Annotated in this window: 48 protein-coding genes (2 of these 48 cut by a window edge); 27 read left to right on the top strand and 21 right to left on the bottom strand. The window is 66.4% G+C overall.

All coding sequences use genetic code 11. The features are described from left to right. On the top strand, nt 1–2,936 hold the 3' portion of the coding sequence (locus BM365_RS01030; RefSeq protein ID WP_158253468.1) for a sensor histidine kinase. Its footprint begins 121 nt before the window's first position; 2,936 of the gene's 3,057 nt are visible here — the last part of the coding sequence; its start codon lies off the left edge, out of view; its stop codon occupies nt 2,934–2,936. A gap of 340 nt (nt 2,937–3,276) precedes the next feature. Next, a complete protein-coding gene (ggpS, locus tag BM365_RS01035; protein WP_093485804.1) occupies nt 3,277–5,580 on the top strand; it encodes a glucosylglycerol-phosphate synthase in 2,304 nt (767 codons plus the stop codon). 415 nt (nt 5,581–5,995) lie between these two features. Here the strand turns inward: ggpS and BM365_RS01040 are convergent, their stop codons facing one another. The 4 genes from BM365_RS01040 to BM365_RS01055 form a co-directional block, all read right to left on the bottom strand. Beyond that, nucleotides 5,996–6,802: an isocitrate lyase/PEP mutase family protein gene (locus BM365_RS01040; RefSeq protein ID WP_093489353.1), complete on the bottom strand. Its 807-nt coding sequence runs from the start codon at nt 6,800–6,802 to the stop codon at nt 5,996–5,998. A gap of 94 nt (nt 6,803–6,896) precedes the next feature. Further along, entirely contained in the window at nt 6,897–7,151 is a 255-nt protein-coding gene (locus BM365_RS01045) for a hypothetical protein (RefSeq protein WP_139227255.1), read from the bottom strand. Nucleotides 7,152–7,491: 340 nt separating this feature from the next. Next, the gene (locus BM365_RS01050) at nt 7,492–9,348 is read right to left on the bottom strand and encodes an FUSC family protein (RefSeq protein ID WP_139227257.1); all 1,857 of its coding nucleotides are present in this window, start codon (nt 9,346–9,348) and stop codon (nt 7,492–7,494) included. An 82-nt stretch (nt 9,349–9,430) separates the two neighbouring features. Further along, nucleotides 9,431–10,300, bottom strand: coding sequence for a M20/M25/M40 family metallo-hydrolase (locus BM365_RS01055; protein ID WP_158253467.1), 870 nt, complete (start codon nt 10,298–10,300; stop codon nt 9,431–9,433). A 153-nt stretch (nt 10,301–10,453) separates the two neighbouring features. Between BM365_RS01055 and BM365_RS01060 the strand changes: the two genes are divergently transcribed. Continuing rightward, nucleotides 10,454–11,101, top strand: a complete 648-nt coding sequence (locus tag BM365_RS01060) for a response regulator (protein ID WP_093485812.1) — start codon at nt 10,454–10,456, stop codon at nt 11,099–11,101. An 86-nt stretch (nt 11,102–11,187) separates the two neighbouring features. On the opposite strand, the gene rne is transcribed toward BM365_RS01060, so the two are convergent. Continuing rightward, nucleotides 11,188–14,316 (bottom strand): ribonuclease E, encoded by a 3,129-nt coding sequence (gene rne, locus BM365_RS01065; protein WP_093489355.1) that lies wholly within the window; start codon nt 14,314–14,316, stop codon nt 11,188–11,190. 390 nt (nt 14,317–14,706) lie between these two features. Between rne and BM365_RS01070 the strand changes: the two genes are divergently transcribed. Further along, a complete protein-coding gene (locus BM365_RS01070; protein ID WP_093485814.1) occupies nt 14,707–15,696 on the top strand; it encodes an RluA family pseudouridine synthase in 990 nt (329 codons plus the stop codon). A gap of 13 nt (nt 15,697–15,709) precedes the next feature. On the opposite strand, the gene BM365_RS01075 is transcribed toward BM365_RS01070, so the two are convergent. Genes BM365_RS01075 through BM365_RS01085 form a run of 3 tightly spaced genes read right to left on the bottom strand, consistent with a single transcriptional unit; the run spans nt 15,710 to nt 16,884 of the window. Beyond that, nucleotides 15,710–16,099 (bottom strand): DUF1761 domain-containing protein, encoded by a 390-nt coding sequence (locus BM365_RS01075; protein ID WP_093485816.1) that lies wholly within the window; start codon nt 16,097–16,099, stop codon nt 15,710–15,712. A gap of 24 nt (nt 16,100–16,123) precedes the next feature. Then, nucleotides 16,124–16,537: an energy transducer TonB gene (locus BM365_RS01080; RefSeq protein WP_093485818.1), complete on the bottom strand. Its 414-nt coding sequence runs from the start codon at nt 16,535–16,537 to the stop codon at nt 16,124–16,126. Further along, the gene (locus BM365_RS01085) at nt 16,537–16,884 is read right to left on the bottom strand and encodes a 4a-hydroxytetrahydrobiopterin dehydratase (protein ID WP_093485820.1); all 348 of its coding nucleotides are present in this window, start codon (nt 16,882–16,884) and stop codon (nt 16,537–16,539) included. Before BM365_RS01085 ends, BM365_RS01080 begins: the two co-directional genes overlap by 1 nt. A gap of 93 nt (nt 16,885–16,977) precedes the next feature. Between BM365_RS01085 and BM365_RS01090 the strand changes: the two genes are divergently transcribed. Together BM365_RS01090 and BM365_RS01095 are read left to right on the top strand one after the other, a co-directional pair. After that, complete coding sequence (locus BM365_RS01090; protein ID WP_093485822.1) at nt 16,978–17,574, top strand: NfuA family Fe-S biogenesis protein; 597 nt, start codon at nt 16,978–16,980, stop codon at nt 17,572–17,574. Nucleotides 17,575–17,589: 15 nt separating this feature from the next. Further along, nucleotides 17,590–19,254 carry a hypothetical protein gene (locus BM365_RS01095; protein ID WP_093485824.1) on the top strand — a complete coding sequence of 555 codons (1,665 nt, stop codon included), beginning with the start codon at nt 17,590–17,592 and terminating at the stop codon, nt 19,252–19,254. A gap of 84 nt (nt 19,255–19,338) precedes the next feature. Here BM365_RS01095 and BM365_RS01100 read toward each other — a convergent pair whose 3' ends face one another. Both BM365_RS01100 and BM365_RS01105 read right to left on the bottom strand, forming a co-directional pair. Continuing rightward, nucleotides 19,339–19,797: a c-type cytochrome gene (locus BM365_RS01100; protein ID WP_093485826.1), complete on the bottom strand. Its 459-nt coding sequence runs from the start codon at nt 19,795–19,797 to the stop codon at nt 19,339–19,341. 7 nt (nt 19,798–19,804) lie between these two features. Beyond that, nucleotides 19,805–20,206 (bottom strand): c-type cytochrome, encoded by a 402-nt coding sequence (locus tag BM365_RS01105; RefSeq protein ID WP_093489357.1) that lies wholly within the window; start codon nt 20,204–20,206, stop codon nt 19,805–19,807. Between the two features lie 371 nt (nt 20,207–20,577). Here BM365_RS01105 and BM365_RS01110 point away from each other — a divergent pair, with 371 nt between their 5' ends. Genes BM365_RS01110 through BM365_RS01120 form a run of 3 tightly spaced genes read left to right on the top strand, consistent with a single transcriptional unit; the run spans nt 20,578 to nt 28,330 of the window. Continuing rightward, nucleotides 20,578–21,720 carry an efflux RND transporter periplasmic adaptor subunit gene (locus BM365_RS01110; RefSeq protein ID WP_093485828.1) on the top strand — a complete coding sequence of 381 codons (1,143 nt, stop codon included), beginning with the start codon at nt 20,578–20,580 and terminating at the stop codon, nt 21,718–21,720. After that, a complete protein-coding gene (locus tag BM365_RS01115) occupies nt 21,717–25,223 on the top strand; it encodes an efflux RND transporter permease subunit (protein ID WP_093485830.1) in 3,507 nt (1,168 codons plus the stop codon). Before BM365_RS01110 ends, BM365_RS01115 begins: the two co-directional genes overlap by 4 nt. After that, the gene (locus BM365_RS01120; protein ID WP_093485832.1) at nt 25,220–28,330 is read left to right on the top strand and encodes an efflux RND transporter permease subunit; all 3,111 of its coding nucleotides are present in this window, start codon (nt 25,220–25,222) and stop codon (nt 28,328–28,330) included. Before BM365_RS01115 ends, BM365_RS01120 begins: the two co-directional genes overlap by 4 nt. 64 nt (nt 28,331–28,394) lie before the next feature. Here the strand turns inward: BM365_RS01120 and BM365_RS01125 are convergent, their stop codons facing one another. The 8 genes from BM365_RS01125 to ykgO form a co-directional block, all read right to left on the bottom strand. After that, nucleotides 28,395–29,627 (bottom strand): TraB/GumN family protein, encoded by a 1,233-nt coding sequence (locus BM365_RS01125; protein WP_093485834.1) that lies wholly within the window; start codon nt 29,625–29,627, stop codon nt 28,395–28,397. Between the two features lie 4 nt (nt 29,628–29,631). Then, nucleotides 29,632–30,162, bottom strand: a complete 531-nt coding sequence (locus BM365_RS01130; protein WP_093485836.1) for a GNAT family N-acetyltransferase — start codon at nt 30,160–30,162, stop codon at nt 29,632–29,634. A gap of 9 nt (nt 30,163–30,171) precedes the next feature. Continuing rightward, the gene (locus tag BM365_RS01135; RefSeq protein WP_093485838.1) at nt 30,172–31,056 is read right to left on the bottom strand and encodes a carbon-nitrogen hydrolase; all 885 of its coding nucleotides are present in this window, start codon (nt 31,054–31,056) and stop codon (nt 30,172–30,174) included. Between the two features lie 93 nt (nt 31,057–31,149). Beyond that, nucleotides 31,150–32,469: an NTP/NDP exchange transporter gene (locus BM365_RS01140; RefSeq protein ID WP_093485840.1), complete on the bottom strand. Its 1,320-nt coding sequence runs from the start codon at nt 32,467–32,469 to the stop codon at nt 31,150–31,152. 7 nt (nt 32,470–32,476) lie between these two features. Beyond that, nucleotides 32,477–33,424: an aldo/keto reductase gene (locus tag BM365_RS01145; protein WP_093485842.1), complete on the bottom strand. Its 948-nt coding sequence runs from the start codon at nt 33,422–33,424 to the stop codon at nt 32,477–32,479. 122 nt (nt 33,425–33,546) lie between these two features. Then, complete coding sequence (locus tag BM365_RS01150) at nt 33,547–34,578, bottom strand: agmatine deiminase family protein (protein ID WP_093485844.1); 1,032 nt, start codon at nt 34,576–34,578, stop codon at nt 33,547–33,549. Nucleotides 34,579–34,610: 32 nt separating this feature from the next. Continuing rightward, complete coding sequence (locus BM365_RS01155; RefSeq protein ID WP_056878655.1) at nt 34,611–34,937, bottom strand: hypothetical protein; 327 nt, start codon at nt 34,935–34,937, stop codon at nt 34,611–34,613. 122 nt (nt 34,938–35,059) lie between these two features. Then, nucleotides 35,060–35,185, bottom strand: a complete 126-nt coding sequence (gene ykgO, locus BM365_RS01160) for a type B 50S ribosomal protein L36 (RefSeq protein WP_010342887.1) — start codon at nt 35,183–35,185, stop codon at nt 35,060–35,062. 173 nt (nt 35,186–35,358) lie between these two features. Between ykgO and cmk the strand changes: the two genes are divergently transcribed. The 10 genes from cmk to BM365_RS01210 all read left to right on the top strand — a co-directional run bounded on the left by cmk (nt 35,359) and on the right by BM365_RS01210 (nt 45,311). Continuing rightward, nucleotides 35,359–36,036 (top strand): (d)CMP kinase, encoded by a 678-nt coding sequence (gene cmk / locus BM365_RS01165; RefSeq protein WP_093485846.1) that lies wholly within the window; start codon nt 35,359–35,361, stop codon nt 36,034–36,036. A gap of 128 nt (nt 36,037–36,164) precedes the next feature. After that, entirely contained in the window at nt 36,165–37,880 is a 1,716-nt protein-coding gene (gene rpsA, locus BM365_RS01170; protein ID WP_255412317.1) for a 30S ribosomal protein S1, read from the top strand. A 95-nt stretch (nt 37,881–37,975) separates the two neighbouring features. After that, nucleotides 37,976–38,281 (top strand): integration host factor subunit beta, encoded by a 306-nt coding sequence (locus BM365_RS01175; RefSeq protein WP_056878658.1) that lies wholly within the window; start codon nt 37,976–37,978, stop codon nt 38,279–38,281. 71 nt (nt 38,282–38,352) lie between these two features. Continuing rightward, complete coding sequence (locus BM365_RS01180; RefSeq protein WP_093485850.1) at nt 38,353–38,631, top strand: LapA family protein; 279 nt, start codon at nt 38,353–38,355, stop codon at nt 38,629–38,631. Nucleotides 38,632–38,634: 3 nt separating this feature from the next. Beyond that, on the top strand, nt 38,635–39,813 hold the full coding sequence (gene lapB / locus BM365_RS01185; protein WP_093485852.1) for a lipopolysaccharide assembly protein LapB: 1,179 nt from the start codon (nt 38,635–38,637) through the stop codon (nt 39,811–39,813). Further along, nucleotides 39,813–40,790: an MraY family glycosyltransferase gene (locus BM365_RS01190; RefSeq protein WP_093485854.1), complete on the top strand. Its 978-nt coding sequence runs from the start codon at nt 39,813–39,815 to the stop codon at nt 40,788–40,790. Before lapB ends, BM365_RS01190 begins: the two co-directional genes overlap by 1 nt. Before the next feature lie 18 nt (nt 40,791–40,808). After that, entirely contained in the window at nt 40,809–42,722 is a 1,914-nt protein-coding gene (locus BM365_RS01195) for a nucleoside-diphosphate sugar epimerase/dehydratase (protein ID WP_093485856.1), read from the top strand. Next, a complete protein-coding gene (gene galU, locus BM365_RS01200; RefSeq protein WP_093485858.1) occupies nt 42,719–43,621 on the top strand; it encodes a UTP--glucose-1-phosphate uridylyltransferase GalU in 903 nt (300 codons plus the stop codon). Before BM365_RS01195 ends, galU begins: the two co-directional genes overlap by 4 nt. A 50-nt stretch (nt 43,622–43,671) precedes the next feature. Then, nucleotides 43,672–44,970, top strand: a complete 1,299-nt coding sequence (locus BM365_RS01205; protein WP_093485860.1) for an NAD(P)/FAD-dependent oxidoreductase — start codon at nt 43,672–43,674, stop codon at nt 44,968–44,970. Then, a complete protein-coding gene (locus tag BM365_RS01210; protein WP_093485862.1) occupies nt 44,967–45,311 on the top strand; it encodes a tRNA-binding protein in 345 nt (114 codons plus the stop codon). The genes BM365_RS01205 and BM365_RS01210 overlap by 4 nt, the downstream gene beginning before the upstream one ends. A gap of 64 nt (nt 45,312–45,375) precedes the next feature. Here the strand turns inward: BM365_RS01210 and BM365_RS01215 are convergent, their stop codons facing one another. Genes BM365_RS01215 through BM365_RS01225 form a run of 3 tightly spaced genes read right to left on the bottom strand, consistent with a single transcriptional unit; the run spans nt 45,376 to nt 49,635 of the window. Beyond that, the gene (locus BM365_RS01215) at nt 45,376–46,581 is read right to left on the bottom strand and encodes an acetyl-CoA C-acyltransferase (RefSeq protein WP_093485864.1); all 1,206 of its coding nucleotides are present in this window, start codon (nt 46,579–46,581) and stop codon (nt 45,376–45,378) included. Nucleotides 46,582–46,607: 26 nt separating this feature from the next. Continuing rightward, nucleotides 46,608–48,980 (bottom strand): 3-hydroxyacyl-CoA dehydrogenase/enoyl-CoA hydratase family protein, encoded by a 2,373-nt coding sequence (locus BM365_RS01220; protein ID WP_093485866.1) that lies wholly within the window; start codon nt 48,978–48,980, stop codon nt 46,608–46,610. 25 nt (nt 48,981–49,005) lie between these two features. Next, nucleotides 49,006–49,635 carry a TetR/AcrR family transcriptional regulator gene (locus tag BM365_RS01225; RefSeq protein ID WP_093485868.1) on the bottom strand — a complete coding sequence of 210 codons (630 nt, stop codon included), beginning with the start codon at nt 49,633–49,635 and terminating at the stop codon, nt 49,006–49,008. A 220-nt stretch (nt 49,636–49,855) separates the two neighbouring features. Here BM365_RS01225 and ndk point away from each other — a divergent pair, with 220 nt between their 5' ends. The 8 genes from ndk to glp form a co-directional block, all read left to right on the top strand. Next, the gene (gene ndk, locus BM365_RS01230) at nt 49,856–50,281 is read left to right on the top strand and encodes a nucleoside-diphosphate kinase (RefSeq protein ID WP_093485870.1); all 426 of its coding nucleotides are present in this window, start codon (nt 49,856–49,858) and stop codon (nt 50,279–50,281) included. A gap of 10 nt (nt 50,282–50,291) precedes the next feature. Then, entirely contained in the window at nt 50,292–51,515 is a 1,224-nt protein-coding gene (rlmN, locus tag BM365_RS01235) for a dual-specificity RNA methyltransferase RlmN (protein ID WP_093485872.1), read from the top strand. After that, complete coding sequence (gene pilW / locus BM365_RS01240) at nt 51,505–52,320, top strand: type IV pilus biogenesis/stability protein PilW (protein ID WP_093485874.1); 816 nt, start codon at nt 51,505–51,507, stop codon at nt 52,318–52,320. Before rlmN ends, pilW begins: the two co-directional genes overlap by 11 nt. Continuing rightward, the gene (locus BM365_RS01245) at nt 52,317–53,126 is read left to right on the top strand and encodes a RodZ domain-containing protein (protein WP_093485876.1); all 810 of its coding nucleotides are present in this window, start codon (nt 52,317–52,319) and stop codon (nt 53,124–53,126) included. The genes pilW and BM365_RS01245 overlap by 4 nt, the downstream gene beginning before the upstream one ends. Before the next feature lie 60 nt (nt 53,127–53,186). After that, a complete protein-coding gene (locus BM365_RS01250) occupies nt 53,187–53,822 on the top strand; it encodes a YfgM family protein (RefSeq protein WP_093485878.1) in 636 nt (211 codons plus the stop codon). A gap of 20 nt (nt 53,823–53,842) precedes the next feature. Beyond that, nucleotides 53,843–55,006, top strand: coding sequence for an outer membrane protein assembly factor BamB (gene bamB, locus BM365_RS01255; RefSeq protein ID WP_093485880.1), 1,164 nt, complete (start codon nt 53,843–53,845; stop codon nt 55,004–55,006). Nucleotides 55,007–55,189: 183 nt separating this feature from the next. Further along, complete coding sequence (gene der / locus BM365_RS01260) at nt 55,190–56,590, top strand: ribosome biogenesis GTPase Der (RefSeq protein ID WP_093485882.1); 1,401 nt, start codon at nt 55,190–55,192, stop codon at nt 56,588–56,590. After that, on the top strand, nt 56,587–57,671 hold the 5' portion of the coding sequence (gene glp, locus BM365_RS01265) for a molybdopterin molybdotransferase MoeA (protein ID WP_093485884.1). It continues 133 nt past the right edge of the window; the window shows 1,085 of its 1,218 coding nt (coding positions 1–1,085); the start codon lies at nt 56,587–56,589; the stop codon falls past the right edge of the window. The genes der and glp overlap by 4 nt, the downstream gene beginning before the upstream one ends.

The following is a 57,671-nucleotide window of genomic DNA, read 5'->3' on the forward strand; positions in this document are numbered from 1 at the left end:
CGCAACGGCAGATCGCCCAGTTCCACCACACGTCGTGGACGGTGCGCGAGGGCGCGCCCGGGCAGATCACCGCGCTGGCGCAGACCACCGACGGTTACCTGTGGCTGGGTACGCAAGTGGGTCTGTATCGCTTCGACGGAGTGGCGTTCGAGCGCTACGATCCGCCGGGCGGTCAGGCCTTTCCGGCCACCAGCATTTCCACGCTGTATCCAACGCCTGACGGTGGCCTGTGGATCGGGTTCCGCTATGGCGCCGTGAGTTTCCTGCGCGACCAGCAGGTCACCCACTACGGTGAAGCGCAGGGACTGCCGACGAGTACGGTATTCCGTTTCGCCCAGACACCCGACGGCCGTCTGTGGGCCGCGACTTTCAGTGGGCTGGTGTACCTCCGCGAGGGGCGCTGGTACCGCGTGGAGGCCGAATGGCGCACGCCGGGCACTCAGGCGCGATCAGTGTTCACCGATCGCGAAGGCACGTTGTGGCTGGCCACGGAGGGTGCGCTGGCCCGCCTCAAGAAAGGTGCACGCACTTTCGAAACGCTGGATATCCGCGTGGGGCGCATCAGCCAGATGGCGCAGGCGCCGGACGGCAGCCTGTGGATCGCTGAGAACGAGGCGGGTGTGCGTCGGGTGCCGCTCGACGGTGCGACCTCGCCACCGGTCATCGCGGCGCCCTCGGCCGGGCTGTTGTTCGACCGCGACGGCACGTTGTGGGCCGGTACGATGGGCGAGGGCGTGCAGCGCGTGGCGCAGCCGCTGCAGCCCGCACGCAACACCATGATCGAGCAGTTCCGCCAGGACGACGGGCTCAGTGCGGATTACCTGCTGCCGGTGCTGGAAGACCGCGAGGGCAACCTCTGGGCAGGCAGCAGCCGGGGGCTGGACCGTTTCCGCCACACCAACGTCATCCTCGCGATGCTGCCCGACGGTGCGCAGGATTTCGCGATCGTCGCCGGCGCCGATGGCGCGCTGCTGGCCGGCAGCCGTAACCGCCCGTTGATGATCCTCGACCGTGGACCCCTTCGTGAACTCGACTTGCCGCCACCGCTCACTGCCGCGCATCGCGATCGCGACGGAACCGTGTGGCTGGGTGGGCCGGGCGGTCTGTGGGCGCTGCACGATGGCCGTCTGGCGCCGGTGACGCCGCTGCCGGTGTCGGGATATTCCGGTGTGCAGGCGATCGCGCACGACGGCGACGGCGTGCTGTGGGTGTCGTTGAACACGCCTGGCATCCATCGTCTCGCGAATGGCCGCTGGCAACAGCTGCGTGGTCGCAAGGGGCTACCGCCCGGGTCATCGCCGCTGGTGATGCTGCCTACCCGCGACGGTGCGGTGTGGATGGGCTACGCGCGCGATCAGATCGCGATTCTGCACGGCGATGACATTCGCGCGTTGGGGCGCGACGACGGCCTCGCGGTGGGTAATGTCACTGCACTGCTGGAAGGCCGCGACGGGGTATGGATCGGCGGCGAGCGCGCGCTGGCGCGCTTCGCCCAGGGACGGGTACGCAGTCTGCACCTGCCGGCCGATAGCCCATTTCGCGGGATCACCGGCATCATCCAAACACGGACGGGTGACCTGTGGTTGAACGGCGCGCGCGGCGTACTGCATGTGCAGGCGCCGGACGTGGCGACACTCTTCGAAACAGCGACGCCGCGGTACGAACAGTTCGACTTCCTCGATGGCATGCCGGGCGTGCCGGCGCAGTTCCGGCCTATCCCGACTGCGGCCGAGGGTGGGGATGGCCGCTTGTGGTTCGCGACCACCAGCGGTGTAGTGTCGATCGATCCGGCGGCGATCCGTCGCAATCCTCTGGCGCCGCCTGTGACCATCCTCTCGCTGGTGGCCGATGGCCAAGCCCATCGCGCCACAGCGGGCACGATGCAATTGCCAGCAGGCACCCGCAACCTGCAGATCGCTTACACCGCGCTGAGCCTGTCCATCCCCGAGCGCGTGCGCTTCCGTTACAAGCTCGACGGCTACGATGCCGCATGGCAGGACGCGGGCACGCGCCGTACGGCTTTCTACAACGACCCTGGACCGGGGACGTACACCTTCCGGGTGATCGCCGCGAACAACGACGGGGTGTGGAACGAGGTGGGCGCTGCTTTGCCGGTGGTGATCTCACCGCGTTACTACCAGACCGCCTGGTTCCTCGTGCTGTGCGTGCTGCTCGGCGTCGCGCTGCTGTGGATCGCCTACCTGTTGCGCCTGCGCCACCTGTCGGCGCAGATTCGCGAGCGCCTGCACGAGCGCCACCACGAGCGCGAACGCATCGCCCGCGAGCTGCACGACACGCTTCTGCAGAGCGTGCAGGGGTTGATCCTGCGCTTCCATGCGGTGTCGCAGTCGCTCGGTCGCGATGCGCCCGGGCATGCGGCGATGGAGCGCGTGCTGCAGCGGGCGGACGATGTCCTGGCCGAAGCACGCGACCGCGTCCTGGACCTGCGGCGCGCGCGCATCGCCGGCGACCTGCCCGACGCGCTGTCCGCGCTGGGCGAGGACCTGGTCCCGGACCATCCGACCGAATTCCGGCTGGCGGTGGAAGGCGAGCCCTGCGCGCTGGATGCGCTCGTGCGCGACGAGCTGTACAGGATCGCGCGCGAAGCGGTGTTCAACGCCTTCCAGCACGCGAAGGCTGGCCATGTCCAAGTGGAACTGGCCTACCAGCCGGAGGCGCTGCACCTGCGCATCCGGGACGACGGCGTCGGTCTGCCCGATGCCGTGGTGCGCGCGGGAGGACGACAGGGACACTGGGGTTTGTCCGGCATGCGCGAGCGCGCGCAACGCATCGGCGGCGTGCTGAGCTTCCCCGCCGGCGTCGGTACGACGGTGGCGTTGCGCGTACCCGCTGATGTCGCTTATCGCGCGTCGCCGCGAACCTCGCGCTGGCACCGTCTGCGACGTTGGTGGCGTCGCGAACATCGGATGGAATGAGCGGCGCGGGAGCGATTTCACGACGCGCGCGCACACGTCGATGCATGAGCATTGACTGGGAAATAGGCTTTTTTTCGGCTGCTTTAACGTTCTTAACATCGCGTTGACTTTCGCGATGTCATTGCGGACTACAATGCTGCATCGCATCAGTCGATGCCTGCGTTCGCACCTGGGGATGGACGCGCATCTGCAGCGCTCTGCGCGCAGCGTGCCACGCACGCGGCCTTCCTCTTCGCACCCGCATTCGCGGTGCCTTCGATGCGATGACTCCCCGCCTGCGTCCTCTGACGCCTCGCGTCGTGCCTCGTGCGCGGCACACCACCCACTGGAGTGCATCTGCATGAGCCTGTTGGAATCTTCTTCGCAACCGTTACTGCTCGCCACCGACCTGGATGGCACCTTCCTTGCCGGCGATGCCGATGCGCGCAAGCGCCTGTACCACCTGGTCGATGCGCATCCCGACGTGAAGCTCGCCTGGGTCACCGGTCGTGGGCGCGAAGCGATCCTGCCGCTGCTGGCCGATCCCGGTCTGCCGACGCCGGACTACGTGATCTGCGATGTGGGCGCCACCGTGTTGCGTACGGCCGACATGCAACCGATCCAACCGTTGCAGTCGCGCATCGAAGCCTGCTGGCCGGGCGAGCATGCCGTGGCCGAGGCGATGCGCCGTTTCCCGATGCTGGTACGGCAGGAAGTACCGCAGGAGCGGCGCTGCTCTTACTACTGCCACCCGGAACAACTGTCGACGTTGCGCGACGAGCTGGATGCCATTGCGGCATCGCTGGGCTGCGAAGTGCTGTACTCGGCCGACCGTTACCTGGACATCCTGCCGCGTGGCATCCGCAAGGGCAGCACGCTGTCCGCCTTGGTGGACGAACTCGCGCTGACGCCGGCACGCGTGCTGGTGGCGGGCGATACGCTCAACGATCTGTCGATGTACGGCGAAGGCTTTCCCGGTGTATGCGTGGGCGATTCGGAGCCTGCGCTGCTGGCAGCGACGACCGGCATGGACGACGTGCTGCATGCCGACGCCGCCGGCTGCGGAGGGATCCTGCAGGCGATGGCGCACTTCGACCTGCTGCAGGCCGACGACTACGCGCCGCCGCTGCACCAGCCGGGCAAGGCGGAACTGGTGATGGTCTACCACCGTCTGCCGTACGAGGAGCACATCGTCGATGGCGAACGCGTGCGCAAGCCGCACAGTTCGCCCAACGGCATCATTCCCAGCCTGCTGAGCTTCTTCGCCGATGGACGTCCCGGTTCCTGGGTCGCCTGGACGGTGGAGGACGCCAAGGCGCCGCCGCTGCCCACGCACGCGGTGGTGGACCGCGCCGCCTATCCGGGCCTGACCGCGACCCACGTGCCGCTGACGAAGCACGAGGTGGATGTGTTCTACAAGCGCTTTTCCAAGGAAGCGTTCTGGCCGGTGATCAACAGCTTCTGGGAGCGCGCGCGTTTCAGCGAGGAGGACTGGGCGCTGTTCAAGCGCGTCAATCGCCGCTTCGCCGAGGCCGCCGCCGCCGAAGCCGCTCCTAGCGCGACCGTATGGCTGCACGACTACAACCTGTGGATGGTGCCCTCGGTGCTGCGCGAGCTGCGACCAGACGTGAAGATCGCCTTCTTCCACCACACGCAGTTCCCGTCGGCGGACATTTTCGCGATCCTGCCGTGGCGGCGCGAGATATTGGGCAGCCTGCTGGCCTGCGACTACGTGGGCTTCCACATCCCGCGCCATGCGGAGAATTTCACCGATGCGGTGCGCAGCACCTTCCCGGTGGAGGTGGTGGCGCGCGCGGCGTGCGCGCCGCGCTTCCTGACCTTCGGTTGTGCGGTCGGCGTGGAGGACATGGCCACCGAGCTGCGCATCGACGGACGCACCGTGCGCATCGGCGCGCATCCGATCGGTACCGACGTGGCGCGCATCCGCGCCTGCCTGGAGACCGACGAGGTGGAGGCGGACATCGCGCGCATCCGCGAGGAGATAGGCGGGCGCCGGCTGGTGCTCTCCATCGAACGGCTGGACTACACCAAGGGCATCCTGCAGAAGCTGCAGGCGTTCGAGCGCTTGCTGGATGAAGCGCCGGAACTGCAGGGCGAAGTGACGCTGGTGCTGGTCTGCGTGCCGGCCGCCAAGGAGATGACGATCTACCGGCCGCTGCAGCAGCAGATCGAGCAGGCCGTGGGCCGCATCAACGGCCGGCTTTCGCGGCTGGACTGGACGCCGGTGCGCTTCTTCGCCCGCGTGCTGCCGTTTGCCAGCGTGGTGGCGCATTACGCAGCCGCCGATGTCATGTGGATCACGCCACTGCGCGATGGCCTCAACCTGGTGGCGAAGGAGTTCGTCGCCGTGCAGGGACTGGTAGGCGGCGACGGCGCGCTGGTGCTGTCGGAATTCGCCGGTGCGGCGGCGGAGTTGAAGGGCGCGGTGCTGACCAACCCCCATGACCCGGCCGATCTCGCGCGCACGCTTCGACAGGCGCTGGTGATGTTGCCGACCGAGCGCGAGGACCGCCAGCGTCGCCTGTTCGGCATCGTGCGTCATCACGACCTGTCGCGATGGGGGCGCGAGTTCCTGGAGGCGGTGCAGTCGGGCGATGCGCGCGACGAGGTAAATGGAGCGAAGCACGCGGCCATCGCGGCGTGACTGCATTTACCTTTGACACGTGAGGCGGGCGTCGGGATAGTCATCTCACAGGAACAGGGGATGACGTGCACATGCGCAGCTTGCTGATACGGAGCATGGGATGGCTGCTGGTCGCGGCGACCGCCTTGATGCTGCTCGGCCTGGCGCAGGTACCGGAGCTGTGGGCCGGCGCGCCGTGATCCGCGAGTCGCGGGCAAAAGAAAACCCGACCAAGAGCGGTCGGGCCTGAAGGGGGAGTCCCCGGCTCCGGCAGTGCTGCTTGCTCAAGGCAGCGCCCGTTTCCGTTGCAGAGCGGCCTTTCATGGCCTGCGCAGGGCGTGCTGCCGGGGACAGGGCTATCGTCGCGGATGTGAATCACATTCGCAGTCGGGTGTAACCCCGATGCCGTGTAGGAAAAGTCCTACTCCGATCCGCCTCAACCGAACAGCGCGTTGATCGCGCTGTAACCCATGGCCTGCGGGTCGGGCAGCGTGGTGTGCGCGCCGTGCAGGAAGTCGTCCATCTGCCGGCCGACATGGCCGAACGCGGCTTCGGCCAGCGCAGAGCCTGCGCTGACGCGTCGCACGCCCCACGCAGCCAGCGCATCGAAATCGCGCAACTGCGGCCGCAGCATCACGTTGAGCGGCAAGCCCGCATCGCGGGCGAGCACGCGGATGTCGGCTTCCGTTACCACGGCGGGGACGAACAAGCCATCCGCGCCGGCTTCGCGATAGCGCGTGGCGCGCGCGAGGGTTTCGTCCACGCGCGCGGATTCCTCGACCAGTCCGCGCAGGTAGACGTCGGTGCGCGCGTTGATGAAGACATCGATACCCTGCGCACTGCACGTCTGCCGGATCGCGCGGATCTTGTCGGCAAGCAGCGCAGGGTCGCCGTTGCCGTCTTCCAGGTTGATGCCGGCAGCGCCCGCTTGCACGACGCGCAGTACCGTTTCCGCGACGCGCGCGGGATCATCGCTGTAGCCACCTTCTACATCGACCGTCAGGGGGATGTGGATGACACGCACGATGGCGGACACTGCATGAAGCAGCGCATCCACCGCGAGCTGATCGCCATCCGGGTAGCCCTGAGACCAGGCGAGACCGGCGCTGGTAGTGGCGACTGCAGGTGCGCCGTGGTGTTCTGCGAGTCGAGCCGTGCCGGCGTCCCACGCGTTGGCAAGCCGCAGCAGGCCTTCCTGATGCAGATGACGGAAGTGGGTGACGGCGTCGGGGAGGGCGGGCATGGTGGGCATCCGGGCAAGGGGCGCACAGCGTGCCACGCCAGCGTTGCGAAGACTCACCGTTTGCGGACAGCGACCTTCATGGCCGGCCCGCGGCTCAGGCGCACATGCGCCAGCCGTTGAACAGGCGCCAGCGGCCGTCGCCGCCCTCGATGTTGATGGCGTAATCCAGCCCCTGCTGGTGGCGCTGGTTGGCCAGCTTGACGGCGTATCCGAGGGCGGCGCCACGTGAATTGAAACGCAGCGGCGGCGACTCGTTGATCGAGAGCTCGTACGTGCCGTCCTCGGCAGGCGTATTGAACAGGTCGAAGGTCATCATGACGACGGTGGCAATCAGGTCTCTGCCATGCACGGTAGGCGCGCATCCGTGACGTCGGTGCGAATTCAGGCGGGCCTGTTCGCGGGGGTTAAGTCATGTGCAGGCGGCGTTACGAAACCGTGCAGTCTGGCTGAACGATCTACACACCGTCTTCGCATCCGGCTCCGTACAACACGCGAAGTGGTCGGGCCGACGGATCCACCCCCTCTGTCTCCCGGACAACCCTGCTACCGAGTCGTCAGACTGACACCCAGGGCCCCACAAGAGAACCGAACGCAGCGCATCGGACACCCCCTGTTCCAATGCTGCGCCTGGCGGTGGACCGCGAGTCCGACACCGTCGCCGCCCGGAGAGCCAGGCGTGTTCTCGCTCACTACGGCCCCTTCGGGGGCCGTTCTTTCATGCAAGCACGTACGGCCTGCAGTTCGGCCGCGAACAGCGATCCCGTGACCTCTGCTGTTGCCGGTAGCGGCGCGCCGCCCAGATGTTGCTCGAGATCGCGTAACGCGTGCTGCACCACGTGGGCATCCGCTGGACCGAAGGCGTGCGCGGATTCGCCACCCTCATGGCTGCGTTGCCAGCAAGCAGCCAGCATCCTGTAGGCCAGTTGCTGGATCGCCGCCACCAGTGGCCACTGGTCCTCGGCTGCCGCACATTGCCGTGGCGAAGCGCCGATCGCCGATCCGTAAGCCTGCTCGAGCCCGAAGCTCATGCGCTGCAGGTCGCGGCGCGCTGTGCGTGCGTGCACATCGTCAACGTTGCCGGTCGCCAGGAGCGGCGCCAGCGCGGCGACGCCGTGCAGCACGCGCGCCATCGGTGGCGCGAGACCCCGCCCATCGTCGCGTACGGGCAGGGCGCGATAGACCAGCAATGCCACCGCGCAGCCCACCAGGGTGTCCAGCCCGCGCGCCAAGAGATACTCGCCGGGTGCGTCCACGGGATGTCCGCCGCTGGCGAGGGTCAGCGCTGCGCCGGTGATGAACACCACCGCCAACGCGTAGTGGCGCACGACCAGCATTTCGACGACGAACTGCAGCAGCATGATCGTCGCCACCAGCCACAGGCCCTGCGGATGCCAGAGCAGGATGGCGCCCGCGATCAGCAGGCCCGCCCACGTGCCGAGCAACCGTTCGAGCGCGCGCAGGACGGTACGCGTCCAGTCGAAGCCCTGGTGGAGCATCAGCATCGCCGCCGCGACCGCCCAGTACGCACGTTCCAGATGGAAGAGCGCGCCGAGCCCGCCGGCGAGCAAGGCGGCCACACCCACGCGGACAATGACCTGCCGCGAAGTGGGTTCGGTCAGTGCGCCCTTCAACGCATGCCAGGCACCGGGATGCCCGACGGGTACGCCGTGAGGAAGGGATAGCGCATCGGGCGGGCGACGGCGCGGCAGGGCGAGTGCCTGCGTCTCGATGCGGCGGACATCGTCGAAGAGCACGGGCGATGCGCGCTCGTTGCTTCCCAGTGCGCGCGCAAACACGAGATGCAGGTGGCGGTTGAGGCCACGCAGCGTCGCCAGTCGTCCGTTGGGCCGCGCCGCCACGGGTTGGTAGGTCACCAGCGCGGACCAGGCCTGATGCAGCGCGAGCGCGGCCTCGTGGCGCGCGGCGGCCTGCAGCGGCGTGCCGGTGGTTTCCAGATAGGCGAGCACCGTGCGCGCGGCATGTGCGACCGCGGCTTTCTCCGGTCCGCGCGGCCACGCCAACGCGCCGGCCATGTGCACGCACCAGGCGAAGGCGCCGCCCGCGAGCACGAGCAGTCCCGCGTGCCAGGGATCGAAAGGGGGCTTCAGCATCGACGCTGAGGCTGCGCACGCCATCAGGAACAGATACCCGCCCGGTGGCCCGACCTGCAGTGCATTGCAGAACAAGGTGGCGAGCATCGCCATCATCGCGACGACCGGCACGGCGAGCGGCCAGCCGTAGGGCGCCACGGCCAGGCCAAGCGCGGTGACGGCGGCGAACGCGACCGCGATGAGCGCCAGTTCGCGTGCGCGGCTGAGGTAGGGGCGGCCACTGCCGTAGACGGCGGTGAAACCGCCCGTCGCGGCCATCAGTCCGGCGGCGGTATGGTCCGACAGCCAACCGACCAGCACCGGCACGCCCATGCAGGCGGCGGCACGCAGGGCGAACCGCCAGCGACCGGGTGGGCCGCGACGGACCTTCAGCAGGCCCGGCAGCGATTGCCGGAGCGACGGGGGAGCGGGAGGCGGGGGAAGAGGCAGGTTCACGCGGAAGAGTGGGCATGCGCGCGATGCGGCATGCCCATTCTAGTTCCGGTGCCGTGAACTGCCGATGCGACGAAGGGCGCGGTCAGGGCTTCGCGGTGGCGCCCTGGTCCCAGGCGCGCAGACCTTGCTCGACCACGCGCAGGGCATCGTCCACGCGCTGGCTGTCGAGTTCGGCCGTAGTGTCGCGCGGGCTGTGGATCACCTGCATCACCTTGGGTACCTGCGCCGGCTTGCCGCCGCTGAAGACGTCCAGGATCGGGCCGATTTCATCACCACCGACCAGCGAGAACGACACCGCCGGCCACCCCGCCTTGAGGAAGGCCAGGTGATCGGTGGGCGGGTACTTGTCGCCCGGCGCGAAGGCGAGCTTTTCGTGTTGGCTCGACGCCCGCAACGACGCGACCAGCAGGCTGTCAGCCTCCGGCGTCATCATCCACAGCGTGTCGCCCCAACCGAATACGTCGAAATTGACGTACAGCGCAGGCTTTTCACGCCCGGCGCTCGCGACCCAAGCGCGCGAGCCGAGCAGGCCTTTTTCCTCGAGATCCCAGAACACGACCTGCACGCGATGGCGCGCCAGCGGCGTGGCTTTCAGCGCGGCGGCCAGTTCCAGTACGGCGGCCACGCCGGAGGCGTTGTCGGTGGCGCCGTGGCCGACCTCCACCTGGTCGTAATGCGCGCCGATCAACAGCAACGGTGCGTCCTTGGGGCCACCGAGATCGGCCACGAGATTCTGGCCCGCCTGTCCATTCTGCTCGAAGGCCTCGCGCTTCCACGCGATGCCGAGCGTATCGAGCCGCTTGCCGATGGCATCGCCGCGGGCGGTGGTGTCGGCATGCGCGCTGATGTCGCCGACCTGGGTCTGCCAACGTTCCGATACGGTGTCGGCCCAGGCCGGACCGGTGGCGAGCAGGGCGAGCAGCAGCACGGAGCGCAAGTGGACCTTCGACATGTGGAATCCCCGGTGGAAAGCCCGAGTATGCCGCAGTGCCGGTGGCGGCTCGATAGGCCGGAATGCATGTACCTGCATCGCGCCGATAGAATGTTAATTGCGCGGCGAGGGACAGCCACCTACGCTCGACCCGAGACCCCAGGCCCGTTCCCCATGACCATCCGCGTTTTCCTGATTGACGACCACGCCCTCGTGCGCACGGGCATGCGCCTGATCCTGGGCACGGAATCCGACATCGAAGTCGTCGGCGAGAGCGAAACCGGCGAAGCCGCGTTGCCGCTTGTGCGCCAGCTGAAGCCCGACGTGGTGCTGTGCGACCTGCACCTGCCCGGCTACAGCGGCCTGGAAGTCACCGAGCGCATCGTCCGTGCCGATATCGGCGTGCGCGTCATCATCGTGTCGGTGCTGGAGGATGGCCCACTGCCGAAGCGCCTGCTGGAAGCCGGCGCGTCCGGCTACCTCGGCAAGGCCGGCGACGCGGCCGAACTGATCCGTGCCGTGCGCGATGTGGCGCGCGGCAAGCGCTACCTGGGCAGCAACGTGGCGCAGAACCTGGCGCTGCACACCGTGGGCGGCGATGCTTCGCCGTTCGATGCCTTGTCGCCTCGCGAACTGGAAGTGGCGATGCTACTCACGCAGGGCTTGCGCCAGGAAGAGATCGCGCGCCGGCTCAACCTCAGCGCGAAGACGGTGAACACGCACAAGACGCGGTTGTTCGAGAAGACCGGCGTGCAGGACAACATCGCCTTGGCGCGCCTGGCGGCCCAGTGGGGCCTGATGGATCCGACCCGCGCGCTCTGATCCCGCGCGAATTCCACCGCGCTGAAACGACACTGGCCGCTTTCGCGGCCAGTGTGTTGTAGCGCCTCCCGAAAGGGCGCAGCGCGTCAGACGCTGCGTTCTTCCGAGGTGGTGTCGTCCTGCTTGTCGTCGGCAGGCGCGTCGGCCGGCTTGGCCGGAGTCACCGGTTCGAACAGGCTGCGCGTCACCGACGGCGGCGTGTCCGCATCGGCGACGAAGAACAGCGAACCCGTCGCCGGGGCAGGGGCGGGCTTCGGTGCCGGCTGAGGCGCAGTTGCGGGCGTCGGAGCTTCCACGGCGGCGACCGGCGCTTCCACCATAGGGGCTTCCGCCGTCGCTTCGTTCACTGCATCGACCAGATCGATCTGCACCGGCTCGTTGCGCACGTCGGCGATTGTCTCGCTGACCTGCGCGATCTCGACCGGGGCCTCCACGACATCGGCCACCACGGCAACAGGCGCTTCGGCAATGTCCGCCTTCACGGTCTCGACGATGGCGACGGCCACTGGTGCTTCCTGCTGCACGACGGCGGCGACCACCGGCTGCACGACCTCGGCTTCGGCCTTGACCTCTTCGATCACGGCGGCGACGTCGACCTGGGCCGGAAGGCGGGCGATCGTTTCGACGACGGGCGCCGGAATGGCCGGAGCAGCCACTTCGGCAGCGACGACCACCGGAGTCACGACGGCAACGGCGGCGGCAGGCGCGTTGGTGCGCGCGGGTGCAGGCTCTTCATCGTCGAAGTCGAACTCGGGCTGCGAGCGATCGGCCACCGGTGCGGCGTCTTCGTCGCTGCCTAGTTCGTCGATGGACAAACCCTCTTCGCCCTGTGCGGCTTCACCATTGCCACGACGGCGACGGCGCCCACCACGACGACCGCGACGGCGGCGGCTGCCGCCTTCACCGGCTTCACCGTCGGCGCCGGGTGCGGTCTCGCCTTCGATGGCAACGATGCCCGTCTCGACTTCCGACGCCTCGATCGGGGCAACGGGGGAGGGTGCCGGTGCGGCCCGCACGGCCTCTGTCGCCACCACAGTGGCGGCTGCGGCTGCCGTCACCACGTCGACATCGGCAACGACCGCGGGTGCGACGGGCTTGATGGCCTGGTCTGCCTGCGGCGCGCGCGGTGCTTGCTGGCGCTGCCCCTCCTGCGGCTTGTTGCCCGCCGGCTGCTGCACTTTGGGCGCCTTCGGCTGCTGCGGGTTCTGCTGGCCTTCGGCCTTGGGCTTGTTGGCCTTCTGGCCCTGCTGCTCGTTGCGCGGCTTCTGCTGCTGGGCGTTGCCGCCCTGCGGGTTCTGGCCCTTGTTGCGCTCGTCGCGGCGTTGACCGTCCTGCTTGCCGCCGCGGCCCTGATTCTGCTGGCCGCGGTTGTCACGGCCTTCGCGGTTGTCGCGATTCTCGCGGCGTCCGCTGTTGCGGTCGTTGCGCTGGCGGTTGTCCTGCTGCGGACGGGCCTGCGGTGCCGGTGCGGCGGCCGCAGACTCGCCGCCGAACAGGCGCTTGAAGAAGCCGACCACACCGCCGGAGGCGGGCGCGGTCACCGGGGCAGCCGCCACTGCGGCGACGGGCGCGACGACCGGCGCAGGCTGCTCGCGTTCCTCGCGCACAGGGGCGGGCTGGGCGTGCTTGACGTGGGTGACCGCCGGCGCCGGCGGAATGTTGAGCTGCGACTTGGTCAGCGCATGCACCGGCAGCTTGCGCGGCGTGCCGCGCTGGTAGCTGGGCTTGCTGGACTCTTCGCCCAGCTCGTTCTCGCGGATGCGGGTGACTTCGTAATGCGGCGTGTGCAGCGCTTCGTCCGCAACGATGATGATCGGCGCGTCGTGGCGCTGTTCGATCTCACGCAGGGCGCCGCGCTTCTCGTTGAGCAGGAAGTTGGCGATCTCCAGCGGCGCCTGGATCAGCACCTGCCCGGTGTTGTCCTTCATCGCGTGCTCTTCGGCCACGCGGATGATCGACAGCGACAGCGACTCGACGCTGCGCATGCGGCCGTGGCCATCGCAGCGCGGACACACGATCTGGCTGGACTCGCCCAGGCTGGGGCGCAGGCGCTGGCGGCTCATTTCCAGCAGGCCGAAGCGCGAGATGCGGCCGATCTGGACGCGGGCACGGTCGTACTTCAGCGCGTTCTGCAGCTTGTTCTCGACTTCGCGCTGGTGCTTGTTCGACGACATGTCGATGAAGTCGATCACCACCAGACCGCCCAGGTCGCGCAGGCGCAGCTGGCGGGCCACTTCTTCGGCCGCTTCCAGATTGGTGTGGAACGCCGTCTCCTCGATGTCGCCGCCCTTGGTGGCGCGCGCCGAGTTGACGTCGATGGCGGTCAGCGCTTCGGTCTGGTCGACCACGATCGAGCCGCCGGAGGGCAAGCGGACGTTACGCTCGTAGGCGCCTTCGATCTGGGACTCGATCTGGAAGCGGTTGAAGAGCGGGATGTCGTCCTTGTAGTGCTTCAACTTGCGCAGGTTGTGCGGCATCACCTGCTGCATGAACTCGCGCGCGGTCTCGTGCAGCTCCTCGGTGTCGACCAGGATCTCGCCGACATCATTGCGCAGGTAGTCGCGCAGGGCGCGCACGATCAGGCGGCTTTCCTGGTAGATCAGGAACGGCGCAGGCTTGGTCAGCGCGGCTTCGGCGATCGCGCGCCAGACGCTGAGCAGGTAATCGAGGTCCCACTGCAGCTCTTCGGCATCGCGGCCGACACCAGCGGTGCGGATGATCACCCCCATGTCGTCGGGGATGTTCAGCTTGTCCATGGCCTCTTTCAGTGCGGCGCGGTCGTCGCCCTCAATCCGGCGCGACACGCCGCCAGCGGTGGGCGAGTTGGGCATCAGCACCATGTAACGCCCTGCCAACGAGATGAACGTGGTCAGGGCTGCGCCCTTGTTGCCGCGTTCGTCCTTGTCGATCTGGACGACGACTTCTTGGCCTTCCCGCAGCAGTTCGCGGATGCCGGCCTTATTGTGGTCCACGCCCGCCTGGAAGTAATCGCGAGAGATTTCCTTCAGCGGCAGGAAGCCATGGCGCTCGCCGCCGTAATCGACGAAGGCGGCTTCCAGAGAGGGTTCAAGCCGGGTGATGCGGCCCTTGTAGATGTTGGACTTCTTCTGTTCCTTCGACGGCTGTTCGATATCGATGTCGTACAGGGTCTGACCGTCGACGATGGCCACGCGCAGCTCTTCGGCCTGCGTGGCATTGATCAACATACGTTTCATTGTGCGTTCCTCGCGCGCTGCTACCGCGCGGAACGCCATGGCGTTTCGCCTCTGGAATGTTGCACCACCCCTTGCGCAGGCGCAGCGGGGCAGGTCGGGCTTCCAGCGCTACGACACCACGGCAGGCCGCGGGAGCGCTTGTTCTAATGGGGTGTTGCGGGCCGGCGGCAGCTTCCCTCGAGAGGTCGCGCCGCACGGGACATGTTCAGCACAGGTGCCGTCACGCACCCGGCGGTATCCGGGCCTGCCGATGAGCCGCTAACATGGCCGCCCCTGGGGCGGTGGCCGCGCACTTGCCGGAATCGCGGGGAGACGGGCTTCTGGCCCAACTGCAACTCCCAGCGAAATCAAACCCTTATCTCGCCCCCCGAGTTTAACAGATTAGCGTTCATGACCCCTAGCCCCCCGTCCGACAAACCGGCGGCCCCGCCCAAGACCGCCGTGCGCACCGTCACCGTGCCTGAAGACCGGGGCGGGCAGCGGCTGGACAACTTCCTGCTCGGCCAACTGAAGGGGGCGCCGCGCAGCTTGGTCTACAAGCTGGTCCGCAGCGGCCAGGTGCGGGTCAACGGCGGACGGGCGAAGGCTGAGCGCAAGCTGGAGGGCGGGGACGAGGTCCGCATCCCGCCGGTCAGTCTCAGTGAGGCAGGAGAAAAGGTCGGGCCACCGGCCGGCTTCTTGAAACGCATGGAGGCGGCCATCGTCTTCGAGGATGCGCGCCTGCTGGTCATCAACAAGCCTTCCGGCGTCGCCAGCCATGGGGGCAGCGGCATCAGCCATGGCGCGATCGAAACCATGCGCGTGCTCCGCCCCAACCAGACGCTGGAACTGGTGCACCGGCTGGACCGCGACACCTCGGGCCTGCTGGTGATGGCCAAGAAGCGCTCGGCGTTGTCCGAACTGCAGGCGCTGCTACGCGAAGACAGCGAGGGCGGGGCACGCGGGATCGAGAAGCGCTACCTCACGTTGCTGGTCGGCCGCATGCCCGATGGCGTGATGAGCGTCGAGGCGCCGCTGCACATCGGCCTGCGCCAGGGCGGCGAGCGCCATGTCCAGGTGCATCGCGACGGCAAGGCGTCGCTGAGCCATTTCAAGGTGCTGGAACGCCGTGGCGGGCATTCGTATTGCGAAGTCCGGATCGAGACCGGCCGCACCCATCAGATCCGCGTGCACGCCCAGCACATCGGCCATCCGGTGGCGGGCGACGACAAGTACGGCGATCCGGCGGCGAACAAGCGCCTGCGCGAGCAGGCGGGACTGAAGCGCCTGTTCCTGCATGCGGCGTCATTGCGGTTCGCCCTGGACGGCGGCAAGACGCCTTACGTGTTGAACGCGCCGCTGGCGGAGGAACTCGTCGAGGCGCTGGACAACCTGCGCTGAGGTCGTCGCGACCTCAGTGCCAGAGGCCGAGCACGAGCCCGAACAGGGCGAACTGCACCGTGTGGTAGCCGCCGTCGATCAGCCACAGGCGCACGCCGCGCTGGGCGAACAGATAGTTGATGCCGAAGCTCGCCGCGACCAGACCGAACCCGACCAGCACGCCGCGGCACACGGCGAACGACAGCGGCGGTTGCGGCCCGAGGAACCAGGCAAACACCGCGGCCGCCAGCAGCGAAAAGACGAAGGCGCCACCGAAGATTTTCGCCGGATGCCCCTGCTTCTGCGAGTCCATGCCGGCCGCCGCATTCCACGCCTTGCCGAACAGCGGGCCGTACCAGATGCCGCCAAGCAGGAAACTCGAAACGGCCGCCACCAGCACCGCCCACAGGTTGATTCCGTCCATCGATGTCCCCTCGTTAACGATCGATCAGTGGGCGCTGCCCTGCGCGAAGCAGCGGGTCGGCTTCTCAAGCACCGGCGGGAAGGTCACCGGCACGGTGATCGTATGCGTGACCGGCTGGCCATTCCGGGTCGCGGCGCGGAACGTCCAGGTACGCACCGCTTCGAGTGCGGCCTTGTCGAGCGCGTCGTTGCCGCTTCCCTGCGCCTGCGCGACCTGCGCGGGAACGCCGTCCTTCTCGATGGTCACGCGCAGGACGGTGGTGCCGCCTTCGCTGTTGCATTCGGCCTCGGGCGGATAAGCGGGCGGTGGCGTGTCGATTGCGGCCAGTTCGGTCGATGGAATGATCGGCGCGGCGGGCGCTTCGGTCTTGCCGCAAGCGACGAGCACGACGACGAGGGCCGGCAGCAACACCGGGCGTACGGCACGCAGCATGTCCATCAGGCTTCTCCCAACAGGGCGCTGGCTTTCGCCGCGCAGATGAAGTCGTTCTCGCTCAAACCGCCCACATCGTGCGTTGAGTAGCGCACGACGGCACGGTTGTAGTGCACGCCCAGGTCGGGATGGTGGTCTTCCGCATGGGCGACGAAGGCGAGCGCGTTCACGAACGCCATCGTTTCGTAGTAGTTCTCGAACGGAAACGTGCGCAGCAGCGCGTGCCCGTCCTCCACCAGCTCCCAGCCTGGCACCTGCGGCAGCAGTTCGGCGATGCGGGCGGGCGGGAGCCGATGTTCGCTGCCGCGCAGCGGCACGCAGTGCGCCTGGGCGAGGGGGATCAGGTCGGACATCGGGAATCTCCTGCGTGGCGGCCAGTCTGAACGAAGACCGACAATGGGCCCGTTAATGTGAATGCCCGTGGGGCAGGGGGCTAGAATACCCGCATGATCCAGATTTCCGACAGCGCACAGGCGCACTTCCGCAAGCTGATCGAACGCGAGTCGCTCGCAGGGCTGGGCGTCCGTTTGAGCGCCGTGCATCCGGGCACCGCACAAGCGGACGCACGGCTGGAGTTCGCCGAGCCGCGCGACCTAGCAGGCGATGAATGGGCAGTGGACTGCGACGGCTTCACGCTCTACGTGGATGCCGGTAGCGTGCACTGGCTGGACGGCGCCGAGATCGATTACGTCGTGAAGGGCGCGGGTACCCAGCTGACGATCAAAGCGCCGCGCATCAAGGGCGAAGCACCCGGCGACAGCGCGTCGCTGGTCGAGCGCGTGCGTTGGGTGGTCGACAACGAAATCAACCCACAGCTCGCGGCCCACAAGGGCCGGGTAGCGGTGGAGGAAGTCGGCGGCGACGGCGTGGTTTGGCTGCGCTTCGGCGGCGGCTGCCACGGCTGCGGCATGGCCGACGTGACCCTGAAACAGGGCATCGAGAAAACGTTGATGGCCCGCGTGCCCGGCATCACTGCTGTGCGTGATGCCACCGATCACGGGACCGGGGACGCCCCGTACATCCCGCGCGGCAACGCGGCCTGACGGACGCCAGCGCCGGTGACGAACGCCACCGACGTCATCGCGCACCTGCTGCCACGCAAGGCAGCGACCATCGTCGAGCGTCAAACGGGCCTGCCTTTCGGATGGGGTCTATGGCTGCGCGCCTTGCCCGAGCGCTTGGGCCGGATCACCCGCGAGCGGGCGGATTCGGTTGTCGTGCTGTTCGCCGCGCGCGCACCGCGCCCGGCAGATCCGGTGCCGCCTATTCCTGGACGCATCAGCGCGTTGCGTTCGTTGCTTTACCAGGGCTGGGGACCGCCACCGCGCGAAGAGCGCTGGATGCGCTGGACGGCGGGCGTCACGAGCACGCTGATGCATGTGGCGTTCTTCCTGTTCCTGCTGTGGGTTGCGCTGGTGAAGATCCCACCGCCGGAGCCGGACACCGGTGACGACAGCATTCGCGTACGCCTGGAAATGATCGGCCAGGGATCGCCCGAAGAACCCGGAGCCGCCCCGCAGGCAGGCGCACCGGCAAGTGCCGTTTCTTCGCCGTCACAGGCTTCGTCTGCCGCGCCGGCAGCGTCCTCCCAGACCGCAGCCGCCTCGTCGGACGAGCAACCGGTGCCGGTTCCCTCCGAGGAACTCGCGGCTGCCGCGCCCGAGGTGGTCGTGGTGCAACCCGATGTGCGCATGCCCGAGCCAGCGCCAGCCGAGCCTGCCGCGCAGTCAGTGCAGGTGACCGAAGTGCCCGAACCCACGCGCGCCTACGTATTGCCGCCACCGACACCACGCGAGCCGCAGCTTCGTCAACCGGCCCCCCGCGAGGCCAGCGTGCGTGCGCGTGATGTCGCGGCGCCGGTCGAAGCGCCCGTGGTGCGGAATGCGACGCCTGCGCGCGTCGTCAACGCGGCGCCCGTGACTGCGCGACCGCTGGATGTGCGTGAGCGCGAGATGGTGGTGCCCGTACCGCAGCCGCGCACCGTAGCCGTGCCGACACGCGATGTCGCACCCCGTGCCGTCAACACGCCGCAGCGTGACGTCAGGCAGGCCCAGGTGAGCGAACCGTCCCCTGCGCCGCCTTCGCCCACGCCCTCCGTCGCGCCGGCTGCCAATGCCGCCGCATCGGCGCCCTCTCAAACGACCGCGCGTTCGAACACCCCGGCACCGTCGACGGCGCCCCGCGGGACGGCGACTGCGCCTGGCGCACCGGCCGTCGCGCCGACGACCAAACCCGGAGGCTGGACCGCACCGAATCGTGCAGACGACTGGGGCAATTCCCGCCGCAACGTCGCCGGCGACAGCGCGGCGAACGGACAGGACAAGCCCGGCCTGTACAACGCCGACGGCAGCCTGCGCGTGCCGGGTGATGCGGGCGACAACACGGCGCAACGGGGCGCGCCCGGCGGCAACAACGACCAGTGGACGCGCGAGCGCCTCGAGCAGTCCGGCACCTGGTTGCAGCGCCCGCCGTACGACTACGAGCCCACCAGTTTCGACAAGTACTGGGTGCCGAGCGAATCGCTGCTGGCCGAATGGGTGCGCCGCAACGTGAAGGAAATGGAGATCTCGATCCCGGGCACCAACCTCAAGCTGAAGTGCACGATCTCCGTGTTGCAGTTGGGGGGCGGCTGCGGCCTGGGCAACTTCTTCCCGGATCCGCCGGTCGCACGGCCGCCGCCGGAGATCCCGGTGAAGCGCAAACCGATCCCGACCGACAGCTGAGGGTTTGCGCGGTAACGGTGCTGGAACGAAAAACGGAGCCTTGCGGCTCCGTTTTTTCTGCGTTACCCCTGGGGGACGTAACGCTTACTTGTGTACGCCGTGCAGATCGCGCAGCTGCGACGGGCGCGAGCCGAAGTACGCCGCCAGGTCGGAGATGTCCTGGTCGCTGAGCGAGGCCGCCTGCGGGCTCATCAGCGCGTGCTGGCGATCGCCGCTGCGGTACGCCTGCAGGGCATGGGCGAGGTAGTCGCCGTACTGGCCGCCGAGCTTCGGATAGGTGTCGTCGATGGGCGCATTGCCTTCGGCACCGTGGCAGTCGATGCAGCTCTGGCCGGTGGCCTTGCCCTTGGCCTTGGCCAGTTCCTCGCCCTTGGCGATGTGGCCCTTGGGCAGGCCGGCGGACGAGCTGGAACCATGTTCACCGCTGGCGTGGCCGGGGTTCTCGGCCGAGACCTCGGTGTTTTCCACCTTCGAACATGCCACCAGGGCGAGGGCAGCGAGCAGGGCGATGGCTAGACGCTGGGCGTGCTTGGCGTTGGGCATGGTGGTCTTACTTGACGGTGGAAAGGAATGCGGCGATGTCGGCGATGTCCTGGTCGCTGAAGCTCTGCGCCTGGGCCTGCATCGTGGGGTGCTTGCGGTTGCCGTTGCGGTACTCGGTCAGCGCATTGGCCAGGTAATCGGCAGACTGGCCGCCGATCCGCGGCACGTGGAAGTTCGGGTACGCGTTCTTGTAGCCCTCGATGCCGTGGCAGCCCTGGCAGGTGTAGGTCAGGGTGCGACCGGTGTCCGGGTTGCCGACCAGCGGCTTCGGCGTAGCGGCGGCGGGAGCCGCGGCAGGCGCCGCAGCATCGACCGGGGCCGGCGTGGCCGGGGTTTCCTGTTGGGCGGTCAGGGCGGCCAGCGGGAGGGCGGCCAAGGCAAGGCAAGCGGCGAGCGGCAGCAGTCGCATCATTCTCGGGAAACTCTCAGGTTGCGCGCGCCGCGTACCACCGCGGCGCTTGGCTGAACGCAAGTATAGCCTGCGACCGAATGTCGCGCACAGGCGCGGCAGGCCACCGCATGTCCGCGAAGCGTGCTCCCGCCGCCGGACGGCTTCCGTCTTCGGTACGCGGATGACGTTGCGGATGGAGAATGCGGCCGCGCGTTGTCCGGCATCGCGCGCGGTCGGCGAAGCAACCTTCCATCGCCTCCGCGCATCGAATGCCGGAGCCCCGAACACGATGCCCGACGCAAGTCACCATGACCTTCGGCGCATGGAAGTTGTTCAGGGGTGATATACCTTCATACAACACCACCACAACACCACCACGGTACCACCCCATGTCCCGACCCAGCCCCCTTTCCGGCCGTCCCTACCTGCGCCTGGCCCTGGTGCCTGTCCTGTGCAGCCTGCTGGTTCTGACCGCCTGCAAGGGCGGCGGCCCGACCCCGGAGGCCCAGGCCAAGAACGGCGAGGCCCCGAAAGAGCCCGATGCGGTGCCGGTCGAGGTCGCCAAGGCTACCCATCGCCCGGTCGCGGCCAGCTATAGCGGCACCGCGGCGCTGGAGGCGCTGGGCGAGTCCCAGGTCGTCGCCAAGACCTCCGGCGTGGCGCTGGCCGTCCTGGTGGAAGAAGGGCAGGTGGTGCGTGCCGGCCAGGCGCTGGTCCGGTTGGACCCCGATCGCCTCCGTTTGCAGGTGGCGCAAGCCGAAGCCCAGATGCGCAAGCTGGAGAACAACTACCGCCGCGCGCAACAGTTGGTCGAACAGCAGATGATCAGCGCCAACGACGTCGACCAGATCAAGTACGACCTGGAGAACGCGCGTGCCGTCTATCGCGCCGCCGCACTGGAACTGTCGTACACCACGGTCACCGCGCCGATCTCCGGCGTGGTCGCCTCGCGCTCGATCAAGACGGGCAACTTCGTCCAGATCAACACGCCGATCATCCGCGTCGTCGACCAGTCGCGCCTGGAAGCCACGCTCAACGTGCCCGAACGCGAGCTCTCCACGCTGAAGGCCGGCCAACCGGTCGCGCTGGCGGTCGACGCGTTGCGTGGCAAGGTGTTCCAGGGCACTGTCGACCGCATCGCGCCGGTCGTCGATGCAGGCAGCGGCACGTTCCGCGTGGTGTGCTCGTTCGCCAGCGACGGCGTGCTGCAGCCGGGCATGTTCGGCCGCATCAAGATCGATTACGACCAGCGCGCGGACGCGCTGGTGGTGCCGCGCGTCGCACTGCTCGACGATGGCGACCCGGCGGTCTACGCGGTGCGTAGCGGCAAGGCGACGCGCGTGCCGGTCAAGCTGGGCTATGTGGATGGCGAGTGGATCGAAGTGCGCGAAGGCCTCAAGGCCGGCGACCAGGTCGTGACCGCCGGCAAGGTGGCACTGCGTGAAGGCAGCACGGTGCAGGTGATCGGCGCCGAGCCGGCCAAGGTGGCCGCCAAGGCCGACGCCGACAAGACCGCCGGAACCAAGCAATGAGCGCGCCCGGCCACGCACCCGGGGAGCAGGATCCCCACGCAGGGAGTGGTGGCACGCTGGGCGGGGGACTCGTCGAGTTCTCCACCCGCCGTCGCGTCACCATCGCGATGTTCTGGATCACGATGTTCCTGTTCGGCGTGATCGCGCTGTTCTCGTTGAAGGTCAACCTGCTGCCCGACCTGAGCTACCCGACGCTCACCGTGCGCACCGAGTACACCGGTGCGGCGCCCTCGGAAATCGAAACGCTCATCAGCGAACCGGTGGAAGAAGCCGTCGGCGTGGTGAAGAACCTGCGCAAGCTGAAGTCCGTCTCGCGTACCGGCCAGAGCGACGTCGTACTGGAATTCGCCTGGGGCACGGACATGGACCAGGCCAGCCTGGAAGTCCGCGACAAGATGGAAGTGCTGTCGTTGCCGCTGGAGGCGAAGGCGCCGGTGCTGCTGCGCTTCAATCCCTCCACCGAGCCGATCCTGCGCCTGGTGCTGTCGAACAAGCAGGATCCCAAGACCGATGCCGATGCGGTCCGCCTGCTGACCGAATTGCGTCGTTATGCGGACGATGACCTCAAGAAGAAGCTGGAGCCGGTCAGCGGCGTGGCGGCGGTCAAGGTAGGCGGCGGCCTGGAGGACGAGATCCAGGTCGACATCGACCAGCAGAAGCTCGCCCAGCTGAACCTGCCGATCGACAACGTCATCCAGCGCCTGCAGCAGGAGAACATCAACATCTCCGGTGGCCGTCTGGAAGAGGGCTCGCAGCGCTACCTGGTGCGTACCGTCAACCAGTTCGCGACAGTCAACGAGATCCGCGAAATGCTGGTGACCACGCAGAGCGGCGGCGACAATGCCGCGGCGTCGGCGGCGGCGCAGATGGCGGCGATCGCGGCCTCGACCGGTTCGGCCGAGGCGATGGCGGCGGCGGCATCCGTGCAGAGCGCGTCGGGCGGCAGTGGCAGCGTCGTCGCCGGCGGCATGCCCGTGCGGCTGAAGGACGTGGCCGAGGTGAAGCAGGGCTTCAAGGAACGCGAGGCGATCATCCGCCTGGCGGGCAAGGAGGCGGTCGAACTGGCCATCTACAAGGAAGGTGATGCGAACACCGTCTCCACGGCCGAGGCCCTGAAGGCGAAGCTGAAGCAGCTCGAACAGCAGGTGCCGCCGGATGTCGAACTGACCGTCATCGACGACCAGTCGCGCTTCATCAAGAACGCCATCAGCGACGTCCAGAAGGACGCGATGATCGGCGGCGCATTGGCGATCCTGATCATCTTCCTGTTCCTGCGCGACGGCTGGAGCACGTTTGTCATCAGCCTGTCGCTGCCGGTGTCGATCGTCACCACGTTCTTCTTCATGGGCGAGCTGGACCTGAGCCTCAACGTCATGTCGCTGGGTGGCCTGGCATTGGCCACGGGCCTGGTGGTGGACGATTCGATCGTCGTGCTGGAGAGCATCGCCAAGGCGCGCGAACGCGGGCTGGGCATCCTCGAAGCGGCCATGGTGGGCACGCGCGAAGTGAGCATGGCGGTGGTGGCGTCGACATTGACGACCATCGCGGTGTTCCTGCCGCTGGTGTTCGTGCAGGGTATCGCCGGCCAGCTGTTCCGTGACCAGGCGCTGACGGTCGCCATCGCCATCGGCATCTCGCTGATCGTGTCGATGACGCTGATCCCGATGCTGAGCTCGCTGAAGGGCCGTCCGCCGCTCGCATTCCCCGAAGAGGCGCCGCACCCGCAGTGGAAGCCTGCTTCGCGCTGGCAGAAGCCGATCGCCGTCAGTGGCCGCGGTGTTGGCGCCGCGTTCCGCTACGCGTTCTTCGGGATCGCCTGGCTGATCGTGCGCATCTGGCGTGGCATCGTGGCCGTGGTGGGACCGGTGATGGGCAAGATCAGCGATCTGGTCATGGCCGTCTACCATCGCGCTGAACAAGGCTACATGCGCCTGCTGCCCGCTTCGCTGCACCGTCCCTGGCTGATGTTGGGCTTCGCTGCGCTGGCGTTCCTCGCGTCGCTTGCCCTGGTGCCGCTGCTGGGCGCGGACCTGATTCCGCAGCTGGCGCAGGACCGTTTCGAAATGACGGTCAAGCTTCCCCCTGGCACCCCGCTGGCCACGACCGACGTCCTGGTGCGCGAACTGCAGGACAAGCACGCCAAGGACGAGGGCATCCATGCGTTGTACGGCGTGAGCGGCAGCGGCACGCGGCTGGACGCCAATCCCACCGAGAGCGGCGAGAACATCGGCAAGCTGACGGTTGTCATGGCCGATGGCGGGAGCGAAGAAGTCGAGGCGCGGGAAACCGAGGCGCTGCGCGCCACGATGAAGCGCCACCCTGGCGCCCAGGTCGATTTCAGCCGGCCGGAGCTGCTCAGCTTCTCCGCGCCGCTTGAAGTCGAACTGCGCGGCCAGGACCTGGCCGGCATCGAGCGTGCGGGCCAGAAGCTGGCGGCCCTCCTGCGTGCCAACCCGCACTACGCCGACGTCAAGTCGACGGTGGAGCAGGGTTTCCCGGAGATCCAGATCCGCTTTGACCAGGAACGTGCCGGCGCACTGGGCCTGACGACGCGACAGATCGCGGACGTGGTGGTGAAGAAGGTGCGCGGCGAAGTGGCCACGCGCTACAGCTTCCGTGATCGCAAGATCGACGTGTTGGTGCGCGCGCAGGAGAACGATCGCGCGTCGGTGGACAGCATCCGCCGCCTGATCGTGAATCCGGGCAGCGCCCGTCCGGTGACGCTGTCCGCGGTCGCCGACGTGGTGGCCACCAGCGGGCCCAGCGAGATCCATCGCGCCGACCAGGTGCGCGTGGCGATCGTGTCGGCCAACCTGCGCGATATCGATCTGGGCAGCGCGGTACAGGAGGTGCAGCAGATCGTGGCCGAGAACCCGCTGGGCGCCGGCGTGGGCATGCATATCGGCGGCCAGGGCGAGGAACTGCAGGAGTCCGTCACGTCGTTGATGTTCGCGTTCGGCCTGGCGATCTTCCTGGTGTACCTGGTGATGGCGTCGCAGTTCGAATCGCTGCTGCACCCGTTCGTCATCCTGTTCACCATTCCACTGGCGCTCGTGGGTGCTATCGGTGCGCTGTTCCTGACCAATTCGCCGGTTTCGGTGGTGGTATTCATCGGCCTGATCCTGCTGGTCGGCCTGGTGACGAAAAACGCCATCATCCTTATCGACAAGGTAAACCAATTGCGCGAGGCCGGCGTCGCCAAGCACGAGGCGTTGGTCGAGGGTGCGCGCTCGCGCCTGCGCCCGATCATCATGACCACGTTGTGCACGCTGTTCGGCTTCCTGCCGCTGGCGATTGCGATGGGCGAGGGTGCGGAGGTGCGTTCGCCGATGGCGATCACCGTCATCGGTGGCCTGCTGGTGTCCACGCTGCTGACGTTGCTGGTGATCCCGGTGGTTTACGACTTGCTGGACCGTCGCGCGGATGACTACTACCTGGAGCGTGGGCGTCGCGCGCGCCGCCTGCAGGCCCTGCAGCCTGACGGCGAGGGCGAACCCGCATGAGCGTCGCGGAGTTCAGCATCAAGCGACCCGTCACGGCCGTGATGTTCTTCATCTCGCTGTTCGTGATCGGCCTGATCGCGGCGATCCGCCTGCCGCTGGAAGCCTTCCCCGAGGTCTCGCCGCCCTTCATCTTCGTGTCGCTGCCCTACACGGGCTCGACACCGGAAGAGGTGGAGCGGACGGTCCTGCGCCCGGCGGAGGAAGCGCTGTCGACGATGGCCGGCATCAAGCGCATGGAGTCGAATGCGAAGGCGGATGGTGCCCAGATCTTCATCCAGTTCTCCGATTGGGACCGAGACGTAGCGATCGCCGCGTCCGAGGCGCGCGAACGGCTCGACGCAATCCGCGACGACCTGCCGGACGATCTGCAACGCTACTTCGTCTTCAAGTTCTCGACCACTGACCAACCCGTGCTGCGGGTACGCCTGGCCAGCAAGAGCGACCTGACCGGCGCGTACGACATGATCGAGCGCGAGTTCAAGCGCCGCATCGAGCGCATCCCGGGCGTTGCGCGCGTGGACGTGTCGGGCGCGCCGCCGAACGAGGTCGAGATCGCGATCAATCAGGACCGGCTGACCGCGCACAACCTCAGCCTCAACGATCTGACCACGCGGCTCCAGGCGGTGAACTTCTCGATTTCCGCCGGCGTGATCAGTGACGGACCGCAACGCCTACGTGTGCAGCCGGTCGGTGAGCTGACCGACCTGCAACAACTGCGCGATCTCGTGGTGGGCAGCGGTAACGTGCGATTGGGCGACATCGCGGACGTTCGCCTGAAGCCTGCGCGGATGGACTACGGACGCCGTCTCGATGGCCAACCCGCAGTCGGTCTCGACATCTTCAAGGAGCGCAACGCCAACCTGGTGGACGTGTCGAGCAAGGCGCTGGCCGAGGTCGAGGCCATCCGCGCCCAGCCGGAGATGAGCGACATCCAGGTCAAGATCATCGAGAACCAGGGTGACAACGTCACCTCGTCGCTGTTGGAACTAGCAGAGGCAGGCCTGATCGGCCTGGTCCTGTCGATCGTCGTACTGTGGTTCTTCCTTCGCCACTGGCCGTCCGTGTCGATGGTGACACTGGCCATCCCGATCTGCTTCGTGATGACGCTGGGCTTCATGTACTTCGCCGGTGTCACCTTGAACATCCTGTCGATGATGGGCTTGTTGCTGGCCATCGGCATGCTAGTGGACAACGCCGTGGTGGTGGTGGAGAGCATCTACCAGGAGCGCGAGAAGTATCCGGACAACCCCATCTGGGCCTCGATCATTGGTACGCGCCATGTGGCGATCGCGTTGTCGGCGGGTACGCTGTGCCACTGCATCGTGTTCTTGCCCAACTTGTTCGGCGAGCGCAACTTCCTCAGCATCTACCTGGGCCAGATCGCCGTCACCATCTCGGTATCGCTGCTGGCATCTTGGCTGGTCGCCGTCAGCCTGATCCCGATGATCTCGGCGCGCCTGAAGACGCCGCCGCTGGTGAAGACGGAGACCGGCATCATCCCGCGCATGCAGAAGCGCTACGCCGGCCTGTTGCGCTGGACACTGGAGCATCGGGGCTGGAGCGTGCTCGGCATCCTGCTGATCATCGTCGTCAGTTTCGTGCCGATGAAGCTCACCAAGTTCGACATGTTCGGCAACGATGGTGGCGGCGAGGCGGAGCTGTACTACCAGTGGAAGGGCGCCTACACCAAGGAGCAGATGTCGGCCGAGATCCTCAAGGTCGAACAGTTCCTCGACGCCAACCGCAAGAAGTACCGGATAACCCAGATCTATTCCTACTTCAGCGAGCAGGGCTGGGGCGGCACCCAGATCAAGTTCGACACGGAGAAATCCAGCGAGACCAAGCCGATCGTCGAGCAGTTGCGCAAGGACCTGCCAAAATCGGCGCGCGCCAACATCGGCATCGGCGGCGACGGCGGCAACCAGGGCGGCGGTGGCCAACCTGGCCAGAGCGTGTCGTTCCAGCTGGTCGGCGATTCCACCCAGACGCTGGGCGAGATCGCGGCGGACCTGGTGCCGATCCTGGCCAAGCGCAAGGAACTTCGCGACGTTCGCGTCGATGTCGGCGACCAGAACAGCGAGTTGAACGTTCGCGTGGACCGTGAGCGTGCGGCCGCATTCGGGTTCAGCTCTCAGCAGGTGGCCAGCTTCGTCGGCCTGGCGCTGCGTGGCGCACCGTTGCGCGAGTTCCGCCGAGGCGAAACAGAAGTGCCGGTGTGGGTGCGTTTCGCGGGCGCCGAGGACTACGGTACCGAGGACCTGGCGGGCTTCATGGTGCGCGCGCCTGACGGCCGCACCGTGCCGTTGTTGAGCCTGGTGGATGTCGGCATCACGCCGTCGGCCACGCAGATCCAGCGCACCAATCGCCAGACCACGTTGACCGTGCAGGCCAATCTGGCCGAGAACGTCACCGTGCCGGATGCGCGCAAGGCCATGGAGGAGACGTTGAAGGGCATGTCGTTCCCGGCAGGCTACAGCTACTCGTTCGACGGCAGTGCCTTCCAGGAAGATGACGAGGCGATGGGGGACATGCTGTTCAAGACCGCGCTCGCTCTCGTGATGATCTACGTCGTCATGGCCGCGGTGTTCGAATCGCTGCTGTTCCCGGCAGCGATCATGAGCGGCGTGCTGTTCTCGGTGTTCGGTGTGTTCTGGCTGTTCGCGCTGACCGGTACCACGTTCGGCATCATGTCCTTCATCGGCATCCTGGTGTTGATGGGCGTGGTGGTGAACAACGGCATCGTCATGGTCGAGCACATCAACAACTTGCGACGGCGTGGCATGTCGCGGACGGATGCGCTGGTCGAAGGCAGTCGCGAGCGCCTGCGGCCCATCCTGATGACGATGGGTACGGCGATCCTGGCGATGGTGCCGATCGCGATGGCCAACACGCAGATGGCGGGCGACGGCCCGGCTTACGCGCCGATGGCCCGTGCGATCGCCGGCGGTCTGGCGTTCTCGACCGTGGTCAGCCTGCTGTTCCTGCCGACCATCTACGCGATTCTCGATGACCTGCGCAGCGGTACCGCTCGGGCCATCAAGCGGGCACAGGGTCGACGGGCAGATGCGCCGACGGCAGCGAGCGTGGCGGCACTGCACGTCGAATGATGCAGGCGCTGGAATGAAAAGAGCCGGGCAATGCCCGGCTCTTTTTTGTTTGCTGGAATCGGCGTTAGCCGACCAGCTTGCCCAGCATCCTCAGACCACCGGTCCATACGCCGATGGCGGTACCCAGGCTGGTGAGGAAGAAGTTGAGCAGGACGCGCGCGACGCGGTTCTTCCACCAGCCGCGCGTGGTCTGCACGTCGTCGCGCAGCGCCATGAAGTCTGCGTAGGTCGGCTTGCGCAGCGTCGCTTCGACGAAGGCGCTGACGGTGCCCGAAGCCAGCGCGGGATGCAGTGGCGTCAGCGGCGATGCGATGAACGCCGCGAGGATGCTCAGCGGGTGCCCGCCGGCGATCGCACAGCCGAGCGCGCCCAACAGGCCGGTGGCCAGTACCCACTGCACCAGCAGGTCGGAGCCGACGTCCACGCCGCCCTGCCAGAAGCCCCAGGCGAAGCCGCCGACCAGGAACGCGCCGATGATCAGTTCCATCCACGGCATGCGTGATTTGGGCTTCACCGTCTCCAGCGAGCGGCGGAGTTGCGCGGGGTCCTCCGCGTCGTCCTTCAGGTGGCGGACGAGGCCGGGCAGGTGGCCGGCGCCGACCACCGCCAGCACGCGATAGGGCGAACCCTGGCCGGTGGGTGCGTTGGCGGCCACCTGGCGTAGCGCGGAGGCCATGTACTGATCGCGCTCGGCGATGATGGTGCTGTACAGCTGCGGGCTTTCCGTCGCGAACTCGCCGAAGCTCGATTCCAGCATGTCGCCCTGCTTGAGCTTCTCGATCTCGTCGTCGCCCACTTCCTCATCGGCGAACATGCTGGCGAGGATGCCGGCGCCCACCTTGGTGCGCTGCCACCAGCCCAGCGATTGCAGCGCGCGCTTGAAGGTCAGGCCGACTTCCCGGTCGATCAGGTGTACCGGCAGGCCACGCGCCTGCGCGTCCAGCGCGCCGGCCTTCAATTCTTCGCCGGGCTCGACGCCCAGTTGTTCGGCCAGCCGCCGCTGATAGGCGGCCAGCGCCAGGTTGGCGGCGAACAGGTGCGTCTTGCCTTCGCGGATCACCTTGACCAGGTCCAGTCGCGCGAGCGTATCGGGATCGGTCAGCGACTGCAGGCGGCCGGCATCCAGCTCGACGGCGACGCTGTCGTAATCGCCGCTGGCCACGGCGGCGCGCACGGCGTCCACGCTGGCGCGGGAGACATGCGCAGTGCCCAGCAGGGTGAAGCGAACGCCGTCGCGCTCGACAATCTCGTAGGGTTGGCCCTGCAGCGGATCGGAAGCGGTATTCGTATCGGTCATCGTGTCATTCGTCTTGCGGAGGCGCGTCGGTGCCGGCGCCGAGGGTGCGTTGCATCTGCACGGTGTCCAGCCAGCGACCGTGCTTCCAGGCGATGCCACGGAAGATGCCGATCAGGGTGAAGCCGAACTTTTCGTGCAAGCGGATGGAAGCGGTGTTGGTGGGTTCGCCGATCACAGCGATCATCTGCCGATAGCCACGGGCTTCGCAGGCGTCGATCAACGCTTGCATCAACGCGGCGCCGATGCCGCGACCCTTCAGGCCAGGCACCACGTAAACGGAATTCTCGACGGTCTTGCGGTAGCCGATGCGGGCGCGGTAGCTGCTGGCATAGGCGTAACCCGCGAACTGCCCATCCAGTTCGGCCACCAGGTAGGGATAGCCGCCATCGAGCACGGCGCGCATGCGCTGCGCCATCTCCGCTTCATCGGGTACGTCGTACTCGTAGGTATTGACGTGCTCGCGGACTTCCGTGGCGTAGAGATCGGAAATCGCCAGCACGTCGGCCGGCGTGGCGTCACGGACGATCAGCGGCACGCGCGGGCCTCAGTCGATGTAGCGCTTGAGGAGGTCGCCGTACGCATCAATGCGGCGATCGCGCAGGAACGGCCAGATGCGACGCACGTGCTCGCTACGTTGCAGGTCGACGTCGGCCATCAGGATGGTCTCGTCGCCACCGGCTTCGGCGATGAACTCGCCCTGTGGGCCAAGCACATGGCTGTTGCCCCAGAACTGGATGCCGGAGGCCCCGAGCGGCGAGGCTTCGTGGCCGACGCGATTGCAGCTCAGGACCGGCAAACCGTTGGCGACCGCATGGCCGCGATGGCTCAGGACCCACGCATCGCGCTGGCGGTTCTTCTCGGCCTGTTCGTCGTCCGGATCCCAGCCGATCGCGGTGGGATACAGCAGCAGGTCCGCGCCGGCCAGCGCCATCAGGCGCGCGGCTTCCGGATACCACTGGTCCCAGCACACCAGCACGCCCAGGCGGCCGACGGAGGTGTCGATCGGCGTGAAGCCGATGTCGCCCGGTGTGAAGTAGAACTTCTCGTAGAAACCCGGGTCGTCCGGGATGTGCATCTTGCGGTACTTGCCCGCGATGCTCCCGTCCTTTTCGTAGACCACGGCGGTGTTGTGGTACAGCCCCGCGGCACGGCGCTCGAACAGCGACGACACGAGCACCACGCCGTGCTGCTTGGCGAGCTTGCCCAGGCGCTCGGTGCTCGGGCCGGGGATGGGTTCGGCCAGGTCGAACTCCTGTACCGATTCGTGCTGGCAGAAGTAGGCGCCGTTGTGCAGTTCCTGCAGCAGCACGAGCCGCGCGCCGCGCTTGGCGGCTTCGGCCACGCGCGCTTCGATCACCGACAGGTTGGCGTCGGCATCGCCGTGGTTCTTTTCCTGGATCAAGGCGACGGGCAGGGTGGTGCGGTTCATCGGGCGCGGTCGGGCAGCGGCGGGGAAGGGGACGCATGGTACCGCGTCCACCCTTCACGCAGGCACACGCGGCGTGAACACGCCGTGCCGCGCTCAGGACGTCGCGGCCCGCTCGCGACGGCGGTGCTGGCGGCCCAGCACGAGGCCGGTCATGGCCCATGCCAGCGCCACCCCGGTGCCGATCAGCATGGCGGCAGCAGGGTGCTCGGCGAGCACGTCCAGCGCTCGCTTCACCCAGCCGCTCAGTGCATCGCCACCGCGGTACACCACGGTGTCGATGAAGTTCTTGGCTTTGTATTTCTGCCCCGGCGGCACGATGGTGTAGAGCATCTCGCGGCCCGGGCGGACGAAGGCGTACTCGCCGGCGCGGCGCGCGACCATCACCACCACGAACACGCCGAACACCGGCGCGAGCGCAAGCCAGAGGAAGCCTGCCGCCATCACCAGCGGCACCGCCACCAGCAGCACACCCACGCCGAGCCGCTGGGCGATGCGGCCGGTGATGAACAACTGGCTGAGGATGGCCAGCGCCTGCACGACGGTATCGATCGTGCCGAAGACGCGGGTCTGCTGCTCCTTGTCGGGGAACAGCTGCTCCACCAGTTTGGCCTGTTCGAAATAGAGGAAGGTCGTCACCGTCGCCAGCAGCAACACGAACAGCGCAATGCCGGCGAGGTACGGCGACTTGAAAACTTCGGTGGCACCCGCGAACGGGTTCCCACCCAGCGGCGCACGTCGTTGCTCGGCGGTGCTGACTCCACCGTACGGCAGCGGGTGCGCATCGCGCCACTGGTGCAGCCACAGCGCGGTCGCGCCACTCGCGCCCATCAGCAGCGCCGACAGCAGCATCAGCCCCCCATGCCCCAGGCTGCCGACCAGCAGCGTCGTCAGTAGTGGACCCGCCAAGCCGCCCAGGCTCGCACCGCTGGCGATCAGGGCGAACAGGCGCTTGGCCTCGCTGCTGGCCAGTACATCGGCGAGCACGCTCCACGCGAGCGAGATCAGCAGCAGGTTGATCACCGACACCCAGATATAGAAGCCGCGTGCCAGCCACACGTCGTCAGGTCGGACCAGCATGGCCAGTCCGAACGCCAGCAGGCTGGCGACGACCGCACCGAACACCCAGGGCAGGATGCGGCGGCGCGACACCTTCGACGCGATCCAGCCGAACACCGGCAGCACGATGAGCGTGGCCACGAAGGTGCCGGTGAACAACCACTGCAGGTTGTCCACGCCCCCGGTGACGCCCATCGTTTCCCGGATCGGCCGCAACATGAAATAGCCAGCGAACAGCAGGAAGAACATCAGTAGACCGGCGCCCACCGCAGGCGCTTCGTGCGGGGCGACGTTGAACAGTCGTGACAGCAGGCGCGTCAGCGCGCTGCGCTGGGTGAGGTCTGGGGCGTGTGGCATGGAGGGCTCAGGCGAGGGCGGCGATCAGCGCGTCGCGCTGGGCGGAGGTCAGGTCCGGACCGACCCCGGCCTTCAGGTTGTCGGTCTGTCGGTCCGGTTTTCCCGTCGCCGGAATCACCGCGGTGACCGCAGGATGGCTGAGCGCAAATTTCAGGAACGCCTGCGCCCACGATGTCACCCCGGCCTCGGTCAGCACAGGCGGAACCGGCTTGTCCTTCACCTCTGCGAACAGCTTGCCGTCCTCGAACGCGCGGTTGATAAGCACGGCCACGCCCAGGTCTTGCGCCAGCGGCAGTACGCGCTTCTCGGCACCACGGCTTGCCACCGAATAATTGATCTGCAGGAAGTCGGGCTTCTCGGCTTGTACGACGTCGGCCAGTTCGTCCTGCGCGCGCTCGACGTAGTGGGTGACGCCCACATACTTCACCTTGCCTTGTGCCTTCAACTCGCGCGCGACGGCCATCTGCGTCTTCAGGTCGCCCAGGTTGTGGACCTGCAGCAACGCGACCTTGTCGGTCTTCAGGCGGCGCAGGGTGTCCTCGAACTGCGCCATGCCCGCTTCGCGACCGGTCACGCCGGACAGTTTGGTGGCCAACCAGGCTTTCGTCGTCAGGCCCTGCTCGGCGAGCAAGATGCCCATGACGTCCTCGGCCACGCTATACGTGGGCGCGCTGTCGATCAGGGTGGCGCCGGCGGCGAAGAATCGCTTCAGCACTTCGCGCAGTGGATCGAGCTCGACAGAACTTTGACCGACCTCGAAGCTGCCGGATGTACCCATGCCGATCACCGGGATCCTTTCGCCGGTCGACGGGATGGCCCGTGTGTTCAACGGGCCCGCGGCGGCGGTCGCGCTCGCGGTCGGCGCTTGTGCCTGGGCGGCATCGCGGCAAGCCGCCAAGCCGAGGCCGGCGGCCGCGATCGCGGAAGTGGTCAGGAACTTGCGTCGTGTGTACACGGCCGTCTCCTTCGGGGGAAACGGTCGTTATCGGGGATCAGCCCAGGCAGGATGTAAACGAAACGTTCAATCTGCGCCCAACTGATGTCACGGTGCCACGAGTCGTGGCGCGAAGGCGATGCTCAGCCCAGTAGTCCGGCCGGCAGCTGCATGGTGATGCAGTGCAGGCTGCCGTTCTGCCAGATCAGCGCGCGACAAGGCACCTGCACGATCTCACGGTCCGGATAGGCCTGCGCCAGCACGGCGGCGGCGGCATCGTCCGCGGCGTCGCCGTAGGCCGGCATCAGCACGGCGCCGTTGATGATCAGGTAGTTCGCATACGACGCGGCCAGGCGGCGCCCGTTGTCGATCACCGGCTGGGCCCACGGCAGCGGGAAGGCGCGGTACGGGCGGCCGTCGGCCGTGCGCAACGCGGCGATGTCCACCGCCATGGCCTGCAGCTCCGCGTAGTGTGCGTCCGAAGCGTCATCGCAGGCCTGGTAAACGATGGCGTCGTCCGGGGCGAAGCGGGCGAGGGTATCGATGTGGGCGTCGGTGTCGTCGCCTTCCAGGTAGCCATGATCGAGCCACAGCACGCGCTTCTGCTTCAGCCAGCCGGCCAGCTTTTCCGTCAGTGCTTCGCGGCTGGCATCGGGGTGGCGCTCGTGGAGGCACTGCCAGGTTGTCAGCAACGTGCCCGCGCCGTCAGTCTCTATGGCGCCACCTTCCAAAGCAAAATCAACGCTTTGGACGAAATAGTTATGAAACAGCTGTAAACCGGAAAGTTCGCCCACCAGGCGATCGTCGCGGCTGGCTTCGTACTTGCCGCCCCAGCCGGTGAAACGGAAATCCAGCAGCTTGAAACGATGCCCGTCGCCCAGCGTGATCGGGCCCGAGTCGCGTAGCCAGGTGTCGTCGTACTCCGCCGGCACGAAACGCACCTTGTCCATGTCGACCCGCGCCGAGCGCAGGCGGGCCTCGGCGTAGGTCTGGAGGTCGTCGTCGGCCACGCAGATGACGGCCGGCTGGAACCGCGTGATGGCAGCGACCAGCGCCACGTAGGTTTCTTCCACGTCCGCCAGGCGATCGGCCCAGTCGGTGTCGGCGTGCGGCCACGCGATCAGGACCGCGGATTGGGGTTCCCACTCCGCGGGGAAGCGAAAGGCATCGGTCATGGCATCAATGTCGCGGCCGCGCCGCGCAGGTGTCAGCGGATGGGGGGCTTCGGGCCGACTTCTTCGGCACTCGCCTTGTTGATCACCACGTCGATGACGCGGCTCTTCTCGAAGTATACGGTGAAACCCGGATACACCCAGCGATGGATCACCGGCCACTGGCGCTTCTGTCCACCGCGCGGTTCGAGCTTCTGCTGCGGGGCGCCGAAGCGGGCTTCCACGTCGGCTGCGGTTTGGCCGCGGACGGGTGCGGCGGCAGGCGTTTCCTGCGCGCGCTCGACCAGCAGGGTGTCGGCGAACGCCGGGCCGGACAGGCCGAGCAGGGCGATCAAGGGCAGGGCAAGGACGCGACGGCTCATGGTTGGGTTCCCCTAGGTGACCCGCCTTTTATAACAAAAGCCGTAAAACAAAAAACCGCCCGGAGGCGGCTTTCTGTGCTTTGCCTGGGGCGCCGTGGAGCGGCCTGGCAGGCGATCCGTTCTTAGCGCTGGCGCGCCTTGAAGCGGGGGTTGGACTTGCAAATCACGAAGACCTTGCCGCGGCGGCGGACCACCTTGCAGTCGCGGTGACGGGCCTTCGCCGACTTCAGGGAGGACAGGACCTTCATGAGTTGAAACCTCGGCGTAAATGTATGGGGTGAAGCGAAGCCCGCTATTCTAGCGGCAATTCCATAGCCGGATCAAGCGGTTGCATGGTGCGGCTCGAAAGGCCGTCGCCGGCACCCATCGGCGCACGGCCGGCGAGCGTCCATAATGGGGTATTCGATCGCTGGAATCCCGCATGTCCGACCTCGCCCCCGTCCTGACCATCGATGGCCCTTCGGGCGCTGGCAAGGGAACCGTCAGTCGGATCGCCGCCTCGAGGCTGGGTTGGCACTACCTCGATTCCGGGGCGCTTTACCGCGCGGTCGGCGTGGCCGCCAGCTGGGCGGACCTGGACATTTCCGATCCGGCGGCTCTGGTTCGCTGCGCCTTCGACACCCGGGTGAGTTTTCGCGAGACCGAGGCGGGATTGCGCGTGATCGTCGACGATCTGGATGCCACCGACGAGCTTCGTCTGGAAACGACCGGCGCGCTTGCGTCGGCGATCGCGGCCATTCCCGAGGTGCGTGCCGCCCTGAAGGAGCGGCAGCGCGCCTTCCGCCAGGCGCCGGGCCTGGTGGCGGACGGGCGCGACATGGGGACGGTCATCTTCCCGGATGCGGTCTATAAGGTGTTCCTGACCGCCAGCGCCGAGGAGCGGGCTGAAAGGCGGTATAAGCAGTTGAAAGACAAAGGGGTTTCAGTCACAATCGACGGTCTGCTACGCGAGATCCTCGCTCGCGACGCCCGTGACGCCCAGCGCACGGTGGCGCCCCTGCGGCCGGCTGATGATGCCGTCCTCATCGACACCACCGGTCTCGGCATCGACGCCGTCGTCGACCGCGTGCTGGCCCTGGTGCCGGCACGCGCGGGCTAGTTCCCGCGTCGCAGAAGGCCCCGTGCGGAATCCTCCGCGCGGTATTCCAACCACAACACTCACGGCCATACGCATCCCGCGCAGGCCGACAACGGGTGGACCGTTGCGCTTTTCGTGCGCACCGGTCTGTGTCATCAACTGAGTATTCATCAATGACCGAATCATTTGCCGAACTGTTTGAACAGAGCCAGACCCAACTGGCCAAGCTGAAGCCGGGCGCGATCGTCACCGGCGTCGTCGTGGAAGTCCGCAACGACGTCGTGGTGATCAACGCCGGCCTGAAGTCCGAAGGCATCGTGCCGATCGAACAGTTCCGGAACGACGCCGGCGAAATCGACGTGGGCGTGGGCGACGAAGTGAAGGTGGCCCTCGACTCGATCGAGAACGGCTTCGGCGAAACCGTCCTCTCGCGCGAGAAGGCCAAGCGCGCCATGGTGTGGGACGAGCTGGAGCAGGCGCTGGAGAAGAACGAGACCATCACCGGCCGCATCAGCGGCAAGGTCAAGGGTGGTTTCACCGTCGACATCAAGGACGTCCGCGCGTTCCTGCCGGGCTCGCTGGTCGACGTGCGCCCCGTGCGCGACCCGGGCTACCTGGAAGGCAAGGAGCTGGAGTTCAAGCTCATCAAGCTGGATCGCAAGCGCAACAATGTGGTCGTCTCCCGCCGTGCGGTGGTCGAGAGCGAGCATTCGGAAGAGCGCGAGCAGCTGATGGACAAGCTGCAGGAAGGCGTGGTGCTGAAGGGTGTGGTCAAAAACCTCACCGACTACGGCGCATTCGTGGACCTGGGTGGCATCGATGGCCTGCTGCACATCACCGACATGGCATGGAAGCGCGTGCGTCATCCGTCCGAAGTCGTGGAAGTCGGCCAGGAGCTGGACGTCCGCGTGCTGAAGTACGACCGTGAACGCAATCGCGTCTCGCTGGGCCTGAAGCAGCTGGGCGAGGATCCGTGGGACAACATCGCCCGCCGTTACCCGGCCAACAGCCGCGTGTTCGGTAAGGTCTCCAACGTCACCGATTACGGCGCGTTCGTCGAGATCGAGCCGGGCGTCGAAGGCCTGGTGCACGTCTCCGAGATGGACTGGACCAACAAGAACGTCAACCCGTCCAAGGTCGTGCAGGTCGGCGATGAAGTCGAAGTGATGGTGCTGGACGTCGATGAAGAGCGTCGCCGCATCTCGCTGGGCATGAAGCAGGTTGCCGCCAATCCGTGGGAGACCTTCGCTGCCACCCACAAGAAGGGCGACAAGGTGTCCGGTCAGATCAAGTCGATCACCGACTTCGGCATCTTCATTGGCCTGGACGGCGGTATCGACGGCCTGATCCACCTGTCGGACATCAGCTGGAACACCACCGGCGAAGACGTCGTGCGCAACTTCAAGAAGGGCGACAACCTGGATGCCGTGGTGCTGGCCGTCGACCCGGAACGCGAGCGCATCAGCCTGGGCGTCAAGCAGCTTGAGCAGGATCCGTTCGGCCAGTACATGGCGTCGCATCCGAAGGGCACGAAGGTCGAAGGCACGGTCAAGGAAGTGGACGCCAAGGGCGCCACGATCGAGCTGGCCGATGGCATCGAGGGCTATGTTTCGGCTCGCGACATCAGCTACGACCGTGTGGACGACGCCAGCCAGCACCTGAAGGTCGGCGACAAGGTCGAAGCCAAGTTCATCGGCATGGACCGCAAGGGCCGCACGCTGCAGCTGTCGATCAAGGCCAAGGACGAAGCCGAGACCGCCGAAGCACTGGCCGAGTACAACAAGACCGCCGCTGAAGCCGCTACCGGTACCACCAGCCTGGGCGCGCTGCTGCGTGCGCAGCTGGATGGCGGCAAGTCCGAGTAATCGGCTACCTGTCGTTCGTTTCTCTGCAGTACCGTCCCCACCGGCCCGGGTTCGCCCCGGGCCGGTGCGGGTACATCCGCTCTGAACACTAGCCGATGACCAAGTCCGAACTCATCGAAATCCTGAGCCGTCGCCAGCCCCACCTCAAGGCCGAGGACGTCGACCTTGCCGTGAAGTCCTTGCTGGAAATGATGGGCGGTGCCTTGTCCCAGGGCGACCGGATCGAGATCCGCGGTTTCGGCAGCTTTTCTCTGCACTATCGTCCGCCCCGCATGGGCCGCAATCCCAAGACCGGCGAATCCGTTGCATTGCCGGCAAAACATGTGCCCCACTTCAAGCCCGGCAAGGAGCTGCGCGAGCGCGTCAGCGACGTCACGCCGATTGAGGAAGCCGGCGAGTAAGCCGCACTCGGGCGCGTGTCCTACCGCGCCGTCTCCGCTAAGCTAGGCGCCGTCCTGCACGGAGTCGCCTGATGAATACCTTCCGCCTGGTCGTCGCGCTGTTGTTCCTGGCCTACGGACTCATCATCGGCGTACTCAATACCCAGCCGATCACCCTCAAGCTGGTCTTCAGCGAATTCCAGACCTCATCGGGCGTCGGGATCATGCTGTCACTCCTCCTGGGTGTCGTCATCGGCGGCCTGATCGTGGTCGCCACCGTGGTGTGGCCCCTTTACGCAAAGCTTCGCAAGGCGAACAGGGCCGCCGTGCCCGGCGTTGCGGTGCCGGCCTCCCCGGACAAGGGTGTTTGAACCATGGCCTTCCTCACCGAGTGGTTCTGGTTCTTCCTGTTTCTGCCGCTGGCCGCGCTAAGCGGCTGGATCATCGGCCGGCGCGGCGGACAGCGGCATGGCGACACTCAGGTCAGCCGTCTCTCGAGCACCTACTTCCGTGGCTTGAACTATCTGTTGAACGAGCAGCCGGACAAGGCGATCGAGCTGTTCCTGCATATCGCGGAGCTGGACAAGGAAACCTTCGAGACGCAGGTCGCGCTTGGTCACCTGTTCCGCCGTCGAGGCGAGGTGGACCGTGCGATCCGCCTGCATCAGGGACTGGTGCAGCGCCCGGATCTCAATGACCAGCAGAAGGTGCAAGCACTGCTTGCTTTGGGCGAGGACTACATGCGGTCCGGCCTGCTCGACCGGGCTGAAACGGTTTTCAGCGACTTGGCTCGTATCGACCAGCGCGCCCCGCAAGCGCTCAAGCACCTGATAGGCATCTACCAGGCCGAGCGCGATTGGGAAAAAGCCATCGATAACGCCAGGCGCTACGAAGAGGTCACCGGTGAGCCGATGGGCAAGCTCGTCGCTCAGTTCGAATGCGAACTCGCCGAAAGGCAGCGCACGGCGAACAGCGTCGACGCCGCCCGTACCGCGGTCGCGCGCGCCTATGAGGCCGACGCCGGCAGCGTACGTGCCGGCATCATCGAGGGGCGGATAGAGTCCGATGCGGGCAATGCCGAAGCGGCGATCCGTGCCTTCGAGCGGGCCGCCCGGCATGATCCCGACTACCTGCCGGAGGTATTACCTAGCCTCTTGGCGAGCTACGACCAGGTGGGCGACCTCTCGGGCGCTCGCGCGTTCCTCTCCGAGATGTGCGAGCACTACCGCGGGATCGCGCCGGTGCTCGCGTTGACGAAGCTGGTCGAGCGCCAAGACGGAGTCGCGGCGGCGCGGGCGTATCTCGCCCGTCAGCTCAAGGATCGTCCCTCCGTGCGCGGCGAGGCTGCGCTCATCGATCTGACCCTCGCCGAAGGCGCCGACCCCACGGCGACTCTCAACGACCTCAAGCACATCACCGACCAATTGCTGGTACGCAACCCCAGCTACCGTTGCACGCGCTGTGGCTTCGGCGCGCGTACGCATCACTGGCAATGCCCTAGCTGCAAGGAGTGGGGCACGATCAAGCCGCTGCTCAACTACGCGGTGGTCTGATGCCGGCACTGCCTGCCTGGCTGCTGGTGCACTTCGCCGGCGCCGCTATGGGAACCTGGTGGGCACGGCGCTATGCCTTGAAGGGCAACCTGATGGATCACCCCGGCGAACGGCGAAGTCATGCCGCGCCTACGCCTAGGGGAGGGGGCATCGCGATTGTCGCGATGGTGCTGCTGGCTGGCATCGCGGTCGGCGCGCAAAATGCCGAAGACCGCTGGCTGCTCTGGAGCTTTGTTCCCGGCCTGATGATCGTAGCCGGAATCGGCTGGTGGGATGACCACAGACCGCTGTCGCCTTGGCTACGTTTGGGCGTGCAGGCGATCGCCGCAACACTGTTGGCGTCCGGGGTCTGGTCGGCTACGGATACCCTGTGCTATGCCATCTTTGCCTTCGTGGCTGCCATGGTGTTGGTTAACGTCTGGAATTTCATGGATGGCATCAATGGCCTGGCCGCCAGCCAGGCGTCGCTGGCAGCGCTGGCGTACGCGGCGTTGATGCCCGCCAGTGGGGCCGTGACTTGGATCGCCTGGGCGTTGTTCGCTGCTTGTGCGGGGTTCCTGCCCTTCAACTTTCCGCGCGCACGCATCTTCATGGGCGACGTGGGCAGTGGCGCGCTGGGTTACACCCTCGCGATGCTGGTGGCGATGTCGGTCGTCGCGGCACCCCTGGACTCCGTGCCGCTGACCTTCCTGCCACTCTGTGCGTTCCTTGTCGACGCCAGCTTCACGTTAGCGTGGCGCATGCTGCGCGGCGAGCGTTGGTGGACCCCACACGTCAGCCATCTGTACCAGTGGGCCGCGCGGCGATGGGGGCACAGTTGCGTAACCGTGATTTATTTGGTGTTCGGTAGCGTTAGCTTATTGTTAAGCTTCACCTTGCCGAATACGACCCGTGGAACAGGCGCGGCGGTCGTGGCAGGTAGCTACGCGGCGGCAGGTGCATTGTGGTTTTTATTGCGCAGGGGATGGCGCGACTAGTATCTGGAGAAGGATCTGATGGAATCCTGGCGGGACCGAGTAAGCAGTTGGATACCCCGCGCCTTGGTGGCAGCCCACGATCTCGTGATGGTCTGGGTCTGCTGGCAGGTCCTTCACCGTTTGCGTTATGCGATGCTGGCCCATGGGCCAGAGTTCCCGCTGTGGTCCAACGAGATCGCCATCGTATTGGTGGCGCAGGGCGTGGTGTTCTGGTGGATGGGCCTGTACCGCGGCCTCTGGCGGTTTGCGAGTCTGCCCGACCTCTGGAACATCGTTAAGGCCTGCGCGCTGGGTTTTCTCGGCGTCGTGTTGGGCCTGTTCTTCTACAATCGATTCGGGTCCACGCCGCGTGCCGTACTCGGGTTCTATCCCTTTGCCATGGTCGTCTTCCTTGGCTTCCCTCGATTGGGCTATCGCGCTTGGAAAGATGTCCAGGTGCAGAGGACGAACGAGAGCGCATCTCGTGTACTGATCATGGGCGCGGGGCGTGCGGGTGAGGCGCTGGTGCGCGAACTGCGCCGAACCGGTGTCTACCATCCGGTGGCCTTCCTCGATGACGCCCCGCGACTGCACGGATCCAAGCTTCAGGGCGTCCCCGTCCTGGGGGGACTGGAAGATGCCGCCGCCGTCGCACGCGAAACCGCCGCCCGCATGCTGGTGATCGCGATGCCCTCGCTGGACGCCCCTGCCATGCAGCGTGTGGTCGCGATCTGCGAGAGTACAGGGCTGCCGTTCCGCATGGTGCCGCGCCTGGTAAACGTACTCGAAGGCCAGTCGATGCCGGGCGACCTCAAGGAAGTCGCGATCGAGGACCTGCTGGGCCGCAAGTCGGTGACCCCGGACTGGAAGCTCATCCGTGGCTGGTTGGGGGGGCGCACGGTCATGGTCACCGGTGCCGGCGGCTCGATCGGCTCGGAACTGTGCCGGCAGTGCGCGCGCCATGGCGCGCAGCGCATCGCCCTGGTCGAGATCGACGAACTCGCCCTGATCACGATCCAGGGGGACCTGCGTCGAGCCTTCCCGGATCTTGAGGTGCTGCCCGTCCTGGGCAACTGTGGCGACCCCGCGGTGATCGCGCACGCAATGCGTATCGCCGAACCCGATGCGGTCTTCCACGCCGCGGCATACAAGCAGGTGCCCCTGCTGGAAGGCCATCTGCGAGAGGCGGTCGGCAACAATGTACTGACCACCGAGACGGTAGCGCGCGCCTGCCGTGAGGCGGGCGTGGCAACCTTCGTGCTGATTTCGACGGACAAGGCGGTGGATCCGGTCAACGTGCTGGGGGCGACCAAGCGTCTGGCTGAAATGGCGTGCCAGGCCCTGGACGATGCGAGGTCCAGCACTCGCTATGTGACCGTCCGGTTCGGCAACGTACTGGATTCGGCGGGCAGCGTTGTACCGCTTTTCCGCGACCAGATCCGCAAGGGCGGGCCGGTCACCGTGACCGATCCCGAGGTGACCCGTTACTTCATGACCATTCCCGAGGCCTGCCAGCTGATCCTGCAGGCGGCATCGGGCGCGGCCCACGCCTCGATCTACACGCTCGACATGGGCGATCCGGTACCGATCCGCTTGCTGGCCGAGCAGATGATCCGTCTTGCCGGCAAACAGCCCGGACGCGACATCGCCATCGTCTACACGGGGCTGCGTCCGGGCGAGAAGTTGCACGAGACGCTCTTCCATGCCGACGAGCGCTACCAGCCGACCTCGCATTCCAAGATCATGAAGGCCTTTGCGCGCGACGTTTCGCCGGAGTTCATCGAACTGGCGCTTCAGCGCCTTCGTGCCGCCCACGCGCGCTACGACACCACCGAGCTGGGGGAGGTGCTGCGTGTCGCGGTCCCCGAGTTCACGCCCTTGTCAAATGATCATGACGAGACTTCCGCTAACATCGTGGTCTTCCCAGGCCGTGATGCTCGCAGGACTCGATGACTTCCACCCGTATCCGCAAGGCCGTATTCCCCGTCGCGGGGCTTGGTACCCGCTTCCTACCCGCCACCAAGACCGTCCCCAAGGAAATGTTGCCGATCATCGATCGGCCGCTGATCCAGTATGCCGTCGATGAAGCGATCGAGGCCGGGTGCGACACGCTGATCTTCGTCACCAACCGCTACAAGCATGCGGTGGCCGATTATTTCGACAAGGCATACGAGCTCGAACAGAAGCTGGAGCGGGCAGGGAAGAGCGAGCAGCTCGACCTGGTGCGCAACGTGCTGCCGTCGCATGTGCGCGCTGTGTTCGTGACACAAGCCGAGGCGCTGGGCTTGGGGCACGCGGTGCTTTGCGCTAAACCCATCGTCGGGAACGAACCCTTCGCGGTACTGCTCCCCGACGATCTGATATGGAACCGGGGACCCGGCGCCTTGAAGCAGATGGCGGATGCCGCTGAACGGTCAGGCGCCAGCGTCATTGCGGTGCAGGACGTCGCTCCGGAACAGACCGGCAGCTATGGCATCGTTGCCACCGAATCCTTCAACGGACGCGAGGGCAGGATCGGTGCGATCGTCGAGAAGCCGAAGCCGGAAGACGCTCCTAGTACGCTCGCTGTGGTCGGTCGTTACGTCCTGGACGGTCGCATCTTCGAACTGCTGGAGAACACGACTCCGGGCGCAGGTGGCGAGATCCAGCTGACCGATGGCATCGCGCAGCTGCTGCAAGAGAAGCCCGTGCATGCCTACCGTTTCCAGGGCACCCGCTTCGACTGCGGAACACATATCGGGTTGATCGAAGCGACGATCCGTTATGCGCTTGACCATGAAAAGCTCAGCGACGCGGCGCGCGACACCATGCAGAACGCGTTGAGCGAACTTGGCGTACGGGACCTGCAGTAAACCTTGAGCGGGGCGCCTCTGCAGGCCAGGGGGCTGCATAATCGCTCGCGATGTCAGAACCTGCCTCCAGCTACTACCTGGCGACGGCCACGCCGTCCGCCCCGCACGCGACCCTCCAAGGGCGTCACGACGCCCGTGTGTGCGTCATCGGGGGCGGTTTCGCTGGTTTGAACACGGCGCTTGGACTCGCGGAACGCGGGGTGCGCGATGTCGTCGTCCTCGAAGCACGGACGCCCGGTTTCGGCGCTTCCGGGCGCAACGGGGGGTTCGTTTTTGGCGGCTTTTCCCGGGGTGAAGATGCGTTGCTGCGCGAACTCGGGCCGGCCCGCGCCAAGGCGCTCTATGGCGGCACGATCCAGGCGGTCGAACTGATCCGGGAACGGATCGCGCGATACGCGATCGATTGCGAGCACACCGAGCAGGGTGTCATCTGGGCGAACTGGTTCAAGGATGACGCGGTGCTGCGCGATCGCCAGGCACTGCTTACCGAGCACTACGACACTCATTGGACCTGGTGGCCGCGCGATCGGCTTCGCTCGCAGGTCGACTCCCATCGCTACCACGACGCATTGTTCGAGCCCCAGGGCTTCCACTTTCACCCGCTGAATTATGCGCGGGGTCTTGTGCGCGCCGCGACGGCGGTGGGCGTGGCGGTGCATGCCGACTCGCCGGCGCTCTCGGTCAATCGCGTTGGTGGCGCGTGGCGCGTCCGCACGCCGGAAGGCGAAGTCGAGGCGGCGCATGTTGTCTTGGCCTGCGGCGGGTATCTCGCCGGCCTTCGTGCGCGCGTGGATGCGGCGGTGTTGCCCATCGCCACGTATGTAATGGTGACCGCGCCACTGGGTGATCGATTGCAGGAGATCTTGCGGACCGGCGCTGCCATTTACGACACGCGTTTCGCCTTCGACTACTACCGGCCCCTGCCCGACACCCGCATCCTGTGGGGTGGGCGGATTTCCGTGCTCGATCGCTCGCCGATCGAGGTGCGGCGCCTGCTCTACCGCGACATGCTCAAGGTGTTTCCGCAACTGGACGGGATCGGCATCGACTACGCGTGGTCGGGGTTGATGAGCTATGCGCGTCACCAGATGCCACAGATCGGCCAGATCGAACCCGGATTGTGGTTGGCGCAGGCGTTCGGCGGACATGGCGTGGCGCCCACCACGTTTGCAGGTGAGGTTCTGGCAGCCGCCATTGCACACGACGATCCGCGGTGGCGTGAGTTCACCGACTACGGATTGGTCTCGGCGTTGAAGCCGGCAGGATTGCTGGGTGCGCAGTTGAGCTATTGGTGGGCCGAATCGAAAGATGCTTGGAAAGACTGGCGTGAACGGGCGAGGGGCGTATGAGCGTGCAGGACGAATCGATCAGCTGGGCGGATTTCGAGAAAGTGCATCTCTGCGCTGGCACTGTTGTGCGTGTGGAGCCTTTTCCAGAGGCGCGCAAGCCGGCATGGAAGGTCTGGGTGGACTTCGGGCCGCATGGCATCAAGAAGACCAGCGCGCAGATCCATGCGCTCTACGGCGTGGATGATCTCGTGGGCAGGCAGATCGTGGGCGTCGTCAATTTTCCGCCCAAGCAGGTCGGGCCGTTTCTGTCAGAGTTCCTGCTCACGGGTTTCCCCACCGATGCGGGCGTCGTCGTGACGGCGATCGAGCGGCCCGTCCCCAACGGCGCGCGCCTGGCCTGAGTTCCAGTTCGCGAAAACGAACATGGCGCCTCGCGGCGCCATGTCGTTTGCAGCGCTGTGCTGCTCAGAGCGATTCGAAGATGCCCGCCGCACCCATGCCGGTGCCGATGCACATGGTCACCATGCCGTACTTCTTCTGGTGGCGACGCATGCCGTGCACGAGGGTGGCGGTGCGGATGGCGCCGGTCGCACCCAGCGGGTGACCCAGCGCGATGGCACCGCCCAGCGGGTTTATCTTCGATGCGTCCAGTTCGCTGTCACGGATCACCGCCAGCGCCTGCGCGGCAAAGGCTTCGTTAAGCTCGATCCAGTCCAACTGGTCCTTGGTCAGGCCGGCCTGCTTCAACGCCTTCGGGATCGCGGCGATGGGGCCGATGCCCATCACTTCCGGGCGCACGCCGGCGACCGAGAAACTGACGAAGCGTGCCAGCGGGGTCAGACCGTAATCCTTGATCGCCTGCTCCGAGGCCAACAGCACGCCGGCTGCGCCGTCGCTCATCTGCGACGAGGTGCCCGCGGTCACGGTGCCGCCGAATTGCGGATTGCGGAACACGGTACGCAGCTTGGCCAGGCCCTCCAGCGACGTATCGGCGCGAGGGCCCTCGTCCTGCTCGACCAGCAGCTTCTTCAGGCGAACCGTATTGCCGGCGAGGTCGGGCTGGCGCGAGATCACTTCATAGGCACTGATCTCGTCTCGGAATTCGCCCGCTGCCTGCGCCGCCAGGGCCTTCTGATGCGAAGCGACGGCAAACGCGTCCTGATCTTCGCGCGAGATCTTCCATTCTTCGGCGACTTTCTCGGCCGTGATGCCCATGCCGTAGGCGATGGCGACATGGTCGTTGTCGAACACGCTGGGGGCCATGGCGATCTTGTTGCCCATCATAGGCACCATGCTCATGCTCTCGGTGCCACCGGCGAGCATCAGGTCGGCATTGCCGAGCCGGATCTGGTCCGCCGCCATCGCCACGGCCTGCAAGCCGGACGAGCAGAAGCGGTTGATGGTCTGCGCGGCGATCGTGTTCGGCAAGCCGGCCAGCAACAGGCCGATGCGCGCCACGTTCATGCCTTGCTCGGCTTCCGGCATCGCGCAGCCGATGATGGCGTCGTCGATGCGGTTGATGTCGATGCCCGGCGCCTGCGCCACGACCGACTTCAGCACGTGCGCCAGCATGTCGTCCGGTCGAGTGTTGCGGAACACGCCTTTGGGCGCCTTGCCGACCGGCGTGCGGGTGGCGGCGACGATATAGGCTTCTTGTACTTGCTTGCTCATGTCTCGGTGTCCTGTGTCGTCGTCGGTCAGTTACGCAGTGGCTTGCCGGTCTTCAGCATGTGCGCGATCCGGGCCTGGGTCTTTTCCTGCTGGGCCAGTTCGACGAAGTGCTTGCGTTCCAGCTTGAGCAGCCACTCTTCGTCGACCACTGCGCCGCGGTCCACTTCGCCGCCGCACAACACGGTGGCGATGCGCACCGCGATTTCGTAGTCGTACGGGCTGATGAAGCGGCCCTCCAGCATGTTCACCAGCATCATCTTGAAAGTGGCGATGCCGACGTCGCCGGCGACCTGGATGCGGCGGGCGGGCAGGGGCGGGCGGTAACCGGTCTCGGCCAGCGCCAGCGCTTCCTGCTTGGCGATATGGAGCAGTTCGTAGGCGTTGAAAACGACCTTGTCGCCCGCGCGCATCAGGCCCAGTTCCTTGGCTTCGACGGCGGAAGCCGAAACCTTGGCCATCGCGATCGTCTCGAAGGTCTTCTTGAGCTCAGCGAATACGTCGCCGCCCGGGCCTGCGGCTTGCGACGCGCGCACGGCGAGTTCCTTCAAGCCACCGCCCGCGGGTAGCAGGCCGACGCCCGCTTCGACCAGGCCGATGTAGCTTTCTAGGTGCGCCACGGTGCGCGCACTGTGCATCTGGAACTCGCAGCCGCCGCCCAGGGCGAGGCCACGCACCGCGGCCACGACCGGCACCAGCGAGTACTTGATGGCCTGGCTGGTGGCCTGGAAGTTGGCCACCATCGCTTCGAACTCGGCGATCTTGCCGGCCTGCAGCGCGCCCAACGCACCGGCCAGGTCGGCGCCGGCGGAGAAGGGCTCCTTCGGTTGCCAGATCACGAGGCCCTTGAATCGCTGTTCGGCGATCGCGACCGATTCCTGCACGCCGGCCAGCACCGCGTCGGACACGGTGTGCATCTTGGTCTTGAAGCTGATCACGCCGATGCCGTCGCCGTCGGTCCACAGCCGGACGCCGTCGTTCTCGAACACGGTTTCGCCCGGGGCGAACGCTTCACCCAGCAGCGGGTCCGGGAAGCGCTGGCGCGCGTACACGTCCAGCGAGGAGCGCGGCAGCAAAGCATTGCGGGCCGGGCTGTAGCTGCCCTCGGCGCCGTGCACACCGTTGCGGCCGTCGAACACCCAGTTCGGCAACGGGGCGCTGCTCATGGTCTTGCCGGCCACGATGTCGTCTGCGATCCACTGGGCCACCTGCTTCCAGCCAGCGGCCTGCCAGGTTTCGAACGGCCCCAGCGACCAGCCGTAGCCCCAACGGATCGCCAGGTCGACGTCGCGCGCGGTTTCAGCGATGTCGGCCAAGTGATACGCGCTGTAGTGAAACAGGTCGCGGAACACCGCCCACAGGAACTGCGCCTGCGGGTGCTGGCTCTCGCGCAGCTTCGCGAACTTCTCGGCCGGGTTCTTGATCTTCAGGATCTCGACCACCTCAGGCGCGGCGGTGCGGTCGGCGGCGCGGTAGTCCTGCTTCTCCAGGTCGAGGACGACGATGTCCTTGCCGACCTTGCGGAAGATGCCGGCACCGGTCTTCTGGCCCAGCGCGCCCTTGGCGATCAGGGCCTCCAGCCACTTCGGGGACTTGAAGTAGGCATGCCACGGATCGTCCGGCAGCGTGTCGGCCATCGTCTTGATGACATGGGCCATGGTGTCCAGGCCCACGACATCCGAAGTGCGATAGGTCGCGGACTTCGGGCGGCCGATCAGCGGGCCGGTGACCGCGTCCACCTCGTCGAAGCCGAGCTTGAACTCACCGGTGTGGTGGGCCGTGGCCAGGATCGAGAACACGCCGATGCGGTTGCCGATGAAGTTGGGCGTGTCCTTCGCATAGACCACGCCCTTGCCGAGGGTCGTGGTCAGGAACGTTTCCAAGCCCTCGAGTACGGCCTTGTCCGTGGACTTGGCCGGGATGAGCTCGGCCAGGTGCATGTAGCGGGGAGGGTTGAAGAAATGCACGCCCGAAAAATGATGGCGAAGTTCTTCAGGAAGAACTTCCGCCAACTTGTTGATTCCCAAGCCGGACGTGTTGCTCGCGAGCACCGCATGCGGCGCCACGAACGGCGCGATCTTCTTGTACAGGTCCTGCTTCCAATCCATCCGTTCGGCGATGGCCTCGATGATCAGGTCGCAGCCTTTCAGGTGCTCCAGCCCGGTCTCGTAGTTGGCCGGCGTGATGGCCTCGGCCAGCGATTTGCTCGCCAGCGGGGCGGGGCTGAGCTTGGCCAGGTTGGCGATGGCCTTGTGCACGATGCCGTCCGGGTGGCCCTCCTTGGCGGGCAGGTCGAACAGCACAGTGTCGACGCCGGCGTTGGTCAGGTGCGCGGCGATCTGCGCGCCCATCACACCGGCGCCCAGCACGGCCGCCTTGCGTACAAGCAATGGATTGGACATGGAATTTCCTTGGATTGCAGGGGTTTCAGACATGGTCGGCGCGCAGGCCGGCCTCGGCGAAGCGGATGAGTTCACGGGCGGCGCGCTCACGATGCGCCGCCTCCGTGACGCCTGTGGGGCGCTTGATCAGGCCGAAATCGGCCATGGCGTAGGTCAGGGCACCGGAGAAGAAGTCCAGCCGCCAGTACAGCTCTTCCTTGCTCAGGCCCGGCACGCAGGCGGCGATCGCCTTACCGAACTCGCGCAGGACGTGGCCGTAATGGTCCGAGAGGAATTGGCGCAGGCCATCGTTCTTCTCGGCGTAGGCCCGGGCGATCACGCGGACGAAGGCGCCCCCGCCGTGGCGGTCCTGGGCAAGGGCCAGCGCCGGCTCGACGAAGGCGGCGAGAATGGGGGCCAGCTGGGCGGGATGCTCCGCCAGGGCCTTTTCCAACTGGGAGAGACGGGCGGCGGTCATGTCGTCCATGCGGCGGCGGAAGACTTCGTTGACGAGGTTTTCCTTGCTGCCGAAGTGGTAGTTAACCGCGGCGATGTTGACGTCGGCCCGGCTGGTGACCTGACGCAGGGACGTGCCCGCGAAGCCGTGCTGGGCGAACAGCTCTTCGGCCGCCCCCAGGATCCGTTCCTTGGTCGAGAAATGCGTGGTGTTGCCCATGGCCCCTCCGGCACTGAATCAAACGCTTGTTTGACTCATTGTCGGGGGTGGCACCAGGCAAGTCATGCTGCTTTGCACAATCGCGGTGTGCGAGGGCTGCAAACCGGCACGCGGTACGTTAGAATCTCGCTACGCTTTCTAGTCTAAGCCCGCGTTTCGACGCGGGTTTTTCATGTTAACCTTGGGCCGTAACGTGGCCCGCCCAACGGAGATAATCCCCATGGCGCTGGAGCGCACCCTGTCGATCGTCAAGCCCGATGCCGTCGCCAAGAACGTCATCGGCGAAATCTATGCCCGTTTCGAAAAGAACGGTCTGAAGATCGTTGCCGCGAAGATGAAGCACCTCTCGCGTCGTGAAGCGGAAGGTTTCTACGCCGTGCACCGCGAGCGTCCGTTCTTCAATGCGCTGGTCGAGTTCATGATCTCCGGCCCGGTCGCCATCCAGGTGCTGGAAGGCGAGAACGCCGTGCTGAAGCATCGCGACATCCTCGGCGCGACCAATCCGAAGGACGCTGCGCCGGGCACGATCCGCGCCGACTTCGCCGATTCGATCGACGCCAATGCCGCGCACGGTTCGGACTCGGTCGAGAACGCGAACATCGAGATTGCGTACTTCTTCGCCGCCACCGAAGTGTTCTCGCGCTGAGCGATATGCGATGAGCAGCCACGAACTGCCGCCGATCGAGTTGAAACTGGCCACGGACGCACCGTCCGTGGCCATCGGCGTGCCCGTGTCTGCGAAGCAGAACCTGATGGACCTTGATCGCGAAGGGCTGGAGCAGTTTTTCGTCGGCAAGCTGGGTGAGCAGAAGTTTCGTGCGCACCAGGTGATGAAGTGGATCCACCATCGCTACGTCACCGACTTCGATCAGATGACCGATCTCGGTAAGAACCTGCGGGCAAAACTGCAGGAGCATGCCGAGGTCGTCGTGCCGCAGGTGGTGTTCGACAAGCCATCGTCGGACGGCACCCACAAGTGGCTGCTGGGCATGGGCGTGGACGGCAAGAATGCCGTCGAAACCGTCTATATCCCCGACAAGAGCCGCGGCACGCTCTGCGTGTCGTCGCAGGTGGGCTGTGGCCTGAACTGCACCTTCTGCTCGACTGCCACGCAGGGCTTCAACCGTAACCTGACCACCGCCGAGATCATCGGCCAGGTGTGGGTGACGGCACGCCACTTGGGCAACGTGCCCGCGCAGAACCGTCGCCTCACCAACGTGGTGATGATGGGTATGGGCGAGCCGCTGCTGAATTTCGACAACGTCGTGCGTGCGATGAACATCATGCGCGACGATCTGGGTTACGGCTTGGCCAGCAAGCGCGTCACGCTGTCGACATCCGGGCTGGTGCCGATGATCGACCGTCTGTCCACCGAAACCGACGTGTCGCTGGCTGTCTCCCTGCATGCGCCCAACGACGCGCTGCGCGAACAGCTGGTGCCGCTCAACAAGAAGTACCCGATCGCCGAGCTGATGGCGTCCTGTGTGCGCTACCTGCGCGCTAACAAGAAGCGCGACTCGGTGACATTCGAATACACGCTGATGAAGGGCGTGAACGACCAGCCCGAGCACGCACGCCAGCTCGCACAGCTGATGCGCAAGTTCAGCAATGCTGCGCAACTGAAGGATGCGGGCAAGGTCAATCTCATTCCCTTCAACCCATTCCCCGGTACACGTTACGAACGTGCGCCGGAAGAAGACATCCGCGCGTTCCAGAAGCTGCTCCTCGATGCGCAGGTGCTGACGATGGTGCGGCGGACGCGCGGCGACGACATCGATGCCGCCTGTGGTCAGCTCAAGGGGCAGGTCATGGATCGCACGCGCCGGCAGGCGGAGTTCCGCCGCCAATTGCAGGAACAGGGCATCGACGATGCGGCATAAGGCGATCTGCCTGCTGCTGATCCCCCTCCTGCTGGCCACCGCCTGCAGCCGATTCACCTTCGTTCGCTCCAAGATGGAGCGCAAGGATGGCGAACAGCGGTCCCAGGACTATTCCGTCAAGGACAGTCCCGAGGTGAAGCGTCGCCAATCGGTGCAGATGATGCTGGCGCGTTCGGTGCAGCGTCTGCAGGCCGGCGACCTGGAGACGGCCGAAAAGGAAGCCCGCGCGGCCTTGAAGCTGGCGCCGGACTCTGCCGACGCGGTGACCATGTTGGCCGTGGTCGCGGATCGCCGTGGTCAGGCCGAAGCGGCCGGCCAGCATTACCGCCGGGCCGCCGAACTCGCGCCCCGGCAGGGTGCGGCCCAGAACAACTACGGTACTTGGTTGTGCGCGAACGGCTTCGCGGCCGAATCGCTGGTCTGGTTCGACAGAGCGATACAGGCGCCCGGCTACGGTACGCCCGAGGTCGCCCAGGCGAACGCCGGCAATTGCGCGCTGGCGGTCGGCCAACTCGAACGCGCCGAGGGAGACTTGCGGAAGGCGCTGTCGCGCGATCCGGCCAACACCACGGCACTTGGGGCGATGGCCGAACTTGAGTTCCGTCGCCAGCAGTACCTGGCGGCGCGGGCGTTCGTTGAGCGGAGGCTGGCTGCGGGGCCCGCTTCCGTGGCGGTGTTGAAACTCGCATCACAGATCGAGGAAAGACTCGGCGACAAGGCCGCTGCCAGTCGATATGTTCAGCGCATTCGGGCGGAGTTCCCCGACGCGCGGGACGTCACAACCGGGGGAAATGCAGGGCCATGATGGATACGGTAAGTGGGGGCATGCCGCAGGGGTGCGGCGATGCACTGCGGTCGGCGCGCGAGCAGGCCGGCCTATCGATACAGGATGTCAGCCAACGGCTGAAGATGCCGGTCAAGGTGGTCCAGGCCCTGGAAGCAGGGCTGTGGGACCAGTCCGGGGGGGCTGTGTTCGTTCGCGGCCAGCTACGCAGCTACGGACGCCTGCTCAAGGTGGACGTGGAGCCGTTCCTGCATCAGGCGGAGACGGCGGTGACGGCACCGGCTGAACTGGTCAGTCATGGGCATACCCCGCCACTGCAGTACTTCTTTGAAAGCTTCAAGCGCCGTGCGATTTACCTGGTGCTGACGCTGGTGATCGTGACGCCGATCTGGATGGCGCTGCGGCCGGCCTCCAACCCAACGCCGGCTGCCGCAACGGCCTCGCTCGACGTCGTGCCGGAAGCCGCCTCGGACGCCCCGGGCGGAAGCGCGTCCGCCGCGCCACCGAGCCGCCCGCAGGCGACGCCCATCGTCGCGTCCATGACGCCGATGCCTCGCAGCGCGGCGTGGCTGTCGTTGACGTTCAAGGGCGACAGCTGGGTCGAGATCACGGCTCCCGATGGTCGCAGGCTGGAGCAAGCGCTGGTGCGTTCCGGTGAGGAACGTCGCTATGCGCAGGGCGAAGTCGGACGCGTCAAGTTGGGCGATGCCACGGCGGTCGAGGTTCAGCAAGCGGGGAGTACGGTGGATTTGGCCCCGTTCCAGCGAGCTAACGTCGCACGCTTTACGGTATCCTCTGAGGGTTCCCTAGCGCCGGTCGGTGACTGACCCGCGTACGGGTCTGTCCAACCTAGACCAAGACCCCGCTTAGACGGGGCAAGAGAGCGCATGGCGATTGATGATCTGCTCGACGAGCACGAACAAAGCGAACGCGTCCGCAGCTGGCTGAGGAGCAACGGCGTCGGCCTGCTGGGCGGCGTGGCCCTTGGCCTTGCGGTGATCTTCGGCTGGCAATGGTGGAAGAACGGCCAGCAGGGCAAGCAGGAACAGGCCTACCAGGATTACCAAGCGGCCGTGGAAGGGCTCGCCAAGGACGATCTGAAGCAGGCAAAGACCGCGGTCGATGCGTTGGCCAAGGAAGACGAGGTCTACGCGGATGTCGCCGGCCTGCAGTTAGCCAAGGCACAGGTCCAGGCGGGCGAGCGTGATGCCGCCATCGCCACTCTGCGCGGCCTGACAGCCGATGCTTCGTTGCAGCCGCTGGTCAACCTGCGTCTGGCCCGACTGTTGATCGACAGCGGCAAGCACGACGAGGCGCTCAAGCTGCTGGACAAGGCCAACGATGCTTCGAGCCTCGAGGTGCGCGGTGACGCGCTGTTCGCGACCGGCAAGGCCAAGGAAGCCCAAGACGCCTACTCGCGCGCCCTGACCACGCTGGACGTGGCTTCGCCGCAGCGCCGTATCGTCGAACTGAAACTCGTGCACGCAGGCGGTACGCTGCCCAAGACCGGGGGTGCCGCGTGAGTCGCTCTTACCGTAAAACCATGGTGACCCGCGCGCTGGCCGCCACCGCACTGGTGCTGATCCTCGGCGGCTGCAGCACCATCAAGGGTTGGTTTGGCAGCAAGCAAGACGAAAAGCCTACCGAGCCCGCGGAACTGATCGACATCACGCCGAGTGTCGCGGTCTCCAAGCTGTGGAGTGCGAATGCCGGCAAGGGCGAGGAGCGCCTGGGCCTCCAGCAAACGCCGGCGATCGACGGTGGTCGCGTGTATGCGGCGGCGGTGGAAGGCGGCGTGCGCGCCTTCGACCTGCAGACCGGTAAGCAAGTGTGGCAGTACAAGTCGGATCTCCGTCTTTCCGGCGGGCCTGGCGCAGGGCAGGGCTTGGTCGTGGTCGGCACGTTGAACGGGCAGGTGATCGCCCTAGATGCCGCCACCGGTGCCGAAAAGTGGCAGGTCAAGGTGCCCAACGAGGTGATTTCCGCGCCCGCGATCGCCCAAGGTCTTGTGTTCGTCCGCACCAACGATGGCCGCGTTTCCGCCCTAAGTATCGAGACGGGCGAGCGTCGCTGGTTCTGGAGCAACGAACTTCCCAGCCTTACTGTGCGTGGTAATGCGCCGGTGGTGGTGGGTCCGGGCGTCCTGTTCGCGGGGAGCGATGACGGCACACTGACCGCGCTGTCTTCCACTGACGGTCGTCCGCTGTGGACGCAAGCTGTCGGTACGCCGGAAGGCCGGAGCGAGTTGGAGCGCATGGCCGACGTGGACGGCGCGCCTGTGCTGGAAGGCACCACGGTGTTCGCGACGAGCTTCAAGAAGGAAACCATCGCCATCGAGGGCCCGTCTGGCCGTCCGCTGTGGAAGCGTGAGAGCGGTGGCGCGGGCGGTCTTGCGGTGACGAGCAGCGCAGTGCTGGTGTCGGATCCGGCAGGCACCGTTTGGGCGCTGGATAAGTACAGCGGTGGCTCTCTGTGGTCCAACACCACGTTGGCGCGTCGCTCGCTGACTGCTCCGACGATCCATGGCGATTACGCCGTGGTCGGCGACTACGATGGCTACCTGCATTGGCTGAAAACCGACAACGGCGATATCGTCGGGCGCGCCCGCGTGGGCGGCAAGGCGATCCGGGGCAAGCCGGTCGTGGCCGACGGGATCCTGGTTGTCCAGGACGTTGAAGGCGGCCTCACGGCCTTCGGTTTCAAGTAAGCATCCTGCGGGCGCGGCGATTCGCGCCCGTCTGGACCGAAAAGGGCCGCTTCGTCGGCCCTTTTTCGCGGGCGGGGCCCAATTCCGATACCATGGCGCGCCCTTGCCGCACGGCTTCGCGTGCCCCCGGCGGCCCCGGCAGCCTCGTGCCGGCCCCGCTCTTATTTATCTGGTTGCCTCTTCATGTTGCCCCTCGTAGCCCTGGTCGGTCGTCCCAACGTCGGCAAGTCCACCCTGTTCAATGCGCTGACCCGCAGTCGTGATGCGCTGGTGCACGACCAGCCGGGCGTGACCCGTGACCGCAATTACGGCGTCTGCCGCTTGGACGAGGAGGCGCCGTTCCTGGTCGTGGACACGGGCGGTATCGCCGGCGAAGAGGAGGGTCTGGCGGGTGCCACGGCACGCCAGGCACGCGCGGCCGCCGAAGAGGCGGATCTCGTGCTGTTCATCGTCGACGGACGCGAAGGTCCGTCCGCCTTGGACGACGAAATCCTCGCCTGGCTGCGCAAGACCGCGCGCCCGACCTTGTTGGTGATCAACAAGATCGACGGCATCAACGAATCCACGGCCCTGGCGGACTTCGCCCGCTATGGCTTTTCCGATGTCACGACAATCTCAGCCTCGCATCGCCAGGGCATCGACGACCTGCTGGAAGAGGTGCATCAGCGACTGCCGGAAGAGGGTGCGGCCGCCGAGCTGGACAATGATCCTGACCGCATGCGCGTGGCCTTTGTCGGCCGACCGAACGTGGGCAAGTCCACGCTGGTGAACCGCCTGCTTGGCGAAGAGCGCATGATCGCGTCCGAGGTGCCGGGCACGACGCGCGATTCGATCGCCGTCGACATGGAGCGGGATGGCCGCCAGTACCGCCTGATCGACACCGCCGGCCTGCGCCGCAAGGGCAAGGTGGAGGAAGCGGTCGAGAAGTTCAGCGTGGTCAAGACGCTGCAGGCGATCGAGCAATGCCAAGTCGCCGTGCTGTTGTTGGATGCCACCGAAGGCGTTACCGACCAGGACGCCACCGTGCTGGGCGCCGTGCTGGATGCCGGTCGCGCGCTCGTGGTGGCGATCAACAAGTGGGATGGCCTGACCGCCTACCAGCGCGAGCAGGCCGAAGCACTATTGGCCCGCAAGCTCGGCTTCGTCGAGTGGGCGGAAGCCGTGCGCATTTCCGCACTTCATGGCTCGGGTCTGCGTGAACTGTTCAAGGCGATCCACCGCGCTCATGCCTCGGCGACGAAGGAATTCGGCACCAGCGAGGTCAACAAGGCGCTGGAGATCGCGTACGAGACCAATCCGCCGCCGAGCATCCGCGGCCATGTCTCGAAGTTGCGTTATGTGCATCCGGGCGGCGCCAATCCGCCAACCTTCATCGTGCACGGCACGCGCCTGAAGGTGCTGCCGGAATCTTATAAGCGCTATCTGGAGAACTTCTTCCGCAAGCGCTTCAAGCTGGTCGGTACGCCGGTGCGTTTCATCTTCCGCGAAGGCGCTAACCCCTACGAGGGGAAGAAGAACGTGCTGACCGAGAAGCAGATCGCCAAGAAGCGTCGCCTGATCCGGCACGTCAAGCGCAGCAAGTGACCGCGTACCCCTCCCGCATCGCCGTCGATGAAGCCATCGCGCTGATCCGGGAGACGGCGCTCTCGCACCGCACCGAAACCGAGCCCCTGGCGTTCAACCGCGCCGGCGGCCGCGTGCTGGCCGATGCGGTCCGCGCACCGATCGACCTGCCGTCGTTCGACAACAGCCGGATGGACGGCGTGGCGTTCGCGCATGCGAGCCTTCGGGATGACGGCCCAACCTGGCTGAGATTGGTTGGTGAGCAGTACGCAGGGGTCGCGCGCGAACTTCGCGTAGGCCGGGGCGAATGCGTCCGCATCACCACGGGCGCGCCGCTGCCCGAAGGCACCGATACGGTCGCGATCCGGGAAGACGTCGCTGAGCGCGATGGGGGCATCGAAGTGCCGGCCGGGCTGCTTGCCGGCGCAGACGTACGCTGCATCGGCGAGGATGTCCTGGCGGGCACCCAGGTGCTGCGCGCGGGTCAAGTGCTGACGCCCGTGCGGATCGGATTGGCGGCTGCGTTGGGCTTGGCATCGCTGACGGTCGCAAAACGGCCGACGGTGGCGGTCTTCACGACGGGCGACGAACTGGTGGAGCCCGGGATGCCGCTGCGGCCCGGACAGGTCTACAACAGCAACCGCGACCTCTTGATGGGGCTGCTGCGCGCAGAAGGCCTGGAGCCCACTGCGTGGCCTACGCTGCCCGACGATCCGGAACGCATGCAGGTCATGCTGGCCGACGCCGCGTCCGCATTCGATGTCGTCATCACCAGTGGCGGCGTGTCGGCGGGGCAGAAGGATCATCTTCCCGGCCTGCTGGACGCCCACGGTCGCATCGTGTTCTGGAAGGTGCGCATGAAGCCGGGCATGCCGGTGCTGTTCGGGCAATGGGATCGCGCGCTGTTCCTGTGCCTGCCGGGCAATCCGGTGTCGACCCTCGCTACCTTCCTGACCCTGGGTCGTGCCCTGCTCGATGGCCTGCAGGGTAGGGACGATCCGCGCCCCGCATGGCAGGCACGGATGGGGGCTGCTTGGCACAAGGAACATGCCCGACTCGAATTCCTTCGGGGCCAGCTGGCGCCCGATGGCGCGGGCGGCTT

Source organism: Pseudoxanthomonas sp. YR558 (assembly GCF_900116385.1).
In the GTDB taxonomy this organism is placed as follows: domain Bacteria; phylum Pseudomonadota; class Gammaproteobacteria; order Xanthomonadales; family Xanthomonadaceae; genus Pseudoxanthomonas_A.

What these genes read in the sequence shown, in the direction of transcription:
- galU (WP_093485858.1), top strand. Translation starts at nt 42,719, where the DNA reads ATGACTTCCACCCGTATCCGCAAGGCCGTATTCCCCGTCGCGGGGCTT.
- lapB (WP_093485852.1), top strand. Translation starts at nt 38,635, where the DNA reads ATGGCCTTCCTCACCGAGTGGTTCTGGTTCTTCCTGTTTCTGCCGCTG.
- bamB (WP_093485880.1), top strand. Translation starts at nt 53,843, where the DNA reads ATGGTGACCCGCGCGCTGGCCGCCACCGCACTGGTGCTGATCCTCGGC.
- cmk (WP_093485846.1), top strand. Translation starts at nt 35,359, where the DNA reads ATGTCCGACCTCGCCCCCGTCCTGACCATCGATGGCCCTTCGGGCGCT.
- BM365_RS01250 (WP_093485878.1), top strand. Translation starts at nt 53,187, where the DNA reads ATGGCGATTGATGATCTGCTCGACGAGCACGAACAAAGCGAACGCGTC.
- BM365_RS01155 (WP_056878655.1), bottom strand. Translation starts at nt 34,937, where the DNA reads ATGAGCCGTCGCGTCCTTGCCCTGCCCTTGATCGCCCTGCTCGGCCTG.
- rne (WP_093489355.1), bottom strand. Translation starts at nt 14,316, where the DNA reads ATGAAACGTATGTTGATCAATGCCACGCAGGCCGAAGAGCTGCGCGTG.
- BM365_RS01090 (WP_093485822.1), top strand. Translation starts at nt 16,978, where the DNA reads ATGATCCAGATTTCCGACAGCGCACAGGCGCACTTCCGCAAGCTGATC.
- ggpS (WP_093485804.1), top strand. Translation starts at nt 3,277, where the DNA reads ATGAGCCTGTTGGAATCTTCTTCGCAACCGTTACTGCTCGCCACCGAC.
- BM365_RS01195 (WP_093485856.1), top strand. Translation starts at nt 40,809, where the DNA reads ATGGAATCCTGGCGGGACCGAGTAAGCAGTTGGATACCCCGCGCCTTG.
- BM365_RS01190 (WP_093485854.1), top strand. Translation starts at nt 39,813, where the DNA reads ATGCCGGCACTGCCTGCCTGGCTGCTGGTGCACTTCGCCGGCGCCGCT.
- BM365_RS01040 (WP_093489353.1), bottom strand. Translation starts at nt 6,802, where the DNA reads ATGCCCGCCCTCCCCGACGCCGTCACCCACTTCCGTCATCTGCATCAG.
- BM365_RS01225 (WP_093485868.1), bottom strand. Translation starts at nt 49,635, where the DNA reads ATGGGCAACACCACGCATTTCTCGACCAAGGAACGGATCCTGGGGGCG.
- BM365_RS01110 (WP_093485828.1), top strand. Translation starts at nt 20,578, where the DNA reads ATGTCCCGACCCAGCCCCCTTTCCGGCCGTCCCTACCTGCGCCTGGCC.
- BM365_RS01120 (WP_093485832.1), top strand. Translation starts at nt 25,220, where the DNA reads ATGAGCGTCGCGGAGTTCAGCATCAAGCGACCCGTCACGGCCGTGATG.
- ndk (WP_093485870.1), top strand. Translation starts at nt 49,856, where the DNA reads ATGGCGCTGGAGCGCACCCTGTCGATCGTCAAGCCCGATGCCGTCGCC.
- BM365_RS01180 (WP_093485850.1), top strand. Translation starts at nt 38,353, where the DNA reads ATGAATACCTTCCGCCTGGTCGTCGCGCTGTTGTTCCTGGCCTACGGA.
- BM365_RS01175 (WP_056878658.1), top strand. Translation starts at nt 37,976, where the DNA reads ATGACCAAGTCCGAACTCATCGAAATCCTGAGCCGTCGCCAGCCCCAC.
- der (WP_093485882.1), top strand. Translation starts at nt 55,190, where the DNA reads ATGTTGCCCCTCGTAGCCCTGGTCGGTCGTCCCAACGTCGGCAAGTCC.
- BM365_RS01135 (WP_093485838.1), bottom strand. Translation starts at nt 31,056, where the DNA reads ATGAACCGCACCACCCTGCCCGTCGCCTTGATCCAGGAAAAGAACCAC.
- BM365_RS01115 (WP_093485830.1), top strand. Translation starts at nt 21,717, where the DNA reads ATGAGCGCGCCCGGCCACGCACCCGGGGAGCAGGATCCCCACGCAGGG.
- BM365_RS01100 (WP_093485826.1), bottom strand. Translation starts at nt 19,797, where the DNA reads ATGCCCAACGCCAAGCACGCCCAGCGTCTAGCCATCGCCCTGCTCGCT.
- BM365_RS01060 (WP_093485812.1), top strand. Translation starts at nt 10,454, where the DNA reads ATGACCATCCGCGTTTTCCTGATTGACGACCACGCCCTCGTGCGCACG.
- BM365_RS01150 (WP_093485844.1), bottom strand. Translation starts at nt 34,578, where the DNA reads ATGACCGATGCCTTTCGCTTCCCCGCGGAGTGGGAACCCCAATCCGCG.
- ykgO (WP_010342887.1), bottom strand. Translation starts at nt 35,185, where the DNA reads ATGAAGGTCCTGTCCTCCCTGAAGTCGGCGAAGGCCCGTCACCGCGAC.
- BM365_RS01075 (WP_093485816.1), bottom strand. Translation starts at nt 16,099, where the DNA reads ATGGACGGAATCAACCTGTGGGCGGTGCTGGTGGCGGCCGTTTCGAGT.
- pilW (WP_093485874.1), top strand. Translation starts at nt 51,505, where the DNA reads ATGCGGCATAAGGCGATCTGCCTGCTGCTGATCCCCCTCCTGCTGGCC.
- BM365_RS01085 (WP_093485820.1), bottom strand. Translation starts at nt 16,884, where the DNA reads ATGTCCGACCTGATCCCCCTCGCCCAGGCGCACTGCGTGCCGCTGCGC.
- BM365_RS01140 (WP_093485840.1), bottom strand. Translation starts at nt 32,469, where the DNA reads ATGCCACACGCCCCAGACCTCACCCAGCGCAGCGCGCTGACGCGCCTG.
- BM365_RS01220 (WP_093485866.1), bottom strand. Translation starts at nt 48,980, where the DNA reads ATGTCCAATCCATTGCTTGTACGCAAGGCGGCCGTGCTGGGCGCCGGT.
- BM365_RS01205 (WP_093485860.1), top strand. Translation starts at nt 43,672, where the DNA reads ATGTCAGAACCTGCCTCCAGCTACTACCTGGCGACGGCCACGCCGTCC.
- BM365_RS01210 (WP_093485862.1), top strand. Translation starts at nt 44,967, where the DNA reads ATGAGCGTGCAGGACGAATCGATCAGCTGGGCGGATTTCGAGAAAGTG.
- BM365_RS01055 (WP_158253467.1), bottom strand. Translation starts at nt 10,300, where the DNA reads ATGTCGAAGGTCCACTTGCGCTCCGTGCTGCTGCTCGCCCTGCTCGCC.
- BM365_RS01215 (WP_093485864.1), bottom strand. Translation starts at nt 46,581, where the DNA reads ATGAGCAAGCAAGTACAAGAAGCCTATATCGTCGCCGCCACCCGCACG.
- BM365_RS01070 (WP_093485814.1), top strand. Translation starts at nt 14,707, where the DNA reads ATGACCCCTAGCCCCCCGTCCGACAAACCGGCGGCCCCGCCCAAGACC.
- BM365_RS01080 (WP_093485818.1), bottom strand. Translation starts at nt 16,537, where the DNA reads ATGGACATGCTGCGTGCCGTACGCCCGGTGTTGCTGCCGGCCCTCGTC.
- BM365_RS01105 (WP_093489357.1), bottom strand. Translation starts at nt 20,206, where the DNA reads ATGCGACTGCTGCCGCTCGCCGCTTGCCTTGCCTTGGCCGCCCTCCCG.
- BM365_RS01125 (WP_093485834.1), bottom strand. Translation starts at nt 29,627, where the DNA reads ATGACCGATACGAATACCGCTTCCGATCCGCTGCAGGGCCAACCCTAC.
- BM365_RS01245 (WP_093485876.1), top strand. Translation starts at nt 52,317, where the DNA reads ATGATGGATACGGTAAGTGGGGGCATGCCGCAGGGGTGCGGCGATGCA.
- rlmN (WP_093485872.1), top strand. Translation starts at nt 50,292, where the DNA reads ATGAGCAGCCACGAACTGCCGCCGATCGAGTTGAAACTGGCCACGGAC.